This is a genomic window from Maridesulfovibrio bastinii DSM 16055, from assembly GCF_000429985.1.
Taxonomy (GTDB): domain Bacteria; phylum Desulfobacterota; class Desulfovibrionia; order Desulfovibrionales; family Desulfovibrionaceae; genus Maridesulfovibrio; species Maridesulfovibrio bastinii.
In genome coordinates this window covers 1-57,671 of sequence record NZ_AUCX01000018.1, presented here as the reverse complement: position 1 = coordinate 57,671, position 57,671 = coordinate 1, and the positions used below count along the sequence as shown (strand labels likewise).

Below are 57,671 nucleotides of genomic sequence, written 5' to 3'. Positions count from 1 at the left end.
CCAGTCTTAGCGTTCGGCATAAGTCCACGGGGTCCGAGGATTTTACCGATCTGACCGATTTTAGCCATCATATCAGGAGTAGCAACTGCTTTATCGAAATCAAGCCATCCTTCTTTTACCTTTTCTACGAGGTCTTCTCCACCTACAAAGTCAGCACCGGCTTCCTTTGCTTCAGCTTCTTTATCACCTCTGCAGAAGCAGGCAACCCGAACTTCTTTACCAAGTCCGTTGGGCAGGGTTACTGCACCACGAACCATCTGGTCAGAATATTTGGGGTCTACACCAAGGTTGATTGCAACATCTACGGTTTCATCAAACTTGGCATAAGCTTTATCTACAGCAAGCTTGATTGCATCTTCAACCGGAAGGTTGAAACGATCAATTCCGTCGCTTGCATTTCTGAATTTTTTTCCGTGTTTAGGCATAACTGTTCACCTCACCTAGTCTATGACGTCTAAGCCCATGCTACGAGCTGTACCCATGATACTTTTCATAGCTGCTTCAACATCTGCGGCAGTAAGGTCAGGTGCTTTGATCTTGGCAATTTCCTCGACCTGAGCTTTAGTAACCTTGCCCACCTTGTTTTTGTTGGGCTCACCTGAACCTTTTTCCAGCTTTGCGGCCTTAAGGAGCAGAGTTGAAGCTGGGGGAGTCTTGGTGATGAAGGTGAAGGATCTGTCCTGAAAAACAGTGATGATTACAGGAATGATCATGCCCTTCTGATCCTGTGTCTTGGCATTAAATGCCTTACAGAATTCCATTATATTCACGCCGTGCTGACCCAAAGCCGGGCCTACCGGCGGTGAAGGGTTAGCTGATCCGGCTGGTATTTGAAGCTTAATCTTGCCTATTTCTTTCTTGGCCATCGCTTTATGTCCTATATATGAATTCAGTGAAGAGATTCACTGTCGGAGTGAGTCTGAAGCAGTGCGGTAGTGGCTTCTTTACCCTTTGTTAACCTGAACAAAGTCCAGTTCAACAGGAGTCTGGCGGCCAAAAATAGAGACGGAGACCCGAAGCTTGCCCTTGTCATAATTGACATCTTCGACAACACCGTTAAAACCAGCAAAAGGACCATCAATAACGCGGACATCATCGCCACGATCGAAATTGAATTTGGGCCTCGGCTGCTCCTGACGATTTTCCATCATGCTCAGGATATTTGCAGCCTCGCTGTCACGCATCGGAGTCGGACGGTTTTTACCGCCGATAAAACCGGTTACGCGCGGGATTGACTGGACTAGGTGCCAAGATTCATCTTCCATGACCATTTTGATCATGACATAACCCGGATAAAATTTCCGGGTGGATGTTCTTTTTTCACCTTTAACCAGTTCTACGACCTTCTCGGTAGGGACGACAACTTCTTCGATCAGTCCATTGTCCTGACCAGTTCTCATCATTTCTCTTACGGTCTGCTCTACCCGCTGTTCAAAACCTGAATAGGTATGAACAATATACCAGCGGGCTTTTTTTCCCTGAGGTGTTTCAGTGTCTGTGTTCATGAAGCTCTTATGGTTGGTTTGCCTAATTTATGAAAGGATAGTCTCAACAAGTTTGCTGAGTCCTAAATCTACAACACCCAGAAAAAGCGACATGACAACAACAAGGACCAAGACGGCGGAGCAGGTCTGAATTGTCTCTTTGCGAGTAGGCCATACGACCTTTTTAATCTCGCCTTTAGACTCTTCGAGGAATTCGACGAATTCTCCGAACTTGCCGCCGATTCCATGAGTCTCAGCCTTTACCTGCTGAGTTCCCGCACCTTTACCTTTTTTCTTGGCCATAATTTTTCCCAGAATGAAGTGGCAGGGCAGGAGGGATTCGAACCCCCAGCATCCGGTTTTGGAGACCGGCGCTCTAGCCGTTAGAGCTACTGCCCTGCGTTTTATAGAAACCTACTTGCTCTCTTTATGGAGAGTGTGCTTCTTATCGAAAGGACAATATTTCATCAATTCGATACGACCAGTAGTATTCTTCTTGTTCTTCATCGTCGAGTAGTTACGACGCTTGCACTCGGTGCACTGCATTTGGACTTTGACACGCATGTCTTACTCCAGAACTTCGGTAACAACTCCAGCGCCTACGGTGCGGCCGCCTTCACGAATAGCGAAGCGAAGACCGGGTTCCATAGCGATGGGGTGAATCATTTCTACAGTGAAGGTTGCGTTATCACCGGGCATTACCATTTCTACGCCTTCATCAAGGGTAACAATACCGGTGATGTCGGTTGTGCGGAAATAGAACTGAGGACGGTAGCCAGAGAAGAAAGGAGTGTGACGTCCACCTTCATCTTTGCTGAGAACGTAAACTTCTGCCTTAAACTTGGTGTGAGGAGTGATAGTGCCGGGAGCAGCCAGAACCTGTCCGCGCTCAACTTCTTCACGCTTTGTACCGCGAAGGAGGATACCAACATTATCACCAGCCTGACCCTGGTCGAGAAGTTTGCGGAACATTTCAACACCGGTACAAGTAGTCTTGGCGGTGGGGCGAATTCCAACGATCTCAACTTCGTCACCAACTTTGATGATTCCGCGTTCTACACGACCGGTAACAACTGTACCACGGCCGGAGATGGAGAAAACATCTTCGATAGGCATGAGGTAGGGACGGTCGATGTCACGCTGAGGTTCAGGAATGTAAGAGTCACAAGCGTCGAGCAGCTCAAAAATGGGCTTTGCTTCGTCGCTCTTAGGATCATCACTTTCCAGAGCTTTCAGTGCAGAACCTTTGATGATGGGTACATCATCACCGGGGAAATCGTACTTGGAGAGAAGTTCACGAACTTCCATCTCTACGAGTTCCAGGAGTTCTTCGTCATCAACCATGTCGCACTTGTTAAGAAATACAACTATACTTGGTACACCAACCTGACGAGCGAGCAGGATGTGCTCACGAGTCTGAGGCATGGGACCATCAGTAGCAGCAACAACGAGAATTGCGCCGTCCATCTGAGCTGCACCAGTAATCATGTTCTTGATGTAGTCAGCGTGGCCGGGGCAGTCAACGTGTGCGTAATGGCGAGAATCAGTTTCGTATTCTACGTGTGCAGTAGCAATTGTGATACCACGTTCTTTTTCTTCGGGAGCCTTATCGATTTCATCGAAGGCAACATAATCACCCTTACCAGCGAGACCTGCCATCTTGGTGATAGCAGCGGTGAGAGTGGTTTTACCGTGGTCAATGTGACCTACAGTACCGATATTAACGTGCGGCTTACTGCGCTCGAATTTAGCCTTACCCATGGTAAATCCCCCTAAATTTTCTTTCAGCCGAAGCTAATTTTAAAGCGTTTAAATGAGTTAAGTGGATCAATAATGTATGGAGCCCACGACCGGACTTGAACCGGTGACCTCTTCCTTACCAAGGAAGTGCTCTACCGACTGAGCTACGTGGGCTTATACTAACGCGCAGGCTGGACTGGGGTAAGTCATAATGGAGCGGGAAACGGGACTCGAACCCGCAACCCTCAGCTTGGAAGGCTGATGCTCTAGCCAATTGAGCTATTCCCGCTCTTACGTCCGTAGTACAGCAACAGGTTCCCCTGTCTCCTACAGCGCGATTATCAATTAATGGTGGTGGGGGGAGGATTCGAACCTCCGAAGTCATCGACGACAGATTTACAGTCTGTTCCCTTTGGCCACTCGGGAACCCCACCACATATTAAATTGTCAAATTTGGAGCTGGCGATGGGACTTGAACCCGCAACCTGCTGATTACAAATCAGCTGCTCTACCAATTGAGCTACGCCAGCTCGGGAGCGAATCTTTTACAAGTCCTTTTTTCAAAAAGCAAGCTTTTTTTTAAGCTTTTCAAACTTTTTTCTCATTTCGACTTGGGCCGATCCGGGAAAACCTTGCTTGATTTGCGCAAGCAACGGAGCGGCTTTTAAGCGTGATTCGCTTCTCTTGTCAACAACCTTTTTCATTTTTTTTAAACTTTTTTTTATTTCACAACACTGCTAATGACTGCGATACCTTACAGGCTTTGACTTCCCGCCATTTCACACGTATTTGAAACTCCTTCAGTCCAACTTGCAAGATAACCCTTATAACACCAATTTAAAAAATAATGAACACTCTTCCAATAAATTCTAAAGCTCCATGGCTGGCTCCGCTGGCCGGATATTCAGATCTCCCCTTCCGCATGCTCTGCCGCAATAAAGGTTGCGCAGTGGCCTGCACCGAGATGGTCAGCATAAAAGGCCTTAAATACGGAGGCCGCAATACTTTTGAACTGCTTGATACACACGAAAAGGATACTCCGCTTGTGGTTCAAGTCTTCGGCGGTGAGCCTGAAGACTTCACAGAAGCAATGCCCTCACTTGTTGAACGCGGCTTTAAATGGTTTGATCTGAACTGCGGCTGCTCAGTTAAAAAAGTTCTTAAAACAGGTGGCGGATCAGGTTTAATGCTTGACCCGGATAGACTTGTCGCTATTGCCAAAAACATGATAACTGTTGCTGGTGAGGGTCGGGTCGGCATAAAAATCAGACTGGGATTCAACTATGGTGAAGATAACTACATTGAAGTTTCCAAAAGGCTTCAGGATATAGGAGCCGGATGGATAACTTTACATCCCAGATACGGAAAACAGCTTTTTACCGGTGATGCGGACTGGTCCAAACTGGCTTTACTTAAAAAGGCCATTGATATTCCAGTCATCGGCAGCGGCGATTTATTCACGGCTCAGGACGGAGTCGATTGTATTAATCAGACAGGTATCGACAATATCATGTTTGCAAGGGGTGCTTTGTATGATCCTGCAATTTTTGCAAAGTACCTTGAACTTCTTGAAAGTGGCAGTTCGTCACCGTCCTCTGCTGATGAGCTTGGCAGTCTTATGCGTGAACACATTGAAATGACTAAACAATTTTACGGAACAAAACGATCTTTCCGTAAAGTCAGATCAATCCTCCCCCGCTATGCAAAGGGGCTTGACGGCATAAGAAGCATACGCGCCAGACTTACGCAATGTGAAGACTGGGATGAACTATTCGCAGCGGCTGATGAAGTTTGTAATCTTATCATTGATTCACCTGAAAGTTCAGGGTAATAGTATTATAAATATATAGTGCCTCATTAACTGAATTAAACAGTATTAAAAATACACCTTTAAACCGCCTTTAAAAGGCTGCGCCCGGAGAATGTGATGTCAGTGCATACCGATATTTTACTCGAAGCCGGAACAAATGAACTTGAAATAGTGGAATTCTGGCTGGAAGAAGAGTCTCGTGAAGACCCCGGCACTGTTTATAAAGGCTTTTACGGTGTAAATGTTGCCAAGGTTCTTGAAATAATCAGAATGCCCAAGAAAGTTACCAAACTTCCCGAAGTATCTGATCCCTCAATACTCGGAACTTTCAATCTCCGTAACAAAGTTGTGCCTCTTGTGGACTTGAGCATGTGGCTGGGCAAGCCTAAAGTTGAACATGATGCCCCAAAAGTAATTGTCACGGAATTCAACAATGTCTCTTCCGCTTTCATGGTTTCCGGGGTCACCCGCATCCATAGAATCAGCTGGGAATCTGTTGAAGCTCCCTCGACTTATGTTTCCCATCTGTCCGAGGATTCAATAACCGGTGTTGTTAAATTTGAAGACAGGATTGTACTCATACTTGATCTTGAAAAAATAGTCGCGGAACTCAACCCGCAACTCGGGCTGCGCTTTGATGATACACTCGACTGGGAAACCACTGCCGGTTACAAAGCGCTTATTGCCGATGATTCGACCCTGATCAGAGAGATGCTTCAGGAGCTTATGACCAGAGCGAAATTTCAGGTTGAGACAGCAAACACCGGTCTGGAATGCTGGAACAAATTGCTTGAAATCAAACGTGCTGTAGAAGAGACTAAAAAGCCTCTCAGTGATTATATAAACGTGGTTATTTCTGACATTGAAATGCCCATGATGGATGGTCATAACCTGACCAAACGAATTAAAAACGATCCTGTTTTAAAAGATCTTCCGGTAATCCTTTTCTCCTCTATCATCACTGACAAGCTCAGACATAAGGGAGATTCAGTCGGAGCTGACGACCAGATATCTAAACCTGAAGTCACCCAGCTCGCTAAAAGAGCGATCAAACTTATTGAAACCTTCTCCGCACAGAAAGAGCAGCAGGAATAAAATCTTAACCAATGTCTGCATCAATAGGCATTCTGCTAAAAAGACTAAGAAGGCATGCCTCGGAAGCATCAGCACGGCTTCAATATGTTCATTTTCTGCTGTTTTCGATATTGATCGGTTTTGCAGCCGCAATAGGGGCATACATATTTCGCTGGCTGATATTTTTCTTTCAGGACATTTTATGGGCTCAGGGGGCCGGTTTTCCAGACAGAATCTCGGCCTCCCCTGTCTGGGCGGTGCTGCTTATTCCTACTGCCGGCGGTATAATAGCCGGAGTGATAATACATTTATGGGGACCTGAAGCACGCGGTCCCGGAGTTCCTGAAGTTATCAAAGCCATTGCGGTACGCGGCGGCAGGATAAGACACAGGGTTACTTTTGTTAAAGCGGCAGTAACCAGCCTGCTGATTGGTTGCGGAGCTTCAGTGGGCCGCGAGGGGCCGATCATCCAGATCGGAGCATCACTTGCATCATCACTTGCCAGACTGCTGAAAATTACGCCGGAAATGCTGCCGGTATGCGTTGCCTCAGGAGCTGCGGCCGGTATATCCGCAACATTCAACGCCCCGCTCACCGGGACCCTGTTTGCCATTGAAATAATACTTCTGGATACAGAAATGTCCTATATAAGCCACATAATAGTGGCTTCTGTTACGGCTTCAGCTCTGTCTAAAATATTCTGGGGCGATTTCCCGACCTTTCAAATCAGCAAATTTCCATTCAGCAATTTTAATGAGCTGATAATTTTCTTCCTGCTCGGAGTTGTGGCCGGACTACTGGCAATATGCTTCATGGTGATGATCAGATCATCAGAAAACATTTTCAGCAGAATCAACTTACCGATATGGCTCAAACCGGGTCTTGGCGGACTGCTGCTGGGATGCCTTGCTCTTAAAATTCCCGGAGCTATGGGCGTTGGATATGATGTTGTAAATACCGGGCTGAACGGTTCCATGCTGCTTGATATGGCCCTGATACTGCTGCTGGCAAAACTCTTTGCAACGTCCCTGTGCATAGGATCTGGAATGAGCGGAGGTATCTTTGCTCCTTCTCTTGTACTGGGAGCGACTTTAGGAGTTTCAATAAGTTCATCGCTCAATATGCTTTTTCCCGGCCTTGCTCTGACTCAGGGACAGTATGCTCTTGTCGGTATGGGAACCATGGTTGCCGGCACAACTCTGGCCCCGATAACAGCTGTTCTTACTGTTTTTGAACTCACCTATTCATATAAAGTCATACTTCCAATGATGGTCGGATGTATCACCAGTGCCATGATTGTCAGATTGTTCTATGGATATTCCATATACGAAGGAAAACTTCTGCGCATGGGAGTCAATATTATCAGAGGCCATGAAGACAATATACTGGTCAACGTGAGCGTTGTTGAAGGGATGGAAACTGAATTTGACCTGCTGCATGAAACAGACTCCCTTGAACACGCTGCTGACATGGCTGTAAACTCAACTTTTCCACATTTTCCGGTAGTTGATAAAAATGACAGACTGACAGGAATAATAACTTTGCGGGATCTGAGGGGCTATCTGAAAAATCAGCAGGAGATACCGGGTAACGAAATAGTGGACACACTGATGTCCAGAACTCTTGTCACAGTCAATCGCAACACAAGCCTTAAAGAAGCTCTTTCTATTTTTGAAAAGACAGGGGTTTCATTTATGCCTGTGCTTGATAGTGATGGGAAAGTATCGGGTATATTAAAACCGTTTGAAGCCTTCAGAATGTATAGAGACAAACGGCGTAAAAACCATATCCTCTCCACTTCACGCTGAGGCTGAGAATACTACAAAAAATCCCCCCGCAACAGGCTGCTGCGGGGGGGATTAACTGCTTTAAAAAATAAATCAACAGATTCTGGGGAGCTGTTCTCCTTCAAGCATGTTTATAAGCCTTTTGCCACCAAGCGGAGTTTTAAGGACCACCTTTCCGGGGTTGGCATCGGTAATGGTTCCTATCCGGCAGGCATCTTTGCCCAGATCATCGGAGCGCATTATCTCAAGAGCTTTTTCTGCATACTCATCCGGCAGAATGCAGATAAATTTACCTTCATTTGCAAGATAAAGAGGATCAAGCCCCAGAAAAGAACATCCACCGGCAACTTCCGGGCGCACCGGGATAGCTGATTCTTCAAGTTCACAACAGACATTTGAAGCCGAAGTTATCTCATTCAGAGTTGTAGCCAGCCCACCTCTTGTAGGATCTCTGAAGACATGAATCTCAGGAATTTCTTTTATGAGTCGAACCAGCAGGTGACTGAGGCATGCGGAATCACTCTTTACATTTGACTCCAAAGACAGACCTTCACGGGTTCCGAGAATTGTAAGACCGTGATCACCCATTGTTCCACTGATGAGTACGGCATCACCTTTGCTGGCTCTGTCCCCTGCCGGGATCTGATCGGTTATGATTTCTCCAACTCCGGTGGTATTGATAAATATTTTATCCACACACCCTTTTGGAACAACCTTTGTATCACCGGTGACAATAGCAACCCCAGCGCCTCTGACAGCTTCTCCCATGGCGGATACGATCTTTTCCAGATCATCCATGGCAAAACCTTCTTCAATTATATACGCGCAGGTTAAATATTTGGGTACAGCTCCAATCATAGCAACATCATTCACTGTACCGTGAACAGCCAGCGAGCCGATATTTCCACCGGGGAAAAAGATAGGGTCAACAGTAAAACTGTCAGTACTCATCGAAATTCTAGCACCGGGTGAAAGCATGGCAGCATCATTTAAACGCTCAAGTTCAGGATTGCTGAAATGCTTAACAAAAAGATCTGAGATAAGCCTTTGTGAAGCCCTGCCACCTGAACCATAATCTAGAAGAACTTTGTCTGAAGCCATTTTTAATCCACTTTGTATTTGAAGTATGCAGCACAGCTTCCTTCTGTGGAAACCATACATGGACCGACAGGAGAAGCCGGAGTACAGGCCTTTGCAAATAAAGGACATTTATCCGGCCGTCTTTTGCCTTTTAAAACCTCGCCGCACTTACAACCCGGGAGAGGGGGACACTCTTTTATCTCGATGCCGAACATTTTTTTAGCATCAAAAGATTCATACGCCTGTGAAATTTCAAGTCCACTACCGGGGATAAGCCCGAGTCCGCGCCACAAGGCATCGGATACGGAAAAAACCTCTTCCATTATTTCAACCGCTTTCGGGTTTCCATTTTCTGAAACACCGCGCTGGTACTGGTTTTCAACTGTTAAATTCTGTTTATTGCGGTCACGAACCATCATCAGCAGAGCCTGTAGAATATCAACCGGGTCGAACCCTGTTACCACAGCAGGTTTTTTATATTTTTCACATATAAAATCGTATGGATGGATTCCTATGACAGTGGAAACATGGCCGGGCAGCAGAAACCCGTCAATCCTTGTTTCAGGATCATTGATAAGAATATCAAGAGCAGGAGGAACAACTTTATGAAATGACAGGACTTTGAAATTTTTAAGGCCCTGAGATTTTGCCATTTTTATGGTTGCAGCAATAGTAGGAGCCGTGGTTTCAAACCCCACCCCGATAAAAACTACAGTCTGGTCAGGGTTCTCTGCGGCTATTTTAAGGGCATCAAATGGAGAATATATTACTTTAACATTTGCTCCGTCAGCCTGAGCATTTTTAAGACAGTTCCCATTTTGTCCGGGAACCTTCATCAGGTCTCCAAAAGTTGCGAGGATAACATTATCCCGGGACGCCAGATCAAGGAAAGCGTTAACCTCTGACTCATGCGTAACACACACCGGGCATCCGGGACCGCTGAGATGCACCAGTTCTTCTGGCAGCACAGAATGCAGACCGCTTCTGAATATGGCTACGGTATGTGTTCCACAGACCTCCATAAACCGAAGCTCCCCGTCTATTTCATCGCGCAGGGTCTGCAACAATTTCCTGCATAAATCCGGATTACTGAATTGTTCTAGGATTTTCAAAGTCAAGGCTGTACCTCACAACTAATAGTTCCTGTTTTATTATTTTCCGCTAACAACCTGTTTTCAATATACCTATTACGAATTTGTAACAACCCTGTTATCCACTGCCAAATTGCACAAATAAAAAAGCGGCTTTTCCTGCTAGAGAAAAGCCGCTTCAAATTTAAATACTGGCTAGATACATCGATTTAAAACATCTTCAAATTCTTTTCTGTCTATGGGCTTTGTCAAAAAATAAGTTGCCCCCAGAGCGAGCAGGTTTGAAATCTCCGCTACTCCTACAACTGCAGACATTATAATAATTGGCATATCCATAAATTTAGAATCACCCCTTAAAGTCTGCACCAACTGCTTTCCATCCATTTCCGGCATCATGATATCCGTCACAAGAACATCAAAACGATTTTCAGCTTTCAGAGTCTCATAAGCGTGCTTACCATGTGGACTCACAAAGGCTGTATGGCCCATATCGTCAACAAAACGCGCCGCAAGTTTCTGGGATATCATATCGTCTTCGGCAATCAGAACTTTCACAAAATTTCCCCTCGCATGCTTTCATTCTAAAACGGTTTATGCTTCCCTTCAAAACCATGTAAAAAAAATAACTCTGTTTCTCAATATTAATATAGAATATAAATTATGTATAGACCATGAAAAACTTTTCATGCTACCATAAAAATTATAAAGAACTCCTGAAACTGGAAGATAGGAGATCCCGATATGGCAAAAAGTAACATATTACTTGAAAGTGGAACAAATGAACTCGAAATATTGGAATTTTTTATAGATATTCCTGAATCTGACGATGGTCCAGCTGAAAGATGCCATTTCGGAGTCAACGTAGCCAAAGTTATGCAGGTCATAGAAAGTCCTGATCTTGAGCACCCTGAATCAGCTGAAAATCCCTGTTTTCTGGGAACAATTCCACTTAGAGGCCATATTCTTCCTGTACTTGATCTTGCAGTATGGCTTGATTTGGAAAGAGAAATCAAGCCTTATGATATTGTTATCGTAACAGAATTTTCTCAAACTGTTTCCGGTTTCCTTGTTTCCGGGGTGACCGAGATACACAGAGTCGGATGGCAGGAAGTCTTATCCCCAGACAAATTTATGAGCAGTTTCGACCAGAGCTGTATTGTCGGCATTGTTGAACGTGAAGACCGCTTTATTCAGCTACTGGACCTTGAAAGTATTCTCGCTGATCTGGACCCGACTCTTGGCGGAAGCAGCGATAAACCAATGGCTGTGGCCTCAATTGCTTATTCTGCTCTTGTTGCCGACGATTCTCCCACAATAAGAGCCATGATTGAAGAAAGCCTTACCGCCGCAAATTTCAGGCATACTTCAGTCAGCAACGGAGAAGAAGCCCAGCGAATTTTGAAAGAATTTAAAGAACAGGCAAACCGAGACGAAAGACCTGTTACAGATTATTTAAACGCAGTAATCTCAGACATTGAAATGCCACTCATGGATGGTTTCAGCCTGACAAAATGGATTCGTGAAGACCCGGATTTATCAAGTATTCCAGTGGTCCTATACTCTTCACTGATAACAGAAGAATTAAGGCACAAAGGAGAATCCGTGGGTGCTGACGAGCAGGTTTCAAAGCCTGATCTTCATCTTCTCCCCGGAAAAGTTATCAACCTTATAGAATCCAAGCATTAATTTTTTTGCAGATTTTGCTGAAACAATCTCTTTTCAGATAAATTGATTGCGACTACAGTATGCTCTAATGATATGATTATTAAGTTTTGAAGGAGATTTTTTCTATATGGATGATGTTAGAGTTTACGGTGATGTTTCCGGATTTTCAGCTGAAGATTTTGAAGAAATACGGCATAGCCTCCCCTTTGAGAAAATTGTTTATGAAGATGGAGTGCTGAGTGTAGATTATGAAGGTCATTATATAGATATTGACGATTTTCTGGATGAAATAAAAAACAGACTGGACAGTAAAGGCTGGGCAAAAGTTGACTATATAGACCATGTTGAATGGAAACTGACCCGCTATGAAATGATTGACGGCAAATTCACTGAACGAGTTGTTAATGTTGATGCGGTGCTCGAACCCACAAAGAACGAGGCCGGACAAAGATAATTTCCTGATTCAAAAAAAACGCACATCCGAAAGAATGTGCGTTTTTTTTTGATAAAATATATATAAAATCAGTAGGTGATAATTCTTACAGCTACAGCTTTTGGAGCGCAATCTTCATCAATCACATCAAAAACAACTTTCTCCCCTACTTCAAGGGTCTTAAAGCCGTCTCTGATAATCTCCGAATAATGAACGTAAACATCCTTACCGGATTCATCAGCAATAAATCCGAATCCCTTCCGCTCATTAAACCAGTCTACAACCCCTTTATGTGACATGAAAACTCCGGCCGCAGGCCTGATATAATTTAACGATAACAAAGTTACCACAGAGGAATTAACGCATCCTGAAAGTTATCCGCCCCCTTGTAAGATCGTATGGTGACAATTCCACCTTGACCTTGTCGCCGGGGAGAATGCGTATATAATGTTTACGCATTTTACCGGAAATATGTCCCAGAATAGTATGCCCGTTCTGAAGTTCAACCCTGAACATGGCATTAGGTAAAGCTTCCTGAATTACGCCTTCAACCTCTATCGCATCCTCTTTAGCCATCATTATCCTCCATAAACGGCTATCTGATATATTATCTTAAAATAAAACAATTCCTGCAAAAGACAGTCTTCCATTATCAATATTAGCACCTGTAAGGCAATACCTACCATATACGATTCTGCCCTATAAAAAGGGCAAAAAAAAGTTTTTTTGACAACTCAATGATGCTAATATCTGTAAGCATAAAGATAAAAAAATCTTCTGCAAACAAAATGTCAGGCTAGGACCTGACCAAGGCACTGATATGGATAGAAATAAAGGACACATAGCTTTAATAGTTGATGACGAACAAAGTATCAGGGATACGCTATCATTTTTTTTAAAAGATGAAGGATATATTTCACACGCTGTAGGCCGCCCCAGCGAAGCTCTTGCTTATCAGAAAAAAAACAAAGTAGATCTGGCTCTTATTGATGTAAATCTTCCGGAAATGGATGGACTTGCCCTGGCTGAAAAAATGCTGGCTCATAACCGGGAACTGACAGTGATCTTTATTACGGGCATGGATTCATTTGACTATATGATCAGAGCCATACGCCTTGGAGCATACGACTATCTTAAAAAACCTCTGCTTCCGGGTGAATTAAATCTGGCTCTGGAAAGGTTTGAAGAACGCAGGGCTCTTCGCAAAAAAGTTCTTCAGGCAGAAAAAATGAACACACTGCTGGTTCAAAATATTCCTGTTATGCTGCTGAAAATAGACAGCGATCTTAACATAGCTTCCGCCAACCGAGCCTGTACAAGTATGCTTGGTTTCTCTCCGGAAGAATGTCTGGCTCAGGGATGGCTTGTTTCAAGAGTTACTGAAAACGATAAAATCAAACTCAGCAATGCCATACTTGATTCCCAGAAAAAAGGTTCACCCTTATCGGTCATAATAAAATTACGCCATAAGAATAACCGATTTGTATATGCGCTTTTTCAAAGTCTGCCTAAATTTGCCGATGATTCTGGACAGGATGGTTTTCGCTGTGCAGTTACAGACATAACTGACAGGGTTCTTTTAGAGAAAAAAATGATCCTCGATGAAAAATTAAAAACAATGGGAGCTATAACCGCAGAAGTTGCCCATGAAATACGTAATCCTTTAATGTCCATAGGCGGATTTGCCAGAAGGTTGCAGGACAGATTCCCTAAACTTGAAGAAGCGGATATAATTGTACGGGAATCATACAGGCTTGAAAAAATACTCAACCGGATCAATAACTACCTTTCGCCTATAAAATTTGAAATAGTTATGTGCAATGCGGTGGCAATACTTGATGAATGTCTGGCTCTGCTTGAACCGCAGATAACCGACCGAAAAATTTCATGCTATCCCCAATTCAGTGAAGATCTTCCTAATGTTTATGCCGATCCTGACCTGCTGCGCCAGATTTTCATAAACATGATTCTCGGCAGTACCAAAAATATACCTGAAGGAAGCAGACTGGATATACAGGCTGAAAAACACGGCGATTTTCTGGAATTAAGATTCAGTACACCTTATGTGGATGACAACTGCATTGATCCTGAGAGAATTTTCACTCCCTTTGAGGATGGTGGAATGTCCATAGGGATTCCACTCACCTACCGGCTGATAAAAAAAATGGATGGAGAACTAAACTTTTTGACTGAAGATTCAAATGCAATTTTCATCATAAATATTCCGGCATGCAGTGCTGACCAGAACGAATACCCAGGAAAAACAGAAGATGATGCCCTTATGCCTGAAAACCCTTCCGGGTCACTGGATACCCTTATCCAAAGGGAATGGCTGAGGTCGGCACGTGAAATAAAACCGATAGGCATAGTGACGCTTGAGATAGAAAATTCTGACAAGCTGTTTGATGATATTGAAGAAAAAAGATGTAAAAAAATATATGAAAATATTTTTAATGAATTGCAGGAAATTCTTAAGAGAGCTGGAGATTTTCTATCAACAACCGGGATAAGAACTTTTGTAGCGGTACTTCCCGGCACAGATAAAGAGGGGGCTGAGAATGTCGCAATGCAGATGAAGGCTAAAACAAGGGAAACCGTTTCCTCGGCAACCTCCACCCCGTTAACCGGGATAGAGGTTGTAACCGGAACAGCCTCTGAAATTCCTAATCCGGAACACATACCGGATGAACTGCTGGACAAGGCTGTTGAAGAAATGCGCAAACAGGCCGAACAGCTCCAGACAGAAAAAAACTAAAGCCTGTCAAGTATTGCAGCAACGGCTTCTTTCAGAGAACTTCTTTTGCGTCCGATGGCAGGAACAGCACCGGGATGAAGGCTCAGCATGGCACTGCGCTGATCTTCATCAAGAAGATCCCATTTATTAAGAATAAGGATGCGCGGAACTTCATACAGCTCCATTTCAGTGATTATATTTTCAACAGCGGAAATCTGTTCCTCAACTTCAGGGTGTGAGCTGTCAGCCACAAGCACAAGTACATCCGCAGCTTCAAGTTCTTCAAGAGTAGCCCTGAAAGCTTCTTTCAATTCTTTAGGCAACTCTTTAATAAACCCAACAGTATCTGTCAGGATTACTTCCTGATCCTGAGGGAATCTGATTCTGCGACTTGTAGGGTCCAGAGTTGCAAAAAGCTTGTTCTCAGCAAGAACATCACTATTGGTAAGCGTATTTAATATGGTTGATTTTCCGGCATTGGTATATCCGACCAGCGAAATGACCGGAACTCCGGCACGGGATCTGCGGTCTCTGGTAAAACCACGCTGCCGGCTGACCTTTTTAAGTTCAGATCCAAGACGGGAAATTCTGTCTTTGATTCTACGACGGTCAATCTCCAGTTTGGTTTCCCCCGGTCCTCTGCCGCCGATTCCGCCCATTAGTCTGGACATGGCCCTGTTTTTACCGACAAGACGCGGCATGGTATATTTGAGCTGGGCCATCTCAACCTGAAGCTTTCCGGCTCTGGTTGTGGCATGCTGGGCAAAAATATCCAGAATCAACTGGGTTCTGTCCAGAATCTTCCGCTCTGTAACTTCCACAAGATTTCGCATCTGCGCCGGTGAAAGCTCCTGATCAAAAAGAATCAGCTCCGCGTCAGCTTGTAACGCAAGGACTTCAAGTTCAGATAATTTTCCTTTTCCAAGAATAAATTTAGGGTTGAATTTTCTAACCCGCTGAACCATACGCCCTTCAACTTTGACACCGGCAGTATCAGCAAGATCCTCAAGTTCATCAAGAGATCTCTCCTGTATACTTTTAGGGTCCTGCGAAACACTTACAACTATCGCTCTTTCTCTTTTATCAGAAGTATCTCTGGTCTGATCAACCCTGCTGAATTCATCTTCAAGAGCTTTAACCTGAGCGGCAAGATCAATATCAGCAATATCCCAGCGCACAGGATCAAGCCGCATATACGGTTCTGCTCCAGAGTCGGGAGGCATCAGGTAGGCAAATTGTGCAAACTCAGGCTCGCCTTCAGCATCAGAGCCTAAAACAGTAACACTGTCCAGCCGCAGGAAGACCATATCCATGAGGTCTTCTTCAGACAGCTGCTCACCTGAAAGATGAGTATGCAGCAGCCTGAGCCCCCGGAGTCTTCCGGTTGACTGACGGGCTCTGGGAAGTTCCGGGATATAGATTGAACCGGGATCACCGATCAGAACCATTTCCGGTCTGCCCTGACGGTTTACAAGCAAAGCAATCTGACGGCCGATATCATAACTAAGGCGCACAATTTCTCGGGCCTGCTCGTTGCTGTATCCGCATGCGTCCAGATACCGACGATCACCAAGACGATTTATTCTTTTCAACTCGCTGGGTTTTAGGCCCTGCGTGTTTCCTTTTGCTTTTAAAGCTATGGTTTCATCCCCTTTTTTATCCTTTAATCAGGATAAATTGCAGCACGATTTCAGAATGTGCCGCGAAATAAAATTCATTACCTGATGTCATAAAACCGACATCAGAAATTTATTAACGTACAAAATGTATTTTATTAAGACTTCAAAACACGGGAATATCGTATCAGGTATTGCTAATGATAATACCGTACAGCAAAAAAGCCATATAAAAAAATTCTGACAAGCTGCAAAAAGTTGTGCTCAAGAAAAAAAGACACGGGAAGACCGAATGGCCTTCCCGTGTCAGATTTCATTACAAGCAAAAATAAAAGATGCTTTTAAGCATCATGAGAGCTCAGATATTCAGCAATCATGGAGTCATATTTAGAAACAAGACCAAAAGTTTCAGCGGCCAGATCTTTTCTCAATTTGAGAGAGACACAACCGTTGTTAGCCTTCATTTCTTCGATTATGCGCGGGTAGTGAACCGGATTGGGAACTACCAGTACAGAATGAAAATTTTTCGCAGCAGCACGAAGCATGGTTGGACCGCCAATATCAATCTGTTCAACAGCGTTTTTAAGATCCTGTCCTTCGCTTGCGGCCTTGGCAAAGTTGTAAAGATTGACACAAATCATATCGATAGTGCCAATACCATGCTCTTTCAGAGTTGCAAGATGTTCCGGGTTATCTTTATCCGCAAGAACACCACCGTGTACTCCCGGATGCAGGGTTTTAACCCGTCCGCCCATAATTTCAGGAAATCCAGTAAGATCGCTTACAGATTTCACATTGAGGCCGGAATCAAGAAGCATTTTTCTTGTTCCGCCGGTGCTTACGAGTTCAACACCGAACTTTGTAAGTTCAGCGGCAAAATCAGCAAGTCCGGACTTATCAGTAACACTGAGTATTCCACGCTTAACAGGCAACATATCCATAACAGAACTCCATATCTTTTTTGTGGAGTTGTGCCGGAATTACGCCTGAAAGGCAAGCTTTTAGTCCTTCTCCGGTAGCTGGGGCCGCCCTGCCCTTTGCAGCAAAGACAGGGCAGGCTCCAACCGGGAGGGGAATCGGCTATGTAATAAGAACTTACAAGCTAAATCTGAGCGAGAAGTTCTTTAGCCGCATCGTTTTCAGGATCTTTTTCAAGAATCCTTTCAAGCTGTTCTTTTGCCTCTCCTTCTCTGCCAAGGCAGATAAAGCATCCTGCGAGAGAATACCTGACTTCAAATTTATCAGGCTCAATTTCAAGGAAGCTTTCAAGGTGAGGCACAACCTCAGCAACTTTATCGGTCTCATGACCGACTCTAATAAGACCGAACAGAGCGACCATATTCGTCTTGTTGATTTCAAGAGCTGAAGCGAAATTTTTAAAAGCTTCCGCTTTATCACCGGTTTCCATCAGAATAAGTCCCATTCCGGCAAAGCTCTTATCAGTTGATTCAACTTCGTGAGCCTTTTTATAAAGAGCCATAGCGGCATCAAATTCTCCGCGTTGAACAGCGATTGTAGCCAGTCCTATATAAGGATCAGGATGCACGCCGTTAGAACCGACAGCCTTCTTATAATAATCTTCAGCCTTGTCCAGTTCGCCCATAAAAAGGTAACATTCACCGAGTTCTTTGTTAATTTCGTAATCGAGATGACTCATAATCCCCTCCGAAATCTGGTTTTACCGCTTTTCGTATGTCTGCATGCGGCATTTTTATTAAGCCATTATTGGCTGACTGGATTTAAGCAATACCCGTGCCAACACAAAAATCACCTTATCCTGCCATAAACAGATTCCATACTATTTTATGACACTAACCAGATAAGCATGATTAGTGCCGACAATAATTTCATACTATTACAGCTTATTAGGGACATGGCACGTCAATTGCTAATGTTTCTGCGAGCAATAAGAAAACTTTTCCCCCACGGAAAACATACACGGAAAATTTTGCAGGAGGACCCGATAATGAAAGGATTATTCCCGGAACATATGAGCGTTACCGCCAAGGTTATGGATTTAAGACTTGAGCGTCAAAATCTTGTCTCTTCAAATCTCGCAAACGTGACTACTCCCGGATACCGCCCGAAGCGTCTGGAATTTGAAAAGCAGCTCCAGTCTGCTCTCAACCTCGATGACAGAGGCAAGCTGACCAAAACAAATAAAATGCATGCTCCGGCTGCTTTCGATGCCAACAGTTTCAGCGGAGATCTCATTTCAAACTTTCAACCGCGTGTTGTTCACGGTGAAGATGCTGTGGATGTAGATAAAGAGATGGTCACAATGACCAAAAACTCCATGATGTACAATGCACTCACTCAGGTCATTAAAAAGAATTTTCAGGGAATGCAGAAAGTAATTTCTGACGGAGCAAGATAATGAACTTCTTTACCGCGCTGGATATCGGGGCTTCAGGGCTTAAGGCTCAGAGAACCTATCTGAACGTTATTTCCATGAACATGGCGAATGCAAGAACCACCCGGACTGAAGACGGTGGCCCCTACAGACGCAAAAGTGTTCAGATGGAATCCTCACAGCTGCTTTCACCTTTTGATAAAAGTATGAGTCAGGAAATGAACAGGCAGCTGCGCGGTGTAACTGTAAGAGGAGTTGTCAGCGACAGCCGTCCTTTCAGAGAAGTCTTTGAACCGAACCACCCCGATGCCGATGAAAAAGGAATGGTTAAATACCCGGACATCAACGTTGTCGAAGAAATGACAAATATGATTACCGTGATGAGATCCTATGAAGCCAACGCCCAGTCCGTTCAGGCCTCAAAGCAGATGTTCAACAAGGCAACTCAGATAGCTCAGGGCTAAATCACACTGAACTAAAATAAAACAGGAGCGTAATCATGGCTATAAGAAACGTTGCAATGCAGGCTTACACCAATGCACTGAATACTCAAAAAGCTGCACAGAAAAAAATTGAAAACCAGATGGGTTCAAGCAAGGCTCCAACTGAATCATTCTCAGATACGGTTAAAAATTCGATAGGCCGGGTCAACGACATGGAAGAGAACAAATATAAGATGATCACGGAATTCGCTTCCGGTGAGAATGAAAATGTGCATGAGCTTATGATCACCCTGCAGAAAGCCAGCCTTGCCATGCAGATGACAAGTGCAGTGCGCTCCAAAGTTATGACAGCCTATCAGGAAGTCATGAAAATGCCCTTCTAATATATTAATATTATTGATTTATTAATTTATGGACTGACAGTTGCTATATCTGTTCAAAAAACGTCAGGAGTTTGAACATGCCCCAGTTTCTTAAAAACATTTTCGACAAATTCATGTCTTTCTGGTCCAATCGTACTCTTTCTCAGAGAGTGCTGATAGGCGGACTCGCCGCAACTGTTGTCATATCTTTCCTGCTCATGGTCTTCTGGCTTAACCAGACTGACTACAAAGTTCTCTACACCAAGCTCTACCCTGAAGATGCTTCCCGCGTAGTTGAAATCCTCAAATCAACTAAAGAACCTTATGAAATAAAAGATAACGGTTCGACAATACTTGTCCCGGCTGACAGGGTCTACGACCTCAGACTCAAAATAGCCGGTGAAGGAGCTATGCACGGACAGGGCATCGGATTCGAAATTTTTGACAAAGTCCAGATAGGACAGACTGAATTCATTCAGCATATCAACTACCAGAGAGCCCTGCAGGGAGAACTTGCCCGTACAATTACCGAATTTCCTCAGGTTGAAAGAGCCAGAGTCCATCTGGTCATACCTGAAAAATCTCTCTTCATTGAAGAACAGGCTGAACCTTCGGCATCAGTTGTTCTCAAACTTAAAAAAGGCGACAAACTCAAAGAAAAGCAGATTCAGGGCATAGTCAATCTTGTGACAATGGCCGTTGAAGGAATGAAGCCCGAGCATATCACCCTGACGGATATGAACGGACAGGTCCTTTATCAGCCCGAACCTGACGGCATGGGGCTAAACATAAGTTCAACCCAGCTCCAGTATAAATCCGAAATGGAAACCAAAATTGAACAGCGCATTCAGCGTCTGCTCATGCCCATAGTCGGCCCTGAAAAAGTTATAGCAAAAGTTAATGCGGAGCTGGATTTCAGACAGCGTACTATTAAAACAGAGCAGTTCGATCCTGAAAGCCAGGTGGCCCGCAGTGAACAGACCAGTGAAGAAACAACCAGAGGGCGTGCCAATGTTGACGGTGGCGTACCTGAAGAGAACTTCAGAGGCGACGGATTTACCGGAACTGAAACAACTCAGGAATCCAACCGTGAATCCAAAACCACCAACTACGAAATTAACAAAGAAGAACAACAGATTATTGTTCCTGTTGGAGAGTTGAAACGTTTGAGCGTAGCGGTTATAATCGACGGGACCTACGAAAAGAATCCAGAGACTGGAGAAGTAACCTATATCCCCCGCTCTGCGCAGGAGATGGAAAGAATCAGACAGCTGGTCCGCAATGCGGTCGGTTTTGAAGATACCCGCGGAGATTCCGTGGAAGTTTCCAACATCTCTTTCGGAGCACCGGATATTTTCGGAGAACAGGGCCTGATGAGAACAATGCTGGAATATGCCCAGCGTCTCGGAAAGCCTTTCCTCAACGGACTTCTCATCTTCCTGTTCCTCATTCTGGTTGTCCGCCCTGTAGTCATGGCTCTCATCAAGCCCCGTGTGGCTGAAGAAGATGTCGACGAAATGGCAGGACTCCCCGAAGCAGGTGAAAGACTCTCCCTTTCTGAAGGAGATCTTGACGAAGAGGCTCTTGATACTGCACGTAGGCTTGAAAACGCCAAAGCTCAGGCTCTGCAACTTTCCGAAAAGAATATGGATCAAGCAGTGCAGGTCCTGAAGTCTTGGATTAAGCAGGAGGCTGCATAAATTGTCCACGCCCTTCACCGGAGAGCAGAAAACCGCGATTGTACTTCTGGCTCTTGGAGATAAATTCACCGCTGAAAGTTTCAAGCGGATGTCCAGAAAAGAAATTGCCGGGGTATCCAAAGCAATGCTCGAAATGGACTCTGTACCCAAGGAACAGGTTCTTGAAGTACTTAAAGAGTTTAATGAGAATCTCGCTTACGGAGCAGAACTGCTCATGGGTGGAGCCGATCAGGTCAAACGACTCCTTAGTAAATCCCTTGATGAAGAAACTGCGAAATATATTCTTGATAAACTTGAGCTTGATACTGGACCTGCTCCATTTCAGGAACTCCAGAATGTCAGCCCGAAGATTCTGTCTCAGATTCTGCGCAACGAACATCCGCAGACTCTGGCTCTTATCATCGGACACCTCAGTTCTGAACAGGCTGCGGATCTGATAGCCAATCTTCCCGGAGGGGTTCGCGCAGAAGTCCTCATGCGACTGGCAAAACTTGAGGCTGTTGCCGAAGAAATGCTGCTTGAAGTCGACAGAGTTCTCCAGAGTCAGCTTATCGCCATGGGCGGTAAGGAAGGAAAGAAAGTTGGTGGTGTTCCGGCTGTAGCAGAAATTCTGAACGCCGTTGACCGTTCAACTGAAGAGGAAGTTCTTTCAGAGATAGAAGAAGAATCCAGCCAGATGGCCGAAGAAATCAGAAACCTGATGTTTGTATTCGAAGATATCAAAGGACTGGATGACCGTTCTATACGTGAACTTCTTAAAGAGGTTTCAAACGAAGAACTCACCACTTCCCTTAAAGGTGCTTCTGACGATCTACAGGAACTGTTCTTCAAAAATATGTCCGAACGTGCCTCCAACATGATTCGTGAAGACCTTGAAATTATGGGACCGGTTAAACTTTCTGACGTTGAATCCGCCCAGCAGAATATTGTTAAAACAGTCCGCCGTCTTGAAGATGAAGGGCGTATAATGATCAGCAGAGGTTCCGGCGATGTCTTCATCTAGCACAGAAAAGGCAGACAAATATTACACCGGAAGGGTAATAGTCGGTCTTGATTCAGAAGGACATGCTGATGAGAAGACAATTCAGGAAATGGAAGGCAAGAAACGTCCTGTATGGGACGAATCTACCGACCGTGAATATTTTGACAGAGTCAAAGTAAAAGCCCAGACCATGGCCAAAGACATAATAGCCAAGTCCATGGCGGAAGCTGAACAGATTAAGCAGAAAGCATTTGAAGAAGGACTTTCTCAGGGACTCTCACAGGCTTCCGAACAGAATGCCCAGCACATTGCCCAGCTCAGTAATAATATCGGGGCGATACTTGACGGAATACAGAGCAATGGCGATGCAATAATTCAGGGCAGAATTCAGGATTCGGTTGCACTGGTGATGACCGTGATTGAAAAAGCTCTTGGGATTGAAATGGAATCCAGAAGACAAGAAATTCTGGGTTCACTGTTCGAAGAAGCTCTGAATAAAATTGAAAGCCAGACCGGGCTTACCATAAGAGTTTCTCCGGATGATCAGGAATTGTTAAATCCGCTTCTTGATCAGGCTAAAGAAGATTTCCCTGAAATCTCACGCTGGAAGGTAAAAGCCGATCCAGCCATAGATAATGGTGGAGTTATTCTTGAAGCAACAGACAGCATGATAGACAACACCGTTTCATCACGCTGGGCCGGGATAGAAGAAATTCTTGTAAAGCTAGCCGGCAGCGGTGCTCAGGATGGCTGATCTTAAAGCCTATACAAATCTTATCGCCAACCTTACTCCGTGCCAGAGTTTCGGCAAAGTCAGCAAGGTGGTTGGACTTATCGCCGAAGGCAAAGGCATTAAGGCTCCGGTCGGATCGGTATGCCACCTCATGCCGGAAGACAATAAAGAATCAATCGCAGCTGAAGTTGTTGGATTCAAAGATGATGCATGTCTCTTTATGCCTTATGGAGAGCTGCATGGAATAAGTCCCGGAAGCCTTATTAAAAACTCCAGTGCTCCTCCGCACATACCTGTGGGCATGGGTCTTCTCGGTCGCGCTGTAGACGCTTTCGGAGAACCCATTGACGGCAAAGGCCCAATTGTTCATGACAGCTTCAATGAACTATACCGTGATCCCCCGAATCCATTGGACCGCCCCCGCATCAATGAACCACTTGATGTAGGAGTCAGAGCTATAAACAGTCTACTTACACTCGGTAAGGGGCAGCGTGTCGGTATTATGGCCGGATCAGGTGTCGGTAAATCGACACTGCTCGGAATGATAGCCAGATACACTGTTGCCGATATCAATGTAATAGCTCTTATCGGAGAACGTGGCAGAGAAGTTGTAGAATTTATGGAACGTGACCTCGGACCTGAGGGCATGGCTCGATCCGTATTGGTGATAGCAACTTCGGATAAAAGCCCGCTGATCAGAATGAGAGCTGCATACACTGCGACTGCCATTGCGGAATATTTTCGTGATCTGAGCAAAGATGTAATTCTGATGATGGATTCCGTAACCCGTTTTGCAATGGCCGGACGTGAAGTAGGCCTCGCAGCAGGAGAGCCTCCCACAAGAGGAGGATATACTCCATCTGTTTTTGCCCAGCTGCCGAAACTTCTGGAACGTGCGGGAAAAAATCCACTTGGTTCCATAACCGGAATTTACACTGTTCTTGTTGATGGTGATGATTTTACCGAACCCATTGCAGACTCCACCCGCTCAATTCTCGATGGTCATATAGTACTGACAAGAGATCTCGCTGATCAGGGACACTACCCGTGTATCGATGTCCTCAAGAGCGTCAGCAGGGTCAGAAGTGATATCACCCCGAAAGAGGTTGTATCCTCCGGCAGAAATATTTTAAGAATGCTTGCTACATATAATAAAGTAGAAGACATGGTGAACATCGGAGCCTATCAGAAAGGTTCAAACCCTGATATTGACAAGGCTATTCAGATGGTTCCCCACATAAACAAATTTTTACAGCAGCTTATTGAAGATAAACAGCCCCTTGAAGACAGCTTTACGCAACTGCTTGAGCTGGGAGCGAAGGCGGCTAACTAAGCAGAGCTAATTTTAAATAAAAATTATTCTAACCCAAAAAGGCGTCCTGAAAATTTTCAGAACGCCTTTTTTATAAACTTCATTAAAGTGATTACGATTTCCGCCATTCAAGAGTTATGGCGGTAACATCATCATCAAAAACCGGCCGGTGACCGGTATCCTTCTCAAAAATATCTTCAAGATTATTTATCTCAAGCTCACCCTTCTGCATCAGAGCCTGCGCAATATCCAGAAATGAATCCAGATTAAAATACTCATCGCCCATCCGCCATTCGTAACAGCCGTCCGTAAAAATAAAAAGATTCAAGGCTGATTCGAATTTCAAAACATCGGCCTTGCACTTGATATCAAAAAAGCCAAGGGGCGGTATCTGGGCTTTGATCGGCTCAAGCATCTGACCGTCAAGCATGAATAAAGCAGGACAATGCCCTGCACTTATATAGCTCAACTCACCAGCTTTAAAATCTAAATCCGCTGCAAAAAGTGTAACAAAATAACTATCGTCACCGATGAGGTCCAGAAGATGCTTGTTTATATGTTCGACACTTACATCAAGTCCATGATGCGCACCGCCATCAGCCCGGAACAAAGTTCTGACAATAGCCATTATAAATGCCGACTGGGGACCATGGCCGGAAACATCGGCAACAATAACTCTCAGGGCATTTTCGCCGATGCTGTAAACATCATAATAATCACCGCTAGCCCTGCCTGACGGGCGGTAAAGGCTGGTCAGATTAAGCCCGGCAATGGAAGGCTGTTCACGCGGGAGCAATTTATTTTGAAGCATTGCAACCAGCTTTACTTCATCATCAATAATCTCGTAAGCCATCCGCAAATCATTGTTGGCCTGCTGCAATTCCTTATTCAGCATAAACTGCCGTATAGCAACACCCACACGGGCTTTAAGTTCTATGACATGAAAAGGCTTTGTAAGATAATCATTTGCACCTTCGTTAAGAGCTCTGGCCTTGATATCCTGCTCATCCTGCCCGGTGAGAACTATAATGAAAACATCGTTATCATTTATCTGCCGTCTGATTTTATTGATTACATCAAAGCCGTTCATATTTGGCATCAACAAATCCAATAAAATAACATTTGGACGGTATGTAAGGTACTTAGCTATACACTCAAGTCCGTCTTTGGCTGTCTGGACCTGATATTCGTCACAAAGAACGCGTGTTAAGAAATTACGCATGGTCGCGGAATCATCAACAACAAGTATTGCAGGAGACTCCGTATTTTTATTTATCTCTTTTAATTCAACCGGCACCACAATCCTCCATTAAATTAACTGGAAGGAATAATATTGAATTTTAGAACCGCGCCCTTCATTTTTCTGCCTGAAAAGGTAAATTCATAAATTTGAAAACCAATCACATATAGAACTTATACAATCTGATAAAATTTTGAAGAAACGAATTGCAAATTGCCTGAGGTAAAAAAACAGAATTTAATTTTTCCTAAACTAAAAAAGTAATCCCGGTATAGGATTATTACTGTACCCGATAACCCTCAATGAATCTATTGTTAATTAGAATTTTGCTTATATTATTTCTAGTTTCAAGTATGTTTGTAAGCTTTTCAATTACTATCAGGACTGTCCATTTTTTTTAAATCCCAACACTTCTCAGCCAGTCTGTAAACTCTATCTCCAAGCACACTACTGATATAACCGGAACCAGAGCCTGTGGTCTCATCACAATCAGGACTGCTATCATCCAGACACACACCTAAAAACTTTAATGCTGCTGAAATTGAATACAACTCTTCAACTAACGATTCTATATTTTTCATATCTCCACCTTATATACTGACAATCGATATTAATAATTCCGACCAAGATGCAGTTATTAGTACTGTACGGCTTAATTGTCTATAATTTTATATATATTTACTATAGAATAGTCTATTTGAAATGTGCTACTCTTTTTCATATTTTTAAAAATTTTACTTTTAACAGGAATAGTTATCTAACTTTTAATTATTATTGATATACATCATAAAATTTAAATAAATAAGTAAATATAAAATTAATTTACTATTTTAAAAATATAAATATACACAAATTATAATGATGATTTTTTATTTTTTAAAACAAAACAATTTACAAATAAAAAATGGTGCAATCAAATTTGATTGCACCATTTAAAAACATCTATTTATTTTTTTTAAAATTTATACAAATTTTACATTCCACCAGTAACTATACCGGGAATCTCTCCTAAAAATTCCACACTGCAGAATGGGCAAACAAGCTTTTCTTCATAAGGCTTATAATCCGAAAATTCTTCATAAGGATGGTAAGGTTTGTCCATGTTATGCGAGGCACACCCGGCAGCAGTCAAAAGCAATGCCACAATTAAAATTTTCCTAAACATTTAATCCTCCGGTTAAAGCGCATCCTGTTTATTTAGAACAAAAATATGTTCATGAAGATCAGATGTCAATCAATCAGAATTTTTATCATTTACTTGTTTCATTGATTAAGAAAATATATAAACTCAAGCACAAAATATATTAATCAAAACCGGAGATTTTCCGTGTTCCCATCGCAGACAAAAGTGGTAGAATCAGTAATTCAGGATATTCTCCATGTGACTGAGGAAATAACCCAGCTCAAACATGTAGATACTATTCTGGACAAGATATTATACGAATCAAGGCGCATTACAGCTGCTGACGCAGGTTCAATCTATTTATGTGAAAACGATGAGCTCCACTTCAGCTATATACACAACGACACGCTCTTTAACGAAAATGATGTTTATAAGCAGATATATACTTCATATTCAGTGCCCGTAAACGAATACTCTATTGTCGGTTACGCAGCCATGACAGGGCAACCGCTTACAATCGACAATGCTTATGACATACCTAAATCAGAACCTTACACCTTCAATAATTTTTTTGACGACCAGTCAGGATATCACACTGTTTCAATTTTAACCGTACCCCTCAAAAGCTTTCAGAATCATATTGTAGGGGTAATGCAGCTTATCAACTCCAAAGATTCGTTCGGAGCTATCGTTCCGTTTGATCCTGAAATAATAAAATATATTCCTCTGTTCACGAATTCTGCGGCCTCAGTTATCGAACGAGGTCTGATGACCAGAGAACTGGTTCTCAGAATGGCCAGATTATCAAAAATGCGTGATCCTGCGGAAACAGGTGCGCACGTTAAACGTGTTGCAGCATTTTCGGCTGAAATTTACCATCAGTGGGCTTCAAACAGAAATATTGAAAAATCAGAAATCAAACACCGCAAGGACCTGATAAGGATGGCCGGGATGCTCCATGATGTGGGCAAAGTGTCTATCCCTGACAATATTCTGCGCAAACCGGGAAAATTTACCCTGAATGAATTTGAAATTATGAAATGGCACACCATACATGGAGCTGCTCTTTTTTCAAATTCAACTTCGGAGCTTGATATCATCTGCCGCAACATAGCCCTGCATCACCACCAACGCTGGGATGGAAAAGGATACCCCGGAAAAGTTGATGAAGAACATCTGAGTGAGATAACGGAATTATGCACCACCCCGCTTTCAGGTGAAGACATTCCTATTGAAGCCAGAATAACAACTCTGGCTGATGTTCTCGATGCTCTTGGTACAAAAAGAATTTACAAATCCCCGTGGCCGGATGAAAAGATTCTGGAATTTATTTTTGCGGAGAAGGGAAAACAGTTCGACCCTGAGGTCGTAGACGCTTTTATGCAGATTCTCGACACAATATGGGCTATCAGACAAAAGTTTATTGACGTTGAAGAGAATTAACAGCCATCTCATTTTTTTTAATAATTAAAATGTAACTGTATCAAAATACATTTTCATCAGGTCGAAAAGAAGCGCTTTCCCGGCCAGCCCCGGATTCATGCCCGAAGCAATCTTCAAAATTTCAGAACATTGCAGACCGGCAGCCATAACTATCCCCGGCCCCTGCGTTCCAAGCTCTTCTTCCAAGCCTTCACTGCCTCCTAAAAAATCAAAAGGAGAGATTCCACCGGGCAAAATGGTTGCCACCATTCCGGTCCAACCTGCAACCCCGGCTGAAACCAAAGGAATTCCTGCTTTGGCCGCTGCAATTTTAAGATCACTCCTAAACTCTGTTCCGCCAAGACAATCAACGGCAATATCAGCGTCTTTAAAAAAATCCATAAAATCTTCGCCACGAAGGAATTCATCCACCTCTTCAAAAGCCACGGCTGAATTTATCAGATGAACTCTCTCTGCGGCAGCAGTGCTTTTTTTCAAACCAATATTTGCTTCCGTTGACAAAAGCTGGCGGTTTAAATTTGATGGTTCAAAGACATCTCCATCACAGGCTTTTATGCACCCCACTCCGGCTCTTGCAAGCAATTCCAGAACATGTCCGCCAAGTCCTCCTAGCCCTACAAGGGCTATTTTAGCCGCACATATTTTTTCCTGTCCGGAGACGGAAAAAGTATTCAGATTTCTAGAATATCTTTCGGGAATAAACCCGCGTGACAAAAGCATTCGCTCAACATCACCCTGAGCAAGACCATTACTCCCTGAAAATTCATGAAGCAGGCTTTGGGGCGCGATGCTTACAGATTCGCTGTGCGATTTTTTTACTTCAGCTGATAATTTAATTTGCTGAATAAGTTCTTCAAAATTAATCAACTCATTCTCCAAATCATTCGTCAAATCATCCTCCGGAAACAGGTGGAATAATCTTTAATGAATCTCCATCTTCAAGCGCGTGCTCACCGGAAGCACGGTCATGCCCGACAAAAATCATCGCTATTTTAGCTTGATCAATATCCAGAATAGAAGGGATATCGCTGACAGTTGTTCCTTCCGGCACCTCAATAATTCCTTCTCCACCATCCATGCGGGGTGAAAGTTCTCCATATAATCGAATACGTATTTTCATAGTCACCAACCTAAACTTTTGTATGGTGTAAAGTCAAAGCGTCTCGGAACAGTATCAGATTTCACTTAATTTTATTTCATTCATTTATTAATATTAATGACAAGCTTCTCTTGCTTTGCTAATCCAAGCAAATGCAGAATATGATAAATGTTATATCAGATATTGCGATTAAGGCCGGCGAAAAAATCATGGAAGTCCGTTCCAAAGGTTTTGACGTAGAACTGAAAGCTGACGAATCACCTGTAACTCAGGCTGATAAGGCTTCAAACGAAGTTATCCTAAAAGAATTAAAAGCGGCTTACCCCGAGATACCGATAATCTCCGAAGAAACCGCATCCGCAGATTATGAAACAAGGAAACACTGGACTGAATTTTTCCTTGTGGACCCTCTGGACGGAACCAAAGAGTTCATCAAGGACAACGGCGAATTTTGTGTCTGCATTGCATACATGAAAAACAAACGCCCGGCTCTTGGTGCTGTATACGCTCCTGTTCTTGATACTCTGTATGCCGGAGGACCTGAAACAGGATCATTTATTTCCAGAAACAGGGAACCTCTAAGTCCTATTAAAACTTGTCCGCCTGAAGAAGGTGAAGGTCTTAAAGTGGTAGGAAGCCGCTCACATCCGTCACCTAATCTTGCCGAGTATCTGGAGCAGTTCAATATTGCGGAGATGGTTCCATCAGGAAGCGCCATCAAATTCTGCCTTGTAGCGGAAGGTAAAGCGCATCTTTATCCCAGATTCAATCCAACTATGGAATGGGACACCGCGGCAGGCGAAGCCGTTGTAACCGGAGCCGGCGGAACCATGACAACTCTTGATGGTGAACCTTTTCCATATAATAAAGAAATCCTCAAAAACGGTGGATTCATCGTAAAAGCATGAGAAGCTGAATGAAATATTTTGTCATTACTCTACTTCTGATTCTCGGTGGGTGTGCAACGTGGCATAACCCCAGCCTAAAACCGAACGAAGACCGCAGGGCTGTTTATAAAAAAGACCGTTCCAGCTGTCTGGAACGGTCTAAAAAAGCTGCGCATTCAGAGCCGGGAAACGACTACCGCCAGCTAAAAAATTATGATGCCCTGCATCGTGAATACAAAAAGGAAAATGAAATCTACAACAGATGTATGAGAGCAAAAGGCTGGGTCAAAGATTAGACCCGGCCTTTTTCATAATCAGTCCGTTTGCCGCAGAAGGATATTTTTCCGTCTTCCAGTTCAATAATATTGGTTATGGAAGGGATAAGTTCTTCAGAGTGATGGGTTATGTAAACCATTCTGACTCCGGCCTGAGCAACTTTCTCCAGCAAATGATAAACCTCGTTTCTTGTCGAATGGTCCAGTCCGGCCAAAGGTTCATCCAGCAAAAGGACTGCCGGGTCAGGAGCAAGAGCTCTGGCTATAAAGCCTTTGCGCAGCTGCCCGTATGACAGGCGCGCCATGTTGCGGTCTGCAAAATCAGCCAGCCCGAAATAATCCAGCCATTCCATGGCCCTTTTTTTCTGGGCCTCGGTGATTTCATCAAAAAGACCGATAGATGAGAAATACCCCGAAATAACAAGCTCCATCAGGGTCAATGGCTTACCAACATCTGCCCCGTAGTTAGCCTGAAGTCCTGCCGAGATATAACTGAAGAAACTTCTGACTTCGCTTAAGCAGCCACCTTTTTCAGGAAGTCTTTCAACTCCGCCTCCGGCATAGGGGGGCAGATCTCCGTTCAAAAGTTTCATCAGTGTAGTTTTTCCTGCACCGTTGCGGCCGAGCAAAGCCCAGTTTTCATCTCCACGTACTTCCCAGTTAATTCCGGTTAAAATCTGTTTTCCCAAAAGTATGACATTTGAATCTTTAATTCTGAAAAGCACCGTGTCAGGTTCAACTTTGCTGATTTCAGGAGGTTCAGGAACTTCAAATTCAGGCAGGGTACAGACTGCTTCTGAATCCTCCATATCCGCACAGGTTATTCTGCCGCCGCTTATACCCAGAGTTCTGTTGATACACGGAGGGAGTTCTTTACTGCGGTGTGCCGAGCATATTATTATGGTTCCCTCTGCTGCGGCCTTTTCAACCGCTGCAAAAATTATTTCTCTGGAATCCTGATCGATACCTTCCATAAATTCATCAAGAATCAGCACGTCAGGTTTGGCGATCAAGGCTCTGGCAATGAGAACTTTTCTAGCCTCTCCACGGGACATTGTCAGAATATTTTTGTCAGCCAGATCATCCATACCAAGTGAGGCCATGAATTCTCTGACCTGAGTATATTCCCGCTCATCAGCAAGACGATAAAGAAACGGAGTGTTATCCTTGCCTGCCAGAACTGCTTCCTGTCCCGAAACCAGCCAGCCCATGGAATAAAAAATATCCTGCTGTTCCGGGGACACCAGCCGGATACGCTCCATAGCTTCAATGGGACTATGTGTTCTGCTGCCATCAAAACAGTAAGTGCGGCTGAGATCTATATCAGGCCATAACTCTCCTGCGACGACACGAAAAAGGCTGCTCTTGCCGGAACCGTTAACCCCAAGCACAGCCCAGTGTTCACCTTTTCTGACAGTCCAGTCTATTCCTTTAAGAATATCAACCTTGCTCATGGTGAGCGTTACATTATCAAGTGAAAAGATAAAATCATTCATGATTACTCCAAAATGACGAACAGAATCCAGTGGGAATATATGTAATATTTTACTGTATTTTAACGCCGATCTTTTGTTCCATTAAAATTTATTGTTATTGAAATGAAATCCGTTAACCTTTAATGTGAACAATAAAAAAAATATCTACCCAGCGGGCTCTATTATGCTAACCAACCGCATCGACATCCGCATCTTATTATTCATCACAATAATACTAACAGTATTTACTGCTACAGCCTGTCCGGCTGCCGGAATCCCCTTTCCTGATAATCTCGGCGGAAAATTTTCACCATACGCCCTGCCTGATCTTACAGACCTTCCTTTATGGATTCCTCCGCTGGCAGGTCTTGCCGCAGGAATACTCAGCGCTGCCGCCGGAACCGGTGGCGGATTTATGGTTGTTCCTGCTTTAATGAGCTTTGGTGTTGCAGGTATTTATGCCGTAGGTGCAGAGATGTTCAGAATTTTCATCTTTACACTGGTGCAGACAATCAGGCTCATCATTAGAAAAAAAGTTCGTTACATCTTTAGCGGAGTTCTTTCAATTGGAACCGCGCTTGGCGGTTTCACCGGATTATGGCTTTCAATTAAAATTTATATGGGTTCTCCACCGGGAAGTAATATCTTCATATCATTAATGATTGTAATGTGGCTTATCAGCTATGCTTTTATAATTGTGCCTGACTTTCGCGAATCCGCGGCCAGATATGCGGCGGCGCTGCGTCTTGAAAAAGAAAAATCCGAGAAATATATAAATCCCGACAATAAAGCGGACGAAGAAAAAACAGAAAACATAAATCCTGATGAAACCGAGACCAAACCGGAAACTCCACCTGAGCAAGATATCAAACCACAAATTGAAAGTTTTGAATCTCACCAGATAAATGAAGAGCCGTGGGATGTAGCAAAAAAAATAAGAGGAATTAAAATATTCCCGTACCTGAGTTTTCCTTCCAGCCTCAAATTTTATCCTCCAAATGACGGGCTTAAAGAAAATGAAATAACGCAGGAAGAGCTTAATACACTCAAGAAACAACATGACAGAATTTCAGCACTGCCGGTTTTCCTGTTCTCCCTTGCCGGTGGTTTCTTCATGTCGCTTATCGGTTCAGGAGGACTTATCTTTGGATTTACAATTCTGACCCGTGGATTCGCATGTCTTGGATCAGCCATGATCGGAGCTGATTTCACCAGAATTGCTATCTCTTCCGGTTTTCTGACCATCGGTGGTTTCGGACTGAAAGGTTTCATCACTATATATAGTGTCAGCGGACTTATTTTAGGATCAGTTGCAGGAGTCCATATCGGCGGACATGCCCTTGAATACATAAAGCCGCATAAAGTAAAGGGATTAATATCACTGACAATAATTTCCGTTATTATAAACAGATTGCTGGCAATACCGGACTACCTGAGATTATCCGGGGCCGATCTTTCCTACAATCTCTGCTCAACTCTTAACGAAAGCGGACGTTACATTCTCATCATAGGAACAGGTATAGCTGTTTCATGGTTTATCTACGAACTGTTCACTGGGATAAAATCCAAGCTAGCTGGAAGAGCTAAAGAGGAGGCAGCCAAATGAACAGGTCGGTAAAATCTTTCATTACAGGCATCATCATCCTGCTGGCCTCAGCAGCTCTCTCAGCTTCAATGAATTTTAATTTTTTCAATGGCAAGAGTGCCAACTTTATCATGGATTCAGTATTCAGATCCATGCGTAAAGGAATTACCCCTCCGTTCAATGAACTTGAAATACGAAATAAAAAGCTACTCGGCAAAAATTATGACGGAACACTGTCCTTTTCAAATGAGGCCACGGCAAGGGCTGCCACGATAATACTGATGAATAATAAACTGCTCATTGAACCGGATGGGAAAAATGTGACTATAAAAGGTGATCTTGGATATACCCTTAAATATTTTTTAGGTGATATTCAGCGCATGTATTATAATCGGGGAGATATTTTAGAAGCCCGATATTCAATGCCGGTAAAAGAGAGTATGTATATAGTCAGCCAGATTCTCAACAGGTTGAGCCTTGATCTCAAACACAAAATGCAGCCCGAACCGCGACTGCTGGTTGATGACATTATAAATAAGGCACTGATTCCTACATATAATATGTATGGCACAGATCCGCTTGAAATAACTTCGGGTATAATAATACTGACATCAGGAACTTTCTTTATCCTTATATTCTCCCTGTTATGGGATGTCGGTTTCATATCCATTCTTAGAAATCTCGATCAGGATGGTTTCTACAATCAGTTCCGTCACGATTTCAGTTCATCAGGGCTTAAAGGAAAAGTTTCAAAAAATTCCTCAAAGAAAAGTTCAGCCAAAGTAACAAAGAATAAAACTCAAGCTGAAATTAAGTCAGCAGAAAATTCAAAGAGCAGCTCAACAAAATCGCAGAATCCGGTTAAGTCTGAGTCTGGAAAAGCAGTTCAGAAAAAGAATCCAGATTCACAGAAAAAAAAGATACCCAAAAAACAAAGTAAGGAGAGGCAGGATAAAAAGTTAACAACTCCGGGTGCAGATAAAGAAAAGAACACCAAGTCAGCTACTAGGCGCAAGCAAGCTGAACAGTTATCAGAAAAAGAAGTTAAACGCCGTCCGGCAGCGAAAATTGCGAATAAAGAAAAATCGGCTGCCAAGTCACCCCGGAATGGGATTAAAGCTGAACAGAAGAAAAGCAGCGGGCAACCAACCGTAAAAAGAAAAGTTTTAAAAAAATCCGGACCGCAATTAAAAGATAAAGCAGGTACTTCACAAAACAGTTCTGAAAAAGTAAACATTTCTCAGCAGAAAAAACAAATTTCAGAAAAGCGGAAGTCGGAAAGAAAAAAGAATGAGCGAACATAATAGTGCCAAAAGTATTCCTGTCGGTTTATTCCGTATTCTGGAATATGAATCCACTCTTCTGGATAGAGCCACGGCAATGGTCCTTGAAGAAACCGGATTCAAAATCAATCCCGGAACAAAAGTTCTTATAAAACCCAATATGGTTACAGCACGCAGACCGTTAGCCTGCACTCATCCCAACGTAATCTTGTCCGTATGCCGCTATCTGCTTGACTGCGGAGCCAGAGTCACCGTTGGTGACTCCCCTTCATACGGATCTGCCGCACAGGTCGCAAAAAGCATCGGCCTTGCATCCGGACTTGCCAGACTCGGAGTTAAAATAAAAACTCTAGGCAGACCTGTTCCACTTAAACTTTCATTTGGTGAAGAAATTGGAATTTCAAGGGATGCTCTGGAAACTGATTTTATAGTTAATATTCCCAAACTCAAGGCCCATTGCCAGTTCAATATGACTGGTGCGATAAAAAATATGTTCGGCTGCGTTGTCGGTTTTAGAAAAGCCATGGCTCATGCGAGATTCGGGGAAAATCCGGGACTCATGGAACAGATGATTGTAGAAGTTGCGGATTCAATGCCACTGGGATTCAATGTGATGGATGGCATCTATGCCATGCATAAAACCGGTCCCATAAAAGGTGAATCCTTCGAGCTGAGTCTTCTTGCTGCGTCACCGGATGCCTGGGCAATTGATACGGCATGTTACATGCTTCTGGGTCTGAACCCCGGTCAGTTACTTTTATGGAATGAAGGCTTGCGCAGAGATATAAGCGGCTGTAATCCAGACAATTTGTATTATCCGGTCGAACCACCGGATAATTTCGACACTAAAGATTTTCAAATTCCCGTAAACTTAAGTCCGATGGAGTTTGAATTTTTCAGGGTGGTAAAAGGACAGTTTAAAAACCTGTTGAAGCTGTTCAAACGGTAAAAACACTATCTTAAAAAAGAAGATTGCATGAGTAAAAATATTATCCGCAAAAAGCTTACTGTCACAGGACAGGTTCAGGGAGTCGGTTTCCGTCCTTTTATCTACCGCACAGCACTTGAGAACAATATCACCGGGAGTGTAAAAAACAGTCCCGAAGGTGTCATAATAGAAATTCAGGGAACAGATGCTCAACTAAGCAGTTTCAGAGACTCCCTTGATAATGACCTGCCAAGACTGGCCCGCATAATAACTCTAAAAGTAGACGAATCCACCCCGCAGACAAAAGAAAAAGAATTTCAGATACTGGCAAGCACTTCAGGCGAAGGTCATTCAGTGCTTATCAGCCCGGATGTTGCAACATGCCCTGACTGTTTTGCCGATATGAACGACCCGGCAAACAGACGTTACAACTATCCCTTCACCAACTGCACCAATTGCGGTCCGCGCTATACGATAACCAGATCAATTCCTTATGACCGCCCGGTAACCTCCATGTCCTGCTTTCCTATGTGTGAAGACTGCATGCATGAATATACCGATCCACTGGACAGGAGATTCCATGCCCAACCCAATGCTTGCCCTGAGTGTGGTCCTAAAGTCTGGCTTGCGGATAAAGATGGAAATACCATAGCTAAAGAAAACGAAGCGCTTGAAATGCTGGCAGCAAAGCTGGCCGAGGGACAGATTGCGGCTATTAAAGGTCTTGGTGGATTCCATCTTGCCTGCGATGCGTCCTCGTCAACAGCGGTATCAGCTCTGCGCGAACGGAAAAACAGGCCGGAGAAACCACTCGCGGTCATGGTCATGGACCCTGATCACGCCGCAATGCTGGCCGCAGTAAGCGAAACAGACCGCAAAATTCTTGAAGGGCTTGAAAGACCTATTGTGCTGCTGCCGAAATCAGAGAATTTCAATCTGGCCCCGGAAGTTGCGCCAGACACTGAACTCATCGGAATAATGGTGCCCTACACTCCGCTCCACCATGTTCTTATGAAATTTTATTCAAAGCTCAAAACTGAACCGGCTTCGCTGATCATGACTTCAGGGAATATGAGTTCAGACCCCATATCTCTGGGTAACCGGGAAGCTTTCAGCCGACTGAACGGAATTGCTGATGTTTTTCTTTTTCATAACAGAGACATACTCATCAGGGTTGATGATTCTGTTGTCACAACAATTCCAGAATTCGATAAAAACAAGACCGAAGAAAAACGCATAATGTTCATGCGCAGAGCCAGAGGCTATGTTCCATCCCCCGTCTTTCTAACAGCTGGAGGACCTTCTGTAATTGGAACAGGACCTGAGCTGAAAAACACCTTGTGTATAACAAAAGATAATCAGGCTTTTGTGAGCCAGCATATAGGAGACATGCAAAACCTTGAGACTCTGGAATTCTGGAAAGAAATACGGACTCACCTGACCGGAATTTTGAAAGTGTCTCCAGAGTTAATAATAAGAGACCTGCACCCTGACTATATGACCACCAATGCAGCCATTGATGATAAACTTCCAAGTATTGCCCTGCAACACCATTTTGCCCATATTCATTCCGTACTTGCGGAAAACATGCACGCAGGTCCGGCTATTGGAATCGCTTTGGACGGAACCGGATTCGGAGAGGATAATACTATCTGGGGCGGAGAATTTCTTTATGTGAATCCCGACACTCTTGACCAGCAGCGTCTTGCACATTTTTCCAACATCAGGCTCCCCGGAGGAGAAGCAGCTGTAAGGGAACCCTGGCGCATTGCTCAGGGCATTATTACTGATCTTAATCTTCCTGCTGAAACAATGAAACTGGACGCCGACCTAGAAAAAAATGCCAGTTTTCTTAAGCAGATGCTCAGTAAAAATATCAACTGTCCTGCAACATCAAGCTGTGGAAGACTTTTTGATGCTGTCTCTGCCATGTGCGGGCTGTGCTCTAAAATCAGCTATGAGGGACAGGCTGCTATAATTCTGGAAAAAATTCAGGACCAGAGCGAAAAAAAATACTATGAATGTCAGTTGATAAAATCCGCTGAAATGTTTGAACTTGATACAGCCTCAATGCTCAAGCTGATATCTAAAGACATCAGACAAAAAATTTCACCCGCAGTAATAAGTAGAAAATTTCATCTCGGACTGATTAAGGGAGTTGCTGAAGCCGCTCATTTTTTATGTGAAAAAATGAATGTTAATACCGTTGGACTGAGCGGAGGGGTTATGCAGAACAGAACCATAGCCATAGAACTTCCTCGGGAACTTTCCAGATATGGGCTTAATGTTCTGGTACATAGACAGCTTCCCCCAAACGATGGCTGCATATCTCTTGGTCAGGCTGTTTACGGGCAGCGCATGAAACAACTTGGGAAAATTTAAGCTGAATGATTTTTCACAAACAGACTCTAAAAAACAAAGGGGAGCCGAGATATTCGACTCCACTTTGCTAATTCACAATACTTGTAATGTAACCTTTTCAAAGCTATAAATTTAAGACAGTTACCGTCAGGTTTACGACTATTTTCTACCACGCACGACATAAATGGGATCGCTTGCTCCACGGGTGGCGTAATAATGTTTGTCAGTTACCGGGCGCCAGTCATTACGGATGACATCGGTACCCCACTCGCCCTCAAATCCGGCCAGCTCCATCAGTTGTCTGATGTATCCCATACGCTCGTACTCATGCAGTGCCAGCCAGCCGTTTGTAACTTTTGTCGGGAACCATCTGTTGGAAACACCAATCAGCAGCACTCCACCGGGACGCAGAACTTCATGCGCTTTTTTCAGCACCCCAACCGGGTCGGTCAGATATTCTATAGATAATGAACAGATTACCGCATCAAATAATTTATCGCCGACCGGAAAATCAGAATCGGCATTCAGGTCATACGCAATTCTATCGGCGAGAACGGGATTAGAACGAAGTTCATCCATATTCAGACCGAGCCCGGTGACATTAAGATTCATATCATCAGGAAGATGAGACTCTACGCTGGACATCAAATCAAGTACATCCATCCCCGCACTCAAATACTCTGAATATATTTTCTTAAGATTGAGCGACGCCTGAGAATCAACATGACCGACTAAACGCGGATTGTTATAAAAAATGTTATCAGCTTTCTCATCACTTCGGGCGTAAAAATCCTTACACAGGAAGTCTGTTTTTTGATCTTTAAGACCTGCCTGCATTCCCGGACCATAATTGAAAATTTCCTCGGCCCAGTGATGTAACCGTCCTCCTGTCTCAGTCTCTTTGGGAGCGACATTCTGGATGCGACACTCAAGCACGGCACTGAACTTAGAAAAGGGATGATTGAAATCGGCAAGAAATGAATCTTCACCAACTTCAAGAATCCTCATCGGAGTCACCGTCTGCGGATAGACTCCTATAACCCCGGAGAGCATACCCTGTGGTAAAAATCGCCCTCTGGAAGGTGTAATTTTAATTCCGCCGAATGTTCTAGGAGTAAATTTTCTAAACGGAATTTCTCCAACAAGCGATTTTGAATACAGCGGGACAAGAGTGCCGGGTTCAAAATTAAGACGTATGATATCACCTGCTTCAGCTCCTTTGAGCTTATCAAGCAGCTTTTCAGGGAATATATCCCTCCATATATTAACTCTTTTTGCCAGAAAACTGTCTGTATGGCCGGCATTATCAGACTGCCAGTGCAGTATAAATTCTATTGTTGCCAGTGAATCATCAGTAATCTTTGCCAATTTCTCCTTCTTTGCTCACTCTGAATTGAGTTCAATGGTTAATGAATTATTCATTATTAAATAATACAACGCTATCAAAATGCAAGTTCAGCACAAAAAAGAAAACGCCGCGGCAGAAGCCACGGCGTTTAAATCTCAACAGTATATTTTAGGACTTATTTAGTTAAAAAGACCTTTCAAGGCATTACCGAGTTCTTCAACTGCTTTTTCCGGTTTACTTTCCTTAGAAGTGGAGCCGGAATCATTTGTTGATTTTTTGCCGGTAATAGCATTTCCCAAGCCTTCAACTATGCCACCAACGCCTTTAAGAACATCGGAGACAATGCCGAAACCGCCGGCAGCAACGGCTTTGGCAAAACGGGGAAGATTTACCATGATTGAAGGATCGCTTACAGGACCGCTGATATCAAGCGGAACTGTCAGGCCGATAAGGTCTTTCTGATTCTTTCCGCCCTGTCCCTCAAGAGTTCCTACAATCTTTGCATCCAGTTTATAATCAAGCTTCATATCATTCAAATTCATCAGTCCCTCTCCTGAAGCTCTGAGCAAGGGAGATTTGAGGGTCAGGTCCTTATTCACAGCGACACCTTTGGTGATTTTTGCTGTTGCTGAAGCTGAACCGAATTCTGTTTTGTCATTTTCACCCTTACTCATATCCTTCCCTGTCAGCACTGAAAAGGCATCATTAGCAAGGAACAAAACGTCAAACCCGGAAACATAACCATCTTTCGCAGTGAATCCGAAGTTTCCATCGAGATTGGCAAAAACTGTTTTCATATCATTACCCATTGTTTTGAGACTGGTCTCAAATCCAATGATACCGGCAAACTTTTTTTCACCGTTCAACTGCATGGAGAGCTTGGCTCCATCCAGACCGCTCAATTTAGCCCCGGCAGTGATCTGTGGTATTTTTCCACTGGCATCAATGCTGGCAGTCGAGGCAAATGATCCGCCGGCAACATTAAGAGAGGCTGGCTTGATTTTGAAAACTCCTCCGGCCGAGGTGGCTTTGACCAGAATCTTTTCTAATTTTGCACCACCGATAACCAGTTCACCGATTTCCAGATTACTATCAAGAGTCAACTTGCGCAAAAGGTCAACAGGGAGAAGTTCTTCCTTACCTGTAGAATCCTTTTTAGCAGAAGCTTTGTCTGTAGAAGCTTCGGCATCAGACGAAGACTTTTTATTTTCCGAAGATGGAGGCAGATAGCGATCAATATTAATTTTATCCACATTTAAATCGCAGCGAATATCAGGACGTTCCGGATTTGCAAAAGACATGGAACCTTTTGCGGTTGTATCATCAAGATTCAGCTGAACAGATTTAATATTTACAGATTTATCGGTTCCTGAGGCGGAAATATTCAATCCCACATTAGTCAGAGCTTTTGAGTCAGAAGTTTTAATTTCAAGACCGAGCATTTTTAAAGTTGAAGCCAGATTGAAGTCAGGAACATCAAAAGAAGAATTAAAAGCCAGCTTGTTATTGTTAAATCCAGAAGCGGCAGCTTCACCGGTCAACTTGGCTCCATAAGCATTAGCGTCAATATTTTTTAATTCCGCCTTACCGGAATCAAGATCAACATAAGCATCCGCTCCGACTACTACTTTAGCAGTTTTGCCGGGAACAGCGGCGCCGCTTGCATCTATCTCAACTTTAAGACCGCTGAGCTCATAAATTTTTCTCTCCAGATCAAGCTTGGCGATACCACTTAAATTTGTATCAGCTTTTATATCAGGAGAAGTTGAGGCCAGTTTGACATGAACTTTAAAATCAAACGGACTTCCGGGTTTTACTGATCCCAGCACGATATCACAATCATCTATGGACTGACGCACATTTTCTTTACGGTCGTCCCAGACTATACGGGCATCCTCTACTTCCAATCCGCCTATGGAGAGGTCTATTGCGCTGCCGGAATCACCGGAGTTTTCAGGTTCTGTGACTTCAGCTGTATCATTTTTTTCACCAGCCTTAGCCCCGGTCAGATCGTCCCAGTTATTTATCCCCTTGCTGTTACGCATGAGGTTGACCTGCAGTCCGTCAACCGAAATATCACCCAAAGCGATACTTCCGGAAAGGAGCGGAAGCAGACGCAGGCTGACATCTGCTGACTTAAGGCTCAGCATTGGATCCTGCCCGAAACCTTCAGCATTGGAAAATGTAATCCCCTGTGTGGCAACCCCTATCCATGGAAATACACTTAAAGAGATATCTCCCTGAAAGGTAAGCTGCCTTCCGGTTTTCTCGTAAACAATTTTACTGATTTGATCTTTATAGTCGTTTGGATTCACAAAAATAGTGACAAGAATCATAGCCGCAGCGATCACTGCTACCAATGCAGCGGCTAATGTAACGATAATTTTCGCAGGACGGTTCATTTAACCTACTCCATAATATTTAGTACACTTGGATTAATAAACAAAACAACTTCAACATTTATATACAATAAATACATTATCAGGAACTATGCTTAACTGCATACCCCAAATCATATAATTTGACTAACTATTTTGAACTTGAAGACGTATATTTTTAGTAGATATAGATATGAATATGTCAACAATCATAAATAATTTTAATTTGTTACAATCATATCATTCAAACAGGCACAGTAAACTCAAACGACTCTATTTCCATACAGATATTAGTCTTAAATCTGCTGGAAAGGAATTGTATCAGGGATGAAAAGAGAAGGAATTATAATTAAAGAAAAATTTGTTATTTTAGGACAGTAAAAATAAATTCGTTAGTCCAGCATTTCTTTTATGGAGAGCAGTTCATCACGGACGTGCAGTAGAAGTTTTCTGCACGACTCCTGATAATCTCCATTTTTTTCATAGCTGAAAAGCGGCAGAGCGCCTGCATTATCATCGATCTCGTCCGACAATTTTAAATCATCTGAGTTCCAGCCTGCTTCGAGTTTCTTTTTGGCCCCTTCTATCGTCAGGCCTTCATCATAGAGAAGTTCTTTAATACGCCGGAGCAGAACAATATGATCTTCATTATATAATCGCTGCCCGGATGATGTGCGAATAGGACGCAGCTGTTCAAACTCCCCTTCCCAGAATCTGAGTACGGAAGTTTTAACATCAAGCATACCGGCTGCCTGTCCTATTTTGTATATCTGTCCTTCTTCTCTTGTCTGCATAATATGTTACTACCAGAGAGGGTCCGGATAGAAAAGCATTACCATTACAATTTGTTCCGGAACCAGCTCGGTTTAAGAACTGACCGCAGCTACTTAACCAATTTCATAACGGGTGAACATTATTAGTCTATAGTAAAATTATTTCAACAATCTAAGAAAAAATCAATTTTCCGGCTTGACACCTTAATGACACTAACGTAGAAACTCACTCCGTTGACAGCGAAATAGTCCCGTAGCTCAGGGGGAGAGCACTTCCTTGACACGGAAGGGGTCAGCAGTTCAAATCTGCTCGGGACTACCATTGACATTTCAAAGGCTGGTGTAATTACACCAGCCTTTTTTTATGCTCCTAGACAAACAAAGAGGAGTGGGTCTACACGGGTCTACACCAAACAAAGGGGGGCAAGCCCGATTGATCAAATTTCTAACTGTTGATTCTTGTCTCGACTACTCCACAAAACATCCCGTCCATATTGTAACATTTCTATAAATCAACTCCCCCGCCAGATAAGTAAAACAGTCAGAACTGGCTGCCCTCAATGTTTTTCGAAACATGCTGTCAGACCGAAAACAAATAAATATAGATAAAAAACTTGCTGTTTATATCCAACATCACTCAAATTTAGTCTGCCTCTATTTACATTTTCAAAAACAGCACTATAATTAGGCAGTTGCTGTTACCGTTTTCCCTCAGCAATTCAGGAGGAACTAATAAAAATGAAATCAAAACAATTTATTCCCGCTTTATTCCTGCTTACCGTACTTTTGCTACCGTCTGCAGTTCTGGCGAGCAATAACCTGCCTGATTTTGTAAACCTTGCAAAATCGACAGGACAAGCTGTTGTTAACATAAATACCGTTAAAACTGTTGAAGTCAGCTCTCCGAATATTCCGGACCTGTTCAGGTTTCACGGACAGAACAGCCCGTTTGAAGATTTTTTCAAACAATTCAATGAAAGATTCAAGGGCAACTCTCCAAAACATAAGCAGAAACAGGGTTCTCTCGGTTCAGGATTTCTAATTTCCAAAGACGGATATATTGTAACCAACAACCATGTAATTGCTTCGGCCGATGAAATTCATGTCAAACTACATGATAATGGAAAAGATTATCCGGCAAAAATCGTCGGCCGCGACAAAGAAGCCGATCTTGCTCTCATTAAAATAAAGACTGACAAAGACCTGCCCCACCTTGATTTCGGAGATTCCGACAATTCACAGGTCGGAGAATGGGTTCTGGCCATCGGAAATCCATTCGGACTGGGACACACCGTAACCAAAGGTATTATCAGTGCAAAAGGACGTATCATCGGAGCCGGTCCTTTTGACGATTTCATCCAGACTGATGCCAGCATCAATCCCGGCAACAGTGGTGGTCCCCTTATTAATATGAATGGACAGGTTATCGGTATCAACACCGCCATAATTGCCAGCGGACAGGGAATCGGTTTTGCAATTCCCTCAAATATGGCCAAAAACGTAATTGAGCAGCTCAAGTCCGGCAAAAAAGTTCATAGAGGCTGGCTCGGCGTAACAATTCAGAATGTTGACGAGAACACTGCCAAAGCCCTCAAGATGGAAAAACCTGCTGGAGCTCTGGTAAACTCAGTTAATGAAGGTGATCCTGCTGACAAAGGCGGAATGAAAGTCGGCGATGTCATTATTAAAGTTGATGGCGAAAAGGTTGCTGACACCAATGCCCTGCTCCGCAAGATAGCTATTCTCACACCGGGAACGAAAGCTGAAATAACTGTCTGGAGAAAGGGACGTGAAAAAGATTTAACCATCACTCTTGGTGAACGCGGCGACAAAGGACTTGTTGCTGAAAATAACCTCCCCAATGCTCCGGCGAAAGACGAAAGCATTGATAAGCTCGGAATTGCTGTTCGTCCGGTAACACGCGACACGGAAGCAAAAGCTCTGGGAATGAAAAAACCTCACGGACTGATAATTGTTGGAGTCAAAGATGATTCTGTTGCTCAGGATGCTGGGCTAAGACCCGGTGATGTTATCCTTGAAGCAAACCAGAAAAGCGTAGACTCAGTGGACAGCCTGAAATCAATCGTCAATTCAGCCTCAAGCAAACGAGGACTGTTGCTACTTATGAGAAGGCAGGGACACAACTCCTTCCTGACCATTGAAATAAAATAGTTCTTGAAAAGTTAAGAACTCTCTCAACTGCCGGGGAATTTCCCCGGCAGTTTTTTTTGAATCACCGGACTTCCATACAGACAAGCTTTAGTATATCAAATTCTTCATGGAAATACGCACCGAAGAAATCACCGCCCCGGCCAAGGTTAATATCTACCTGAAAATTGTCGGAAAAAGACCTGATGGCTATCATGAGCTTGAGACTCTGTTCCATCCTTTTCCCGCACTTAACGACAAGCTGACGATATCACCGGCTGACAGGGGATTTTCTCTAAATTGTCCCGGTTTTGATCTTCCGGTAGAGCAGAATCTTGTCTGGAAAGCCTGGGACCGTTATGCCTCAGCCACCGGATTCCGTCCGGGCCTTGACGTTGAGCTGCAAAAAAACATTCCTACTGGCGCAGGACTTGGAGGTGGAAGCTCGGATGCGGCCATGATACTGCGCTACCTTCAAAATAGACCGGATTCTCCGGGTATGCCAGCAGATGAGTTGAACACCCTTGCTGCTTCACTTGGGGCTGATGTGCCCTTCTTTCTGCTTGACGGACCGGCATGGGCTACTGGTATAGGAGAAAAGCTGGATCCGTGTGAAGTTGACCTTGCCGGAATGACGGCGGTACTGGCCTGTCCTGATGTTCATGTTAATACAGCATGGGCGTATAAAAAATGGTCAGAACTCAAGCCAGAAAAAAAAGACCACCTTGAAAGTGGCTTTTGCTTGACAACTTCCCCCGGCGCATATAAAAAAACTGCGTTCAAAACGAGGGCAGTTCTATATAATGATTTTGAAACTGTCGTCTTTCCTGAATTCCCATATCTGCGGGAAGTAAAGGAAATGATTTTGAATTGCGGAGCCTCCGGCGCTGTCATGAGCGGAAGCGGGGCAAGCATTTTTTCCCTTTTCAGGGACAGTGACAAAGCATTAAAAACTTCTGAAAAGCTTGATGCCGAGTCCATTCCAAATGTAATATGTCATTTCTAGATATTTTTTAATTTTCAGTGCTGGGGTGTAGCCAAGCAGGTAAGGCAACGGGTTTTGGTCCCGTCATTCGCGGGTTCAAATCCTGCCACCCCAGCCATAATTTTCTTCCTGTCGAGGTCAGCAGGGTGGAGTCAAAAATGAACGGTGAACTCAAGATTATTAGCGGATCGTCCAATGAACCTTTAGCGGAAGCGATTTGCGACCACCTTGGCAGTCAGCTTACTCCCTGCCTTCGCGACACTTTCAGTGACGGTGAAATAAGACTTGAAATTCAGGATAATGTTCGCGGTTGCGATGTATTTGTAGTTCAGTCTATCAGCAATCCGGTCAACTTTAATTTTATGGAACTCAGCCTCATGCTTGATGCTCTCAAGCGTGCCAGCGCACGCCGCGTAACTGCGGTTGTTCCATACTACGGTTATGCAAGACAGGACCGCAAAGTTTCTCCCCGTGCTCCTATCAGTGCAAAACTGATTGCAGATTTCCTTACCACAGCCGGTATGAACCGTCTTGTAACAATTGACCTCCATGCAGGCCAGATTCAGGGCTTCTTCGATGTTCCTGTAGACAATATTTATGCAGCACCTGTTCTTCTTGAAAACCTGCGCCAGCGTGAAGACGATATGGTTATCGTTTCTCCTGATGCAGGTGGAGTTGAACGCGCAAGAGCCTATGCAAAAAGACTTAATGCAGGCCTTGCAATTGTTGATAAACGCAGAGACAAGCCTAATCAGGCTCAGGCTATGCATGTTATCGGCGAAGTAAAAGGTAAAACCGCTGTTGTCATGGATGATATGATTGACACAGCTGGAACCATGACACAGGCAGCCAAAGTTCTTCTTGAGCATGGCGCAAAAGACGTTATTGCCTGTGCGACCCATCCGGTTCTTTCCGGCCCGGCAATTGACAGGCTCGAAGCTTCTGCTTTCTCTGAAGTTATCGTTACAAATACTCTGCCTGTCCCGCCTGAAAAGCTCAAATGCAAGAAGATCAAAGTTCTCTCCGTAGCCGGCATTCTGGCTAAGTGTATCCACAATGTGCACACTGAATCTTCTGTGAGCGTTCTGTTCGTATAATAAAATAGCCAATTCCCACCCTCAGCCGGTCGAAAGAGCGGTTGCAGGTAACCAATAAGGAGATAAACTATGTCCAGACCTACTCTCAGTGCCAGCAAGCGCACCGAAACAGGCAAATCCGTGAACCGCAAACTCCGCAGTGCCGGAATGGTTCCCGCTGTTTTCTACTCAAAAGCAGGAGAAAACATTGCACTGTCAATCAAGGATGCTGAATTTCTTAAACTTTACCGTCAGGTAAGATACACCCAGCTTTTCGACCTCAATATTGATGGCGAAACCAAAACCACATTGATCTGGACAATTCAGAATGATCCCGTTCGTGGTAAAACATTCCACGTTGATTTCTTCGGCGTTGATATGGATACTCCTATCACCGTTAAAGTACCTGTTAAGACAGTCGGTATTGCTCCCGGTGTAAAACTCGGTGGCCGCATGGAACTGTACCGCAACGTACTTGAAGTTACCTGCAAACCTGAACTTATTCCTGCCATTATCGAACTGGATATCAGCACAATGACTCTTGGTCAGACTAAGTTTGTTGCTGATGTAGATCTCGGCGAAGGTGTAAAAGTCAACTTTGACAACAACTTCGCTCTGGTTCGCTGCGTAGATAAGAGTAAAGCTGCTGCAGCTGAAGAAGAAGCTGAAGAAGAATAGCCCTTCTAAGTATACATTTAATAAGGCCCCGGCTAAGGTCGGGGCCTTTCCTTTTTCAGTCTATTGAGCAATAATCGCTCTTCCAGCTTTCATAAAATTTTAGTTTAACGGTACAGCCCAATGGAATACAAAGGCTTGATAGCAGGACTTGGAAATCCTGGCTCTCAATATGCCTCGACTCGTCATAATATGGGGTTTATAGTTCTTGATGCCATATCTGAACTGGCAAAATCCCGTAAGAGTATGCATTTTGAGCAAATGGAAATTTCCGGTAATTTTGAACTTTTCAAAATTAATTTTGCCGGGACAAACCTGCTGGGAGCCAAACCGCTGACATATATGAATCTCAGCGGAAAAGCCGTAGCTGCTATCTGCGGAAAATATCAGATAGCCCCTGCCGATGTTGTCGTCATTCATGATGAACTTGATCTGCCCCTTGGACGCATAAAATTCAAAAAAGGCGGCGGCAACAATGGCCACAGAGGACTGGCATCCATACAGGAATGCCTGAACACCCCAAATTTTCAGCGTATGCGGCTTGGAATCGGACGTCCTGAATTTTCTTCTCAGGTTAAGGATTGGGTTCTTGAAAAATTTAATTCTGAAGAATTAGATATTGTAAATCAAGTAGCTCAGGCCACTATCAAGGGACTGGATCTTTTTTACAGACGCGGTCAGGGCTTTGCAACTCAATACCTGCATACATTTGATCCAACGGCAAAGTAAATCTGACATTGGACTATTTTTTACAATTCGGTTACCATAACAAAGTTGTTTTCGTGTACGATCAAGGAGTCATGAGTGTTTGAACTTAACCAGTTAGTTGTCTACCCATCTCAGGGTGTCGGCAAAGTAGAACGCATTGAGACCCAATCAATAGGTGGTGCGAGTGCGGAATTCTATATTGTCAGAATTCTGAGCAATAATGTGACGCTCATGGTACCGGTCATGAACGCCGAGAATGTTGGATTAAGATCTGTTTGCAGCCGCGAAGAAGGTCTTGCCATTTTTGAATCTTTAAAAGACCGCTCCAATTTTACCGGTTACACCGGTCAGAACTGGAACAGACGTTACCGCGAGTATTCTGAAAATCTCAAGAGCGGAGACCTGAATGACGTAGCTTATGTTCTCAAGGAACTCTTTCTTATTGGAAAAGACAAAGAGCTTTCTTTTGGAGAACGGAGACTGCTTGAACAGGCCATGGGACTAGTAACCATGGAACTTTCCTTTGCCATTGAACAGGATCAGGATGAGATTAAAGAACAGATAAACGAAATGTTCAGTGATGTTATCGATGCCCAGAAGAAGGATTGCTAAAAATATCAGCTAAACAGCTTGTCATATTCCTTTCTTTCAGTTAATGCCCTATTAAGTTGCTGTGGTTATCCAGTTTTCCAATGTTAAAGTTTTTTATTAAGCTTTCTTTTACAGAACAGTAGCCTGTTGCAACTGAATCGAGTATACTACTCTTTATTTAGAAATTAAGTTCTCATAGTAATCAAGCCGTATTCCGGGACATCCTGCACATCCAGTTTTTTGTAATCGTTTTTTAATGCATTAAAACGAAGGGACTATAATAACGTCTTTCGTATTTAATATTTTGTCCGGCTATAACTATAGTCTATAACTTTTAACGTTCGGTTGACGAAGTATGGGTCAAGAAAAAAAGATTAATAATCTAAACCTAACAGAGCTAAAACAGAAGAGCATGCATGATCTTATGGATCTTGCAAAAAGATTCAACGTCGAGAACCCAAGTGGTATGAGACGTCAGGAACTGATCTTCAGTCTGCTTCAGCAGTGCGCATCTCAAAATGGACAAATCTACGGAGAAGGTGTTCTTGAAGTACTGCCTGACGGATTCGGATTTCTTCGCTCTCCCATGTATAGCTATATGCCAGGACCGGATGACATCTATGTCTCCCCGTCCCAGATACGAAGGTTCGGACTGCGAAAGGGAGATATTGTCTCCGGCCAGATCAGACCGCCTAAAGAAGGCGAAAGATATTTCGCTCTCTTAAGAGTCAATGAAATCGGCCTTGAAAGCCCTGAACACTCCAAAAACCTCGTACTCTTCGATAATCTTACCCCCATCTACCCTGATAACCGCTTCATTCTTGAAAACGGAAAAAGCAATTTCAGCTCACGTATAATTGATATACTGGCTCCGATAGGCCGTGGACAGAGAGCTCTTCTGGTTGCACCACCAAGAACTGGTAAAACCATGATGCTTCAGACCATTGCCAATTCTATCAATGCTAATCATCCTGATGTGGATTTAATAGTCCTGCTCATCGATGAACGCCCTGAAGAAGTTACCGATATGGCCAGAACAGTAAAAGCTGAAGTTGTAAGCTCTACTTTCGATGAGCCTCCGCAGCGTCATGTACAGGTTACCGAAATGGTAATGGAAAAAGCTAAACGCCTTGTTGAACGCAAGCGTGATGTAGTCATTCTTCTTGATTCCATAACCAGACTCGGCCGTGCTTACAATGCTGTTACTCCGTCTTCAGGAAGAGTTCTCTCAGGTGGTCTTGATGCAAACGCAATGCAGCGTCCAAAACGCTTCTTTGGTGCAGCAAGAAACCTTGAAGAAGGCGGCAGTCTGACTATCATCGCAACAGCGCTTATTGATACCGGCTCAAGAATGGACGAAGTTATCTTTGAAGAATTCAAAGGAACCGGTAACCTTGATCTCTATCTGGACAGAAAGCTCGCTGAAAAACGCTGCTTCCCGGCCATTGACATCAACAGGACCGGAACCAGAAAAGAAGAACTTCTGCTCACTCCTGAAGTACTCAACAGAGTATGGATACTCCGTAAACTCCTTGCTCCGATGAATACAATTGAATCAATGGAATTCCTGATTGATAAAATGAAGGGAACCAAAAATAACGCTGAATTCTTTGATATGATGGGCAAATAGTCTTTCTGATCATGAATAATAAAAAAGCGGTATGTATAAACTATACATACCGCTTTTTGTATATTTAGACTAAAAATAGAGTCTGCACTAAGCCATAATCAATTTGGTGAGCTGTATTTACTGACCTTATTTATGAGTGTTTCATAATCAACAGGTTTTGAAATATAATCATCCATTCCTGCATTGACGAATTTTTCTTTATCCCCACTCATCACGTATGCGGTCAAGGCAATGATAGGTATATGGGAAACTGACTGAAACCGCGGTGAATTTCTAATTATATTGGTAGCACTCACTCCATCCATTTCAGGCATCTGGATGTCCATCAGGACAAGATCAAATTTATCTCTGGAAAGAATTTCAACAGCTGTTTTGCCGTTCGGCGCAGTTTGAACCTCGTGCCCGCTTTTTCTAAGCATTGTGGCTATTACTTTCATATTTACCGGATCATCCTCAACAAGCAGAATTCTGGATTTTCCCTCCACTCTCAAAGCCGTTGAATTACGGTCATCCTCTTCAACAAGGTTTTCACTCACTCCCACAGTCAGACTGATAGTAAAAGTTGTTCCTGTCCCAAGCTCACTGCAAACAGACATATTGCCACCCATAAGAAGAACAAGACGTTTAACTATCTGCAACCCCAATCCGGCCCCTTCTATTTTGCGTGAATATGAATTCTCTACCTGAGTGAAAGCTTCAAAAACATTATCCAACATATTATCGGCGATACCTATGCCGGTATCCGTTATGGTAATAAGTAAGCGTTTATTTCCATTTTCAATTTTACTTATACTGTCAACTTCAACCATAACGTAGCCTGTTTTAGTAAACTTAAGCGCATTACCAACAATATTAAAAATGACCTGCCTAACCCTGTGCGGATCTCCAAGAAGAGGTTCCGGTATGTCCTGATCAATTTTTAAAACAAGATCCAGTCCCTTGCTCTTTGCGACAACACTGAAATTGCTTTCCACATCCCGCAGGATATTGGCAAAGCTGAATTCCTCTCTGACGATTTCAACCTTACCAGCCTCAATCTTGGAAAGATCAAGAAGTTCACTCAATAGCGTCATAAGATTTTTACAAGATCTGTAAGCAGCTTCAATATATTCTGATTGTTCCTCATCAATATCAGTAACTTCAAGAAGTTGCAGCATTCCCATAGCCCCGTTCAAAGGGGTTCGGACCTCGTGACTCATATTAGCCAGAAATTCACTTTTAGATTTATTAGCGCTTTCAGCCTTTTCACAGGCCGTTACAAGTCTTTCCTTATCCTTTATTCTTTCTGAAATATCATTAACAGCAGAATAAAGCAGATCATTGCCCTGAAACAAAATCCTGCCACTGTAAACTTCCACATCTCTCACTTCCCCATTGGCCAGCTGGTGTTTGAAATGGAAAAATTTCTTATGCGTATTCAGTGCCTCCTGCATGCGGGCATGGATTTCATCAGGAGTGAGTATATTAATACTGTTGATATTTCGGGATTTTATTTCATCGAGTGAATAACCATAGAATTTGCAGGCAGATTTATTGGCATCAACGATCTTGCCGGATTCAGGGTCAACTATAAGCAGAACCTGATGATTATCCTTGAATAACGAGCTGTACATGTGTGAAGCATCTTCGCAGAGGCGACAGGCTTTATTTTTAACTTCCTTGGGTGGTCTGAAGTAGGCGAAAAGAGACAAAAAAATAAGACTGAGCACCAGAGTGCCACCGGCAAGCATTCCAAGCAACATAGGACCGGAAAGAGTTCCCAGCCATGAACATAATGACGAAAACATAAAAGTTCTCCCAGAATTCCTTCCTATTTTACAAGAGTCTGTTTAATGCATTATAAACTCGCCTTTTTCAGGGCAGTCCTTTACAATAATAGTATGCCAAATTAGTATTGTTTTACAGGTTGAACCAATCCAAATAATTAGAAAACATTTTTAAGGTTATAACCATAACAGATTTATCAATACAATGCACCAGCCTGATTGCAAAAACACCTTATGATCTTAATTATCCAACATATATAAAATATTCCTCATTTTTTAAGAATGGAGCCATAAATAATGATCCTTAAAATAAAAAATAAAAGCGTACTGATTTCTTTCATATTGATTGTCTTTTTTTCCGTTTCGACACTTTCCGTTGACGTCAGCGCAAACTCATTTTTTGGTAAATTCACAGTTAAAGATGAAATTGAACTGGGAACTAAGTTTGACAAAATGCTGCACGAAAGAATGCATTTTGTGACTGATCCCGAAATAACTGAGTATGTAAAGGGGGTCGTAAAAAAAGTTGCGGATAAAATGCCGCCCCAGCCATTTCCAATCAAGGCTGCGGTGATAAGAAATCCCTCAATGAATGCTTTCGCCGTACCCGGAGGATACATATATATTTTCACCGGGCTGCTGCTTGATCTGAAGCATGAGGACGAGCTTGCAGCGGTAATAGGCCACGAACTTGCCCACGTTGCACTTCGTCATGTCGCCGAAAGAATGGAAAAGATGCAGCTTGTTTCAATGGCCAGTATGCTCGGAACTCTTGCAGGAATGGTTCTGGGCATTGCCGGTGGAGGTGGAAACACCGGTAATCTCGGTAAAGCACTGGCCTATGGTTCCATGGCCGGCGGTCAGGCAGCATACTTATCCTATACTCAGGAAAACGAACGGCAGGCAGACCATCTCGGAATGAACTTTCTTGTCTCTGCCGGATACAATCCTGAAGCAATGATTCACAGCTTTAAAATAATGAAAAGGCGGCAGTGGTATGTGAGCAACAATAATATACCGAGCTATCTTGCCACTCACCCCGGTCTTGATACCAGAATAGACTATCTGAAAGACAGAGTCATGAGGATGCCGCCCGAATACCTTAAGAGGCAGACGGACAATTCCGGCTTCCGAAAAGTTCAGACCCTGCTTCGGGCCAGAATGACAGATCCTAAAGTAGCTCTGGCCTACTATAATGATATACCTGAAGACCAGCGCAACTGTTTGGATTCCCTTGGTTTAGGGATAATATATTCCAGAATGAAAAGAATAGACGAAGCTACTGCAGCCTTTGAAGAAGCTTTAAAAGGCTGCGGATCTGACCCGATAGTCCTGCGTGAAGCTGGAATATTCTTTTTCCAGAATGGAAAAGCTGACAAAGCCTGGCCGCTTCTTCAGGAAGCATACATAAGAAATCCGAAGGATGCTGTTGCGCTCTTTTTTATGGCCAGAATAGATGCACAGCGTAAAAATTACGATAAAGCAATTGCGACCATGCGCATGGTTAATGAAAAAGTTCCCGGAGACAGTGAAGTTCTCTACCATCTTGGCAGAATTCTCGGAGAGTCAGGTAATTACTTCGAAGCTCATCTGCAACTGGCTTATTCAGCCCTGTATAAGGGAGACAGGAATCAGCGTGACTTTCATTTAAAAAAAGCCGAGGGGCTTGCAAAAACTGCGGAACAAAAAGCAATGCTTGCTAAACTTGAGAAAAAAATCAGACCTCCTGAAAAAGAGGAAAAGAAGCCTGAGGAGTAAATCAAAGGGTTACCGGGTCATGATTCATGAATCATGAAACTTGATGATCAAACAGTTTTGATGTAGCTATACTGTTTTTCCGAAAGCCAGCTATATAAACAAACTGCCGGACTTGCCAGCTCATCCTCAAATCGGGTTTCGGCCATACCTGAACCGGACCGGCACATTAGTTCCAACGTCAACTTTTTGCGGATTTACGGAACATCCTTAATAACAAAATTTAATAAAAATAATGAAATGATAATCGCTAAAAATATCGATGACCTCAAAGATTTTAATCGTGAAACCTGTGTAACCATCGGCAATTTTGATGGAGTTCACATGGGACACCAGAAACTGATTTCCCGCACCTGCGAAAAAGCGGATGAAAACAATCTTGCAAGCGTAGTTCTTACTTTCGACCCCCATCCGCTCAGGGTTCTGGTTAACAGCAAAACACCGCCTTTCATCACACTCACCGAGCAGAAGCTCGAACTGATTGCCCAATATAATCCATCCTGTATTCTCATGCTGCCTTTTGACAGAGAAATGGCTGCCCTTAGTCCTGAAGAATTCATATACAAATATCTGGTGCAGCACCTTTCCATCAAAGAGCTGGTTGTCGGCTACGACTATGCCCTTGGTAAAGGCCGTGCCGGTAATTATGAAGTTATCAGTGAGCTGGGCCGTAAGTACGGTTATGGAGTGGAAAGGCTTGATCCTGTCATAATCAATGACGCAGTGGTCAGCTCAACACGAATCAGGGATATGGTGGAAGCAGGAAATGTATGGGATGTGCGCCCCATTCTAGGCAGATTTTTTCAGGTAAGAGGAGAAGTTATCCACGGCATGAACCGTGGCGGAAATCTTCTCGGCTTCCCTACCGCCAATATCAGGCTTGACGATGAACTCTTCCCTCAAAAAGGGGTTTACGCCATTCGTGTCGAGGTTGACGGAAAAGTTTATCCCGGAGTTGCAAACATCGGGACCAATCCGACTTTTGGAAATGATTCAATCTCTGTAGAAGCACACATACTCAACTTTTCTAAAAATATTTATGGCGAAACCATAAGGGTTCATTTTATCCAGCGCATCCGTTCGGAGAAAAAATTCTCCGGGCTAGACGAACTAAAAGCCAGAATCAATAGAGATATCGAACTGGCCAAAGCTATTCTTGCCTATCCGGAATCAAAAGTGCGTCCAGGAATTAATCTCAAGGAAACACAAGGTAACATCAAATGACCGTCCAAGGTATTTTCGGCCCCTGGGGAAATTTTATCCGAACATATAAACCGGCTGGAAATGTACGCTGGCTTATCCTAGGGGTCATAATGGGAATTCTTTCCGGACTTCTTGCTGTTGCATTTTTTGCAGCTGTAGAATTCGGAAAATTCATGCTTCTGCATAAATACGCAGGGTTAACTCTGCCAGCTCCGGCAGGCGAAGAAGTTTTTCATGGTCCGGCAGGCCTTTTACGGCCATGGCTTATCCCTATCTTCACTACAATTACAGGACTCGTTACCGGATGGCTGGTTAACAAATATATACCTGAATCAACAGCCGGCGGAACAGATGGTACTGACGCTACAATTAAATGTTTCCATCAGGGTGGAGGAATATTCCGTCCGCTGATCCCTATTATTAAAGGTCTGACTTCCATATTTACCATAGCCTCCGGCGGTAGTGCCGGACGTGAGGGACCAATTACCCAGATGGGTGCCGGTATTGGCTCATGGATTGCTCAAAGAACCGGTATGACCGCAAAAGAAAGAAGAATTATGCTTCTTGCCGGTGCAGCCGGTGGACTTGGTGCTATTTTCAGAGCTCCTCTGGGTGGCGCAATGACAGCAATCGAAGTTATCTACCGTGAGGATTTTGAATCTGAAGCGGTTCTGCCATCAATTCTGTCATCAGTTGTTGCTTACTCACTTTTTACTTTCTTCTACGGAAGCGAGCCTATTTTCGGAATTCCGCAGTTCCATTTCCGTGACCCGCGCGAACTTATTTTCTACGCGGTTCTGGCTTTTGCCTGTGCTTTCACAGGATGGCTCTATGTAAGAACATTCGAATTTATTAAGTTTTCAATATTCGCCCGTATCAATGACCGAGTCGGACTTATGTGGGCGACAGCCTTTGGTGGACTCTGCATGGGACTTTTCGGAATGTTTTATCCCGAAGTTCTTGCCGGAGGTTACGGCTGGGTTGAAATGGCTATCATGGGACAGCTGCCTATCCTCATGATGCTGACAATTCTCATAGGTAAAACTGTGGCTACATCGGTAACCATCGGTTCCGGCATGAGCGGTGGTATGTTTGCCCCGGCTCTCTTTGTCGGCGGTATGACCGGGGGTATGGTCGGACAGCTTGCCGGTAAATACTTTCCAAATATTGTTACCCAGCCGGGAGGCTATGTTCTGGTTGGTATGGCCGCCTTTTTTGCAGGAGTAGCAAAAGCTCCAGTAGGCCCGCTGATTATGGTCTGCGAGCTCACTCAGGGTTACGGCCTTCTGGCCCCGCTTATGATGGCTTCTGCTTTATGCATCGTGCTCGGCAGAAAATTCTCACTCTATGAGCATCAGGTTGATAATAAATTTGAATCACCTGCGCATATTGAGGATTCGACCATAAATATTCTTGAACAGATGCGGGTTGATGAGCATTACACCCCGGGCAGAGTGACCACCCTTGAAGAAGGAACAACTCTTAAAGCCCTTACAGATATCATCGCCAATACCAATGAACTGTTCTTCCCGATTAAAAACCATGAGGGACATATCACAGGTATGCTGAGTATCCATAACGTCAGGAATGTTCTTTTCAATCAGGACCTTTTTGACCTTATTCTCGCCAAGGATCTTGCAACCAAGCCGGCAACTCTGTTCCGCGGTGATGATCTTTATACAGCTCTTCTTAAATTTGTTGATACCGACTACGGACAGATTCCGGTTGTTTCAGCCGAAAATCAGGATTCCATAATTGGTATTATCAACAGGGAAGACGTGTTCCGTGCTTACGCAAACACAATACGTGAAATACGTGAGCAGGAATAATTGAATATCCTGAAATAAATAATAAAATTAAAGTCCCGCTGCCTATTAATGCAGCGGGACTTTTTATTTCTATAATCGGCAAAGAATCCTGTAATCACAGAGAGACCTGCCCGCGACTGCCCTTTTATATTACTGGATAAGCTGTCTTAAAATAAAAAGATAAACTATGTTCTCAACGTACAAACAAAGAAACACACCGGAAAGCAGCTTGGTAATAAAAATACCATGCCAGCACTCCCGGGTTTAATCTGGTAGAATACCAGTAAAAGCGAAACTCACAAGGAGGGCTGACATGGCTAGACTTACAATATCATCAATTAGTAGGTTTGTGGAAGGCTTTCAAAGTCAACTTTTTTTCGTAGGTATTGATGTACATAAACGTAGTTTTAGTGTGGCCTTGCTTAGAGCAGATGGAATGGTTGAGAGCTGGACGACTCCAGCTGATGTTGAAGCTATCACCAACAGACTGACATCACTTCGCATATATATTTCAGCTGTGTGCTATGAGGCTGGACCGACTGGTTTTGGGCTAGCACGCAGGCTTCGCTCTGCCGGTATCAAAGTCATTGTTGCTGCTCCCAGCCGCATTCCTCGCCCCGTTACTGCAACCAATAAAACAGATCGTCTCGACTGCATAAAGCTTGCGGAACTTGCTGCTTCGGGACTGATCCGATCGATTGCTATTCCTAGTGAAAGAGAAGAAGCTTT

The 57,671-nt window shown here is 43.6% G+C and carries 55 protein-coding genes, 7 tRNA genes and 1 pseudogene (1 of these 63 running past the window's edge); 33 read left to right on the top strand and 30 right to left on the bottom strand.

Annotation, left to right across the window (positions count from 1 at the left end):
- The 12 genes from rplA to G496_RS21120 form a co-directional block, all read right to left on the bottom strand.
- Positions 1-425 carry the 5' portion of a 50S ribosomal protein L1 gene (rplA, locus tag G496_RS0110050; protein ID WP_027179174.1) on the bottom strand. The gene continues 280 nt to the left of window position 1, outside the view, so the window shows 425 of its 705 coding nt (coding positions 1-425); it begins with the start codon at positions 423-425; its stop codon lies off the left edge, out of view.
- Positions 426-440: 15 nt separating this feature from the next.
- Positions 441-866 (bottom strand): 50S ribosomal protein L11, encoded by a 426-nt coding sequence (gene rplK, locus G496_RS0110045; protein ID WP_027179173.1) that lies wholly within the window; start codon positions 864-866, stop codon positions 441-443.
- A gap of 78 nt (positions 867-944) precedes the next feature.
- Positions 945-1,505, bottom strand: coding sequence for a transcription termination/antitermination protein NusG (gene nusG / locus G496_RS0110040; protein WP_027179172.1), 561 nt, complete (start codon positions 1,503-1,505; stop codon positions 945-947).
- Between the two features lie 27 nt (positions 1,506-1,532).
- Entirely contained in the window at positions 1,533-1,787 is a 255-nt protein-coding gene (secE, locus tag G496_RS0110035) for a preprotein translocase subunit SecE (protein WP_027179171.1), read from the bottom strand.
- Positions 1,788-1,806: 19 nt separating this feature from the next.
- A tRNA-Trp gene (locus G496_RS0110030) sits at positions 1,807-1,883 on the bottom strand.
- 15 nt (positions 1,884-1,898) lie between these two features.
- Positions 1,899-2,048, bottom strand: a complete 150-nt coding sequence (gene rpmG, locus G496_RS0110025) for a 50S ribosomal protein L33 (RefSeq protein WP_027179170.1) — start codon at positions 2,046-2,048, stop codon at positions 1,899-1,901.
- A gap of 3 nt (positions 2,049-2,051) precedes the next feature.
- Positions 2,052-3,245 (bottom strand): elongation factor Tu, encoded by a 1,194-nt coding sequence (tuf, locus tag G496_RS0110020; protein ID WP_027179169.1) that lies wholly within the window; start codon positions 3,243-3,245, stop codon positions 2,052-2,054.
- Positions 3,246-3,322: 77 nt separating this feature from the next.
- Positions 3,323-3,398: transfer RNA gene (locus tag G496_RS0110015), tRNA-Thr, on the bottom strand.
- A 38-nt stretch (positions 3,399-3,436) separates the two neighbouring features.
- Positions 3,437-3,513 (bottom strand) — tRNA-Gly (locus tag G496_RS0110010).
- A 60-nt stretch (positions 3,514-3,573) separates the two neighbouring features.
- Positions 3,574-3,658: transfer RNA gene (locus G496_RS0110005), tRNA-Tyr, on the bottom strand.
- Between the two features lie 20 nt (positions 3,659-3,678).
- Positions 3,679-3,754: transfer RNA gene (locus G496_RS0110000), tRNA-Thr, on the bottom strand.
- Between the two features lie 30 nt (positions 3,755-3,784).
- Positions 3,785-3,928: a hypothetical protein gene (locus G496_RS21120; protein WP_156900631.1), complete on the bottom strand. Its 144-nt coding sequence runs from the start codon at positions 3,926-3,928 to the stop codon at positions 3,785-3,787.
- Between the two features lie 143 nt (positions 3,929-4,071).
- Here G496_RS21120 and G496_RS0109990 point away from each other — a divergent pair, with 143 nt between their 5' ends.
- The 3 genes from G496_RS0109990 (at position 4,072) to G496_RS0109980 (ending at position 7,916) form a co-directional block, all read left to right on the top strand.
- Complete coding sequence (locus G496_RS0109990; RefSeq protein WP_027179168.1) at positions 4,072-5,055, top strand: tRNA dihydrouridine synthase; 984 nt, start codon at positions 4,072-4,074, stop codon at positions 5,053-5,055.
- Positions 5,056-5,151: 96 nt separating this feature from the next.
- Positions 5,152-6,129, top strand: a complete 978-nt coding sequence (locus tag G496_RS0109985; RefSeq protein WP_027179167.1) for a chemotaxis protein — start codon at positions 5,152-5,154, stop codon at positions 6,127-6,129.
- 11 nt (positions 6,130-6,140) lie between these two features.
- A complete protein-coding gene (locus G496_RS0109980; RefSeq protein WP_051294970.1) occupies positions 6,141-7,916 on the top strand; it encodes a chloride channel protein in 1,776 nt (591 codons plus the stop codon).
- Between the two features lie 72 nt (positions 7,917-7,988).
- Here G496_RS0109980 and hypE read toward each other — a convergent pair whose 3' ends face one another.
- The 3 genes from hypE to G496_RS0109965 form a co-directional block, all read right to left on the bottom strand.
- On the bottom strand, positions 7,989-8,996 hold the full coding sequence (hypE, locus tag G496_RS0109975; RefSeq protein WP_027179165.1) for a hydrogenase expression/formation protein HypE: 1,008 nt from the start codon (positions 8,994-8,996) through the stop codon (positions 7,989-7,991).
- Positions 8,997-8,998: 2 nt separating this feature from the next.
- Positions 8,999-10,087: a hydrogenase formation protein HypD gene (gene hypD / locus G496_RS0109970; protein ID WP_425411671.1), complete on the bottom strand. Its 1,089-nt coding sequence runs from the start codon at positions 10,085-10,087 to the stop codon at positions 8,999-9,001.
- Between the two features lie 174 nt (positions 10,088-10,261).
- Positions 10,262-10,621: a response regulator gene (locus G496_RS0109965; RefSeq protein WP_027179163.1), complete on the bottom strand. Its 360-nt coding sequence runs from the start codon at positions 10,619-10,621 to the stop codon at positions 10,262-10,264.
- Between the two features lie 186 nt (positions 10,622-10,807).
- Between G496_RS0109965 and G496_RS0109960 the strand changes: the two genes are divergently transcribed.
- Both G496_RS0109960 and G496_RS0109955 read left to right on the top strand, forming a co-directional pair.
- Positions 10,808-11,752, top strand: coding sequence for a chemotaxis protein (locus G496_RS0109960; RefSeq protein WP_027179162.1), 945 nt, complete (start codon positions 10,808-10,810; stop codon positions 11,750-11,752).
- A gap of 106 nt (positions 11,753-11,858) precedes the next feature.
- Positions 11,859-12,185, top strand: coding sequence for a hypothetical protein (locus G496_RS0109955; protein ID WP_027179161.1), 327 nt, complete (start codon positions 11,859-11,861; stop codon positions 12,183-12,185).
- Positions 12,186-12,253: 68 nt separating this feature from the next.
- Here G496_RS0109955 and G496_RS0109950 read toward each other — a convergent pair whose 3' ends face one another.
- Positions 12,254-12,463, bottom strand: coding sequence for a cold shock domain-containing protein (locus tag G496_RS0109950; protein WP_027179160.1), 210 nt, complete (start codon positions 12,461-12,463; stop codon positions 12,254-12,256).
- 58 nt (positions 12,464-12,521) lie between these two features.
- Positions 12,522-12,740, bottom strand: a complete 219-nt coding sequence (infA, locus tag G496_RS0109945; protein WP_027179159.1) for a translation initiation factor IF-1 — start codon at positions 12,738-12,740, stop codon at positions 12,522-12,524.
- Between the two features lie 244 nt (positions 12,741-12,984).
- Between infA and G496_RS0109940 the strand changes: the two genes are divergently transcribed.
- A complete protein-coding gene (locus G496_RS0109940) occupies positions 12,985-14,919 on the top strand; it encodes a response regulator (protein ID WP_027179158.1) in 1,935 nt (644 codons plus the stop codon).
- Here the strand turns inward: G496_RS0109940 and hflX are convergent.
- The 3 genes from hflX to G496_RS0109925 form a co-directional block, all read right to left on the bottom strand.
- On the bottom strand, positions 14,916-16,490 hold the full coding sequence (gene hflX, locus G496_RS0109935; protein ID WP_027179157.1) for a GTPase HflX: 1,575 nt from the start codon (positions 16,488-16,490) through the stop codon (positions 14,916-14,918). The two genes, G496_RS0109940 and hflX, sit on opposite strands and share 4 nt — an antisense overlap.
- 365 nt (positions 16,491-16,855) lie before the next feature.
- Positions 16,856-17,455: an IMP cyclohydrolase gene (locus G496_RS0109930; RefSeq protein WP_027179156.1), complete on the bottom strand. Its 600-nt coding sequence runs from the start codon at positions 17,453-17,455 to the stop codon at positions 16,856-16,858.
- A 161-nt stretch (positions 17,456-17,616) separates the two neighbouring features.
- Positions 17,617-18,171 carry a tetratricopeptide repeat protein gene (locus tag G496_RS0109925; protein ID WP_211233842.1) on the bottom strand — a complete coding sequence of 185 codons (555 nt, stop codon included), beginning with the start codon at positions 18,169-18,171 and terminating at the stop codon, positions 17,617-17,619.
- A 309-nt stretch (positions 18,172-18,480) separates the two neighbouring features.
- Between G496_RS0109925 and flgB the strand changes: the two genes are divergently transcribed.
- The 7 genes from flgB to G496_RS0109890 all read left to right on the top strand — a co-directional run bounded on the left by flgB (position 18,481) and on the right by G496_RS0109890 (position 24,420).
- Entirely contained in the window at positions 18,481-18,891 is a 411-nt protein-coding gene (flgB, locus tag G496_RS0109920; protein ID WP_027179154.1) for a flagellar basal body rod protein FlgB, read from the top strand.
- Positions 18,891-19,331, top strand: coding sequence for a flagellar basal body rod protein FlgC (gene flgC / locus G496_RS0109915; protein ID WP_027179153.1), 441 nt, complete (start codon positions 18,891-18,893; stop codon positions 19,329-19,331). Before flgB ends, flgC begins: the two co-directional genes overlap by 1 nt.
- Before the next feature lie 35 nt (positions 19,332-19,366).
- Positions 19,367-19,693 (top strand): flagellar hook-basal body complex protein FliE, encoded by a 327-nt coding sequence (fliE, locus tag G496_RS0109910; protein ID WP_027179152.1) that lies wholly within the window; start codon positions 19,367-19,369, stop codon positions 19,691-19,693.
- A gap of 77 nt (positions 19,694-19,770) precedes the next feature.
- Entirely contained in the window at positions 19,771-21,372 is a 1,602-nt protein-coding gene (gene fliF / locus G496_RS0109905) for a flagellar basal-body MS-ring/collar protein FliF (RefSeq protein ID WP_027179151.1), read from the top strand.
- Between the two features lies 1 nt (position 21,373).
- A complete protein-coding gene (fliG, locus tag G496_RS0109900; protein WP_027179150.1) occupies positions 21,374-22,375 on the top strand; it encodes a flagellar motor switch protein FliG in 1,002 nt (333 codons plus the stop codon).
- Positions 22,362-23,108, top strand: a complete 747-nt coding sequence (locus G496_RS0109895) for a FliH/SctL family protein (protein ID WP_027179149.1) — start codon at positions 22,362-22,364, stop codon at positions 23,106-23,108. The genes fliG and G496_RS0109895 overlap by 14 nt, the downstream gene beginning before the upstream one ends.
- Complete coding sequence (locus G496_RS0109890; protein WP_027179148.1) at positions 23,101-24,420, top strand: FliI/YscN family ATPase; 1,320 nt, start codon at positions 23,101-23,103, stop codon at positions 24,418-24,420. Before G496_RS0109895 ends, G496_RS0109890 begins: the two co-directional genes overlap by 8 nt.
- Positions 24,421-24,511: 91 nt before the next feature.
- Here the strand turns inward: G496_RS0109890 and G496_RS0109885 are convergent, their stop codons facing one another.
- The 3 genes from G496_RS0109885 to G496_RS0109875 all read right to left on the bottom strand — a co-directional run bounded on the left by G496_RS0109885 (position 24,512) and on the right by G496_RS0109875 (position 26,804).
- Positions 24,512-25,696: a PP2C family protein-serine/threonine phosphatase gene (locus G496_RS0109885; RefSeq protein ID WP_051294969.1), complete on the bottom strand. Its 1,185-nt coding sequence runs from the start codon at positions 25,694-25,696 to the stop codon at positions 24,512-24,514.
- 311 nt (positions 25,697-26,007) lie between these two features.
- Positions 26,008-26,220, bottom strand: coding sequence for a hypothetical protein (locus G496_RS0109880; protein WP_027179146.1), 213 nt, complete (start codon positions 26,218-26,220; stop codon positions 26,008-26,010).
- Positions 26,221-26,612: 392 nt separating this feature from the next.
- Complete coding sequence (locus G496_RS0109875) at positions 26,613-26,804, bottom strand: hypothetical protein (protein ID WP_027179145.1); 192 nt, start codon at positions 26,802-26,804, stop codon at positions 26,613-26,615.
- Between the two features lie 162 nt (positions 26,805-26,966).
- On the opposite strand from G496_RS0109875, the gene G496_RS0109870 reads away from it, so the two are divergent.
- Positions 26,967-28,205 (top strand): HD domain-containing phosphohydrolase, encoded by a 1,239-nt coding sequence (locus G496_RS0109870; protein ID WP_051294968.1) that lies wholly within the window; start codon positions 26,967-26,969, stop codon positions 28,203-28,205.
- 24 nt (positions 28,206-28,229) lie between these two features.
- On the opposite strand, the gene G496_RS0109865 is transcribed toward G496_RS0109870, so the two are convergent.
- Together G496_RS0109865 and G496_RS0109860 are read right to left on the bottom strand one after the other, a co-directional pair.
- Positions 28,230-29,096, bottom strand: coding sequence for a HesA/MoeB/ThiF family protein (locus G496_RS0109865; RefSeq protein ID WP_245577896.1), 867 nt, complete (start codon positions 29,094-29,096; stop codon positions 28,230-28,232).
- Between the two features lies 1 nt (position 29,097).
- Positions 29,098-29,325, bottom strand: coding sequence for a MoaD/ThiS family protein (locus G496_RS0109860; RefSeq protein ID WP_027179142.1), 228 nt, complete (start codon positions 29,323-29,325; stop codon positions 29,098-29,100).
- Positions 29,326-29,465: 140 nt separating this feature from the next.
- Between G496_RS0109860 and cysQ the strand changes: the two genes are divergently transcribed.
- Together cysQ and G496_RS0109850 are read left to right on the top strand one after the other, a co-directional pair.
- Positions 29,466-30,212, top strand: a complete 747-nt coding sequence (gene cysQ / locus G496_RS0109855; protein ID WP_245577895.1) for a 3'(2'),5'-bisphosphate nucleotidase CysQ — start codon at positions 29,466-29,468, stop codon at positions 30,210-30,212.
- Between the two features lie 8 nt (positions 30,213-30,220).
- A complete protein-coding gene (locus tag G496_RS0109850; protein WP_027179140.1) occupies positions 30,221-30,487 on the top strand; it encodes a hypothetical protein in 267 nt (88 codons plus the stop codon).
- Here G496_RS0109850 and G496_RS0109845 read toward each other — a convergent pair.
- Positions 30,484-31,962: an ATP-binding cassette domain-containing protein gene (locus G496_RS0109845; protein ID WP_027179139.1), complete on the bottom strand. Its 1,479-nt coding sequence runs from the start codon at positions 31,960-31,962 to the stop codon at positions 30,484-30,486. The two genes, G496_RS0109850 and G496_RS0109845, sit on opposite strands and share 4 nt — an antisense overlap.
- A 163-nt stretch (positions 31,963-32,125) precedes the next feature.
- Here G496_RS0109845 and G496_RS19370 point away from each other — a divergent pair, with 163 nt between their 5' ends.
- From G496_RS19370 to hypF, 4 genes are read left to right on the top strand one after another with little or no spacing between them, the layout of a single operon-like run.
- Positions 32,126-33,547, top strand: a complete 1,422-nt coding sequence (locus G496_RS19370) for a sulfite exporter TauE/SafE family protein (protein ID WP_051294966.1) — start codon at positions 32,126-32,128, stop codon at positions 33,545-33,547.
- On the top strand, positions 33,544-34,830 hold the full coding sequence (locus G496_RS20565; RefSeq protein ID WP_051294965.1) for a hypothetical protein: 1,287 nt from the start codon (positions 33,544-33,546) through the stop codon (positions 34,828-34,830). Before G496_RS19370 ends, G496_RS20565 begins: the two co-directional genes overlap by 4 nt.
- On the top strand, positions 34,817-35,758 hold the full coding sequence (locus G496_RS0109830; RefSeq protein ID WP_027179138.1) for a DUF362 domain-containing protein: 942 nt from the start codon (positions 34,817-34,819) through the stop codon (positions 35,756-35,758). The genes G496_RS20565 and G496_RS0109830 overlap by 14 nt, the downstream gene beginning before the upstream one ends.
- Positions 35,759-35,785: 27 nt before the next feature.
- Entirely contained in the window at positions 35,786-38,119 is a 2,334-nt protein-coding gene (gene hypF, locus G496_RS0109825) for a carbamoyltransferase HypF (RefSeq protein ID WP_027179137.1), read from the top strand.
- 138 nt (positions 38,120-38,257) lie between these two features.
- Here the strand turns inward: hypF and G496_RS0109820 are convergent, their stop codons facing one another.
- The 3 genes from G496_RS0109820 to G496_RS0109810 form a co-directional block, all read right to left on the bottom strand.
- Positions 38,258-39,466, bottom strand: coding sequence for a methyltransferase domain-containing protein (locus tag G496_RS0109820; RefSeq protein WP_027179136.1), 1,209 nt, complete (start codon positions 39,464-39,466; stop codon positions 38,258-38,260).
- Between the two features lie 159 nt (positions 39,467-39,625).
- Positions 39,626-41,848 (bottom strand): AsmA family protein, encoded by a 2,223-nt coding sequence (locus G496_RS0109815; RefSeq protein ID WP_027179135.1) that lies wholly within the window; start codon positions 41,846-41,848, stop codon positions 39,626-39,628.
- A 368-nt stretch (positions 41,849-42,216) separates the two neighbouring features.
- Positions 42,217-42,618 (bottom strand): MerR family transcriptional regulator, encoded by a 402-nt coding sequence (locus tag G496_RS0109810; RefSeq protein ID WP_027179134.1) that lies wholly within the window; start codon positions 42,616-42,618, stop codon positions 42,217-42,219.
- 226 nt (positions 42,619-42,844) lie between these two features.
- Between G496_RS0109810 and G496_RS0109805 the strand changes: the two genes are divergently transcribed.
- From G496_RS0109805 to rho, 9 genes are all read left to right on the top strand, one after another.
- A tRNA-Val gene (locus G496_RS0109805) sits at positions 42,845-42,919 on the top strand.
- Between the two features lie 416 nt (positions 42,920-43,335).
- Positions 43,336-44,769, top strand: coding sequence for a DegQ family serine endoprotease (locus G496_RS0109800; RefSeq protein ID WP_027179133.1), 1,434 nt, complete (start codon positions 43,336-43,338; stop codon positions 44,767-44,769).
- A gap of 106 nt (positions 44,770-44,875) precedes the next feature.
- Positions 44,876-45,751 (top strand): 4-(cytidine 5'-diphospho)-2-C-methyl-D-erythritol kinase, encoded by an 876-nt coding sequence (ispE, locus tag G496_RS0109795; RefSeq protein ID WP_027179132.1) that lies wholly within the window; start codon positions 44,876-44,878, stop codon positions 45,749-45,751.
- A gap of 21 nt (positions 45,752-45,772) precedes the next feature.
- Positions 45,773-45,848, top strand: a tRNA-Gln gene (locus G496_RS0109790).
- Between the two features lie 40 nt (positions 45,849-45,888).
- Complete coding sequence (locus G496_RS0109785; protein ID WP_027179131.1) at positions 45,889-46,827, top strand: ribose-phosphate diphosphokinase; 939 nt, start codon at positions 45,889-45,891, stop codon at positions 46,825-46,827.
- Between the two features lie 69 nt (positions 46,828-46,896).
- Positions 46,897-47,484 carry a 50S ribosomal protein L25 gene (locus tag G496_RS0109780; RefSeq protein ID WP_027179130.1) on the top strand — a complete coding sequence of 196 codons (588 nt, stop codon included), beginning with the start codon at positions 46,897-46,899 and terminating at the stop codon, positions 47,482-47,484.
- A gap of 120 nt (positions 47,485-47,604) precedes the next feature.
- Positions 47,605-48,210, top strand: a complete 606-nt coding sequence (gene pth / locus G496_RS0109775) for an aminoacyl-tRNA hydrolase (RefSeq protein ID WP_027179129.1) — start codon at positions 47,605-47,607, stop codon at positions 48,208-48,210.
- A 75-nt stretch (positions 48,211-48,285) separates the two neighbouring features.
- On the top strand, positions 48,286-48,801 hold the full coding sequence (locus G496_RS0109770; protein ID WP_027179128.1) for a CarD family transcriptional regulator: 516 nt from the start codon (positions 48,286-48,288) through the stop codon (positions 48,799-48,801).
- A gap of 334 nt (positions 48,802-49,135) precedes the next feature.
- Complete coding sequence (gene rho, locus G496_RS0109765; RefSeq protein ID WP_027179127.1) at positions 49,136-50,410, top strand: transcription termination factor Rho; 1,275 nt, start codon at positions 49,136-49,138, stop codon at positions 50,408-50,410.
- A gap of 98 nt (positions 50,411-50,508) precedes the next feature.
- On the opposite strand, the gene G496_RS19360 is transcribed toward rho, so the two are convergent.
- Positions 50,509-52,197 carry a response regulator gene (locus G496_RS19360; protein ID WP_051294964.1) on the bottom strand — a complete coding sequence of 563 codons (1,689 nt, stop codon included), beginning with the start codon at positions 52,195-52,197 and terminating at the stop codon, positions 50,509-50,511.
- Between the two features lie 276 nt (positions 52,198-52,473).
- On the opposite strand from G496_RS19360, the gene G496_RS0109755 reads away from it, so the two are divergent.
- The 4 genes and pseudogenes from G496_RS0109755 to G496_RS19355 all read left to right on the top strand — a co-directional run.
- On the top strand, positions 52,474-53,934 hold the full coding sequence (locus G496_RS0109755) for a beta-barrel assembly-enhancing protease (protein WP_027179126.1): 1,461 nt from the start codon (positions 52,474-52,476) through the stop codon (positions 53,932-53,934).
- 237 nt (positions 53,935-54,171) lie between these two features.
- A complete protein-coding gene (locus tag G496_RS0109750) occupies positions 54,172-55,155 on the top strand; it encodes a bifunctional riboflavin kinase/FAD synthetase (protein ID WP_027179125.1) in 984 nt (327 codons plus the stop codon).
- An 89-nt stretch (positions 55,156-55,244) separates the two neighbouring features.
- A complete protein-coding gene (locus G496_RS0109745; RefSeq protein WP_245577894.1) occupies positions 55,245-56,963 on the top strand; it encodes a chloride channel protein in 1,719 nt (572 codons plus the stop codon).
- Between the two features lie 292 nt (positions 56,964-57,255).
- A pseudogene (locus G496_RS19355) lies at positions 57,256-57,671 on the top strand (IS110 family transposase); the annotation flags it as partial.

Excerpts from the sequence above, each read along its gene's own strand:
- rplK (WP_027179173.1), bottom strand. The coding sequence starts at position 866 with ATGGCCAAGAAAGAAATAGGCAAGATTAAGCTTCAAATACCAGCCGGA.
- nusG (WP_027179172.1), bottom strand. The coding sequence starts at position 1,505 with ATGAACACAGACACTGAAACACCTCAGGGAAAAAAAGCCCGCTGGTAT.
- secE (WP_027179171.1), bottom strand. The coding sequence starts at position 1,787 with ATGGCCAAGAAAAAAGGTAAAGGTGCGGGAACTCAGCAGGTAAAGGCT.
- rpmG (WP_027179170.1), bottom strand. The coding sequence starts at position 2,048 with ATGCGTGTCAAAGTCCAAATGCAGTGCACCGAGTGCAAGCGTCGTAAC.
- tuf (WP_027179169.1), bottom strand. The coding sequence starts at position 3,245 with ATGGGTAAGGCTAAATTCGAGCGCAGTAAGCCGCACGTTAATATCGGT.
- G496_RS21120 (WP_156900631.1), bottom strand. The coding sequence starts at position 3,928 with ATGAAAAAGGTTGTTGACAAGAGAAGCGAATCACGCTTAAAAGCCGCT.
- G496_RS0109990 (WP_027179168.1), top strand. The coding sequence starts at position 4,072 with ATGAACACTCTTCCAATAAATTCTAAAGCTCCATGGCTGGCTCCGCTG.
- G496_RS0109985 (WP_027179167.1), top strand. The coding sequence starts at position 5,152 with ATGTCAGTGCATACCGATATTTTACTCGAAGCCGGAACAAATGAACTT.
- G496_RS0109980 (WP_051294970.1), top strand. The coding sequence starts at position 6,141 with ATGTCTGCATCAATAGGCATTCTGCTAAAAAGACTAAGAAGGCATGCC.
- hypE (WP_027179165.1), bottom strand. The coding sequence starts at position 8,996 with ATGGCTTCAGACAAAGTTCTTCTAGATTATGGTTCAGGTGGCAGGGCT.
- G496_RS0109960 (WP_027179162.1), top strand. The coding sequence starts at position 10,808 with ATGGCAAAAAGTAACATATTACTTGAAAGTGGAACAAATGAACTCGAA.
- G496_RS0109955 (WP_027179161.1), top strand. The coding sequence starts at position 11,859 with ATGGATGATGTTAGAGTTTACGGTGATGTTTCCGGATTTTCAGCTGAA.
- G496_RS0109950 (WP_027179160.1), bottom strand. The coding sequence starts at position 12,463 with ATGTCACATAAAGGGGTTGTAGACTGGTTTAATGAGCGGAAGGGATTC.
- infA (WP_027179159.1), bottom strand. The coding sequence starts at position 12,740 with ATGGCTAAAGAGGATGCGATAGAGGTTGAAGGCGTAATTCAGGAAGCT.
- G496_RS0109940 (WP_027179158.1), top strand. The coding sequence starts at position 12,985 with ATGGATAGAAATAAAGGACACATAGCTTTAATAGTTGATGACGAACAA.
- G496_RS0109930 (WP_027179156.1), bottom strand. The coding sequence starts at position 17,455 with ATGGATATGTTGCCTGTTAAGCGTGGAATACTCAGTGTTACTGATAAG.
- G496_RS0109925 (WP_211233842.1), bottom strand. The coding sequence starts at position 18,171 with ATGAGTCATCTCGATTACGAAATTAACAAAGAACTCGGTGAATGTTAC.
- flgB (WP_027179154.1), top strand. The coding sequence starts at position 18,481 with ATGAAAGGATTATTCCCGGAACATATGAGCGTTACCGCCAAGGTTATG.
- flgC (WP_027179153.1), top strand. The coding sequence starts at position 18,891 with ATGAACTTCTTTACCGCGCTGGATATCGGGGCTTCAGGGCTTAAGGCT.
- fliE (WP_027179152.1), top strand. The coding sequence starts at position 19,367 with ATGGCTATAAGAAACGTTGCAATGCAGGCTTACACCAATGCACTGAAT.
- fliF (WP_027179151.1), top strand. The coding sequence starts at position 19,771 with ATGCCCCAGTTTCTTAAAAACATTTTCGACAAATTCATGTCTTTCTGG.
- G496_RS0109895 (WP_027179149.1), top strand. The coding sequence starts at position 22,362 with ATGTCTTCATCTAGCACAGAAAAGGCAGACAAATATTACACCGGAAGG.
- G496_RS0109890 (WP_027179148.1), top strand. The coding sequence starts at position 23,101 with ATGGCTGATCTTAAAGCCTATACAAATCTTATCGCCAACCTTACTCCG.
- G496_RS0109880 (WP_027179146.1), bottom strand. The coding sequence starts at position 26,220 with ATGAAAAATATAGAATCGTTAGTTGAAGAGTTGTATTCAATTTCAGCA.
- G496_RS0109875 (WP_027179145.1), bottom strand. The coding sequence starts at position 26,804 with ATGTTTAGGAAAATTTTAATTGTGGCATTGCTTTTGACTGCTGCCGGG.
- G496_RS0109860 (WP_027179142.1), bottom strand. The coding sequence starts at position 29,325 with ATGAAAATACGTATTCGATTATATGGAGAACTTTCACCCCGCATGGAT.
- cysQ (WP_245577895.1), top strand. The coding sequence starts at position 29,466 with ATGATAAATGTTATATCAGATATTGCGATTAAGGCCGGCGAAAAAATC.
- G496_RS0109850 (WP_027179140.1), top strand. The coding sequence starts at position 30,221 with ATGAAATATTTTGTCATTACTCTACTTCTGATTCTCGGTGGGTGTGCA.
- G496_RS0109845 (WP_027179139.1), bottom strand. The coding sequence starts at position 31,962 with ATGAATGATTTTATCTTTTCACTTGATAATGTAACGCTCACCATGAGC.
- G496_RS19370 (WP_051294966.1), top strand. The coding sequence starts at position 32,126 with ATGCTAACCAACCGCATCGACATCCGCATCTTATTATTCATCACAATA.
- G496_RS20565 (WP_051294965.1), top strand. The coding sequence starts at position 33,544 with ATGAACAGGTCGGTAAAATCTTTCATTACAGGCATCATCATCCTGCTG.
- G496_RS0109830 (WP_027179138.1), top strand. The coding sequence starts at position 34,817 with ATGAGCGAACATAATAGTGCCAAAAGTATTCCTGTCGGTTTATTCCGT.
- hypF (WP_027179137.1), top strand. The coding sequence starts at position 35,786 with ATGAGTAAAAATATTATCCGCAAAAAGCTTACTGTCACAGGACAGGTT.
- G496_RS0109815 (WP_027179135.1), bottom strand. The coding sequence starts at position 41,848 with ATGAACCGTCCTGCGAAAATTATCGTTACATTAGCCGCTGCATTGGTA.
- G496_RS0109810 (WP_027179134.1), bottom strand. The coding sequence starts at position 42,618 with ATGCAGACAAGAGAAGAAGGACAGATATACAAAATAGGACAGGCAGCC.
- G496_RS0109800 (WP_027179133.1), top strand. The coding sequence starts at position 43,336 with ATGAAATCAAAACAATTTATTCCCGCTTTATTCCTGCTTACCGTACTT.
- ispE (WP_027179132.1), top strand. The coding sequence starts at position 44,876 with ATGGAAATACGCACCGAAGAAATCACCGCCCCGGCCAAGGTTAATATC.
- G496_RS0109785 (WP_027179131.1), top strand. The coding sequence starts at position 45,889 with ATGAACGGTGAACTCAAGATTATTAGCGGATCGTCCAATGAACCTTTA.
- G496_RS0109780 (WP_027179130.1), top strand. The coding sequence starts at position 46,897 with ATGTCCAGACCTACTCTCAGTGCCAGCAAGCGCACCGAAACAGGCAAA.
- pth (WP_027179129.1), top strand. The coding sequence starts at position 47,605 with ATGGAATACAAAGGCTTGATAGCAGGACTTGGAAATCCTGGCTCTCAA.
- rho (WP_027179127.1), top strand. The coding sequence starts at position 49,136 with ATGGGTCAAGAAAAAAAGATTAATAATCTAAACCTAACAGAGCTAAAA.
- G496_RS19360 (WP_051294964.1), bottom strand. The coding sequence starts at position 52,197 with ATGTTTTCGTCATTATGTTCATGGCTGGGAACTCTTTCCGGTCCTATG.
- G496_RS0109755 (WP_027179126.1), top strand. The coding sequence starts at position 52,474 with ATGATCCTTAAAATAAAAAATAAAAGCGTACTGATTTCTTTCATATTG.
- G496_RS0109750 (WP_027179125.1), top strand. The coding sequence starts at position 54,172 with ATGATAATCGCTAAAAATATCGATGACCTCAAAGATTTTAATCGTGAA.
- G496_RS0109745 (WP_245577894.1), top strand. The coding sequence starts at position 55,245 with ATGGGAATTCTTTCCGGACTTCTTGCTGTTGCATTTTTTGCAGCTGTA.